The sequence below is a fragment of the Halorubrum sp. BV1 genome (assembly GCF_000746205.1).
GTDB lineage: Archaea > Halobacteriota > Halobacteria > Halobacteriales > Haloferacaceae > Halorubrum.
Window position 1 is genome coordinate 1 of record NZ_JQKV01000006.1, and the last position, 56,430, is coordinate 56,430.

General features: G+C 66.9%; 52 protein-coding genes, 1 tRNA gene and 1 pseudogene (1 of these 54 only partly in view). 25 read left to right on the plus strand and 29 right to left on the minus strand.

Annotated elements, in window-relative coordinates:
* Positions 1-582, plus strand: a pseudogene (locus EP28_RS09565) (SPFH/Band 7/PHB domain protein); the annotation flags it as partial.
* Positions 583-622: 40 nt separating this feature from the next.
* Here EP28_RS09565 and EP28_RS09570 read toward each other — a convergent pair.
* The 3 genes from EP28_RS09570 to uvrB all read right to left on the minus strand — a co-directional run bounded on the left by EP28_RS09570 (position 623) and on the right by uvrB (position 4,041).
* Entirely contained in the window at positions 623-1,222 is a 600-nt protein-coding gene (locus EP28_RS09570; RefSeq protein WP_049983811.1) for a hypothetical protein, read from the minus strand.
* 132 nt (positions 1,223-1,354) lie between these two features.
* Positions 1,355-1,888 (minus strand): hypothetical protein, encoded by a 534-nt coding sequence (locus EP28_RS09575; RefSeq protein ID WP_049983812.1) that lies wholly within the window; start codon positions 1,886-1,888, stop codon positions 1,355-1,357.
* A gap of 98 nt (positions 1,889-1,986) precedes the next feature.
* Complete coding sequence (uvrB, locus tag EP28_RS09580; RefSeq protein WP_049983813.1) at positions 1,987-4,041, minus strand: excinuclease ABC subunit UvrB; 2,055 nt, start codon at positions 4,039-4,041, stop codon at positions 1,987-1,989.
* A 488-nt stretch (positions 4,042-4,529) separates the two neighbouring features.
* Here uvrB and EP28_RS09585 point away from each other — a divergent pair, with 488 nt between their 5' ends.
* The 9 genes from EP28_RS09585 to argF all read left to right on the plus strand — a co-directional run bounded on the left by EP28_RS09585 (position 4,530) and on the right by argF (position 14,002).
* A complete protein-coding gene (locus tag EP28_RS09585; RefSeq protein ID WP_049983814.1) occupies positions 4,530-5,756 on the plus strand; it encodes an argininosuccinate synthase in 1,227 nt (408 codons plus the stop codon).
* Positions 5,757-7,259 (plus strand): argininosuccinate lyase, encoded by a 1,503-nt coding sequence (gene argH, locus EP28_RS09590; RefSeq protein WP_049983815.1) that lies wholly within the window; start codon positions 5,757-5,759, stop codon positions 7,257-7,259.
* Between the two features lie 254 nt (positions 7,260-7,513).
* On the plus strand, positions 7,514-7,702 hold the full coding sequence (lysW, locus tag EP28_RS09595; RefSeq protein ID WP_049983816.1) for a lysine biosynthesis protein LysW: 189 nt from the start codon (positions 7,514-7,516) through the stop codon (positions 7,700-7,702).
* A 34-nt stretch (positions 7,703-7,736) separates the two neighbouring features.
* Complete coding sequence (lysX, locus tag EP28_RS09600) at positions 7,737-8,657, plus strand: lysine biosynthesis protein LysX (RefSeq protein ID WP_049983938.1); 921 nt, start codon at positions 7,737-7,739, stop codon at positions 8,655-8,657.
* Positions 8,654-9,754: an N-acetyl-gamma-glutamyl-phosphate reductase gene (gene argC / locus EP28_RS09605; RefSeq protein ID WP_049983817.1), complete on the plus strand. Its 1,101-nt coding sequence runs from the start codon at positions 8,654-8,656 to the stop codon at positions 9,752-9,754. The genes lysX and argC overlap by 4 nt, the downstream gene beginning before the upstream one ends.
* Complete coding sequence (locus EP28_RS09610) at positions 9,751-10,713, plus strand: acetylglutamate/acetylaminoadipate kinase (protein ID WP_049983818.1); 963 nt, start codon at positions 9,751-9,753, stop codon at positions 10,711-10,713. The genes argC and EP28_RS09610 overlap by 4 nt, the downstream gene beginning before the upstream one ends.
* Positions 10,710-11,837 carry an aspartate aminotransferase family protein gene (locus tag EP28_RS09615; RefSeq protein WP_049983819.1) on the plus strand — a complete coding sequence of 376 codons (1,128 nt, stop codon included), beginning with the start codon at positions 10,710-10,712 and terminating at the stop codon, positions 11,835-11,837. Before EP28_RS09610 ends, EP28_RS09615 begins: the two co-directional genes overlap by 4 nt.
* On the plus strand, positions 11,837-13,012 hold the full coding sequence (locus EP28_RS09620; protein WP_049983820.1) for a [LysW]-lysine hydrolase: 1,176 nt from the start codon (positions 11,837-11,839) through the stop codon (positions 13,010-13,012). Before EP28_RS09615 ends, EP28_RS09620 begins: the two co-directional genes overlap by 1 nt.
* Before the next feature lie 90 nt (positions 13,013-13,102).
* A complete protein-coding gene (gene argF / locus EP28_RS09625) occupies positions 13,103-14,002 on the plus strand; it encodes an ornithine carbamoyltransferase (protein ID WP_049983821.1) in 900 nt (299 codons plus the stop codon).
* A 28-nt stretch (positions 14,003-14,030) separates the two neighbouring features.
* Here the strand turns inward: argF and EP28_RS09630 are convergent, their stop codons facing one another.
* Positions 14,031-15,143 carry a pyridoxal-phosphate-dependent aminotransferase family protein gene (locus tag EP28_RS09630; RefSeq protein WP_049983939.1) on the minus strand — a complete coding sequence of 371 codons (1,113 nt, stop codon included), beginning with the start codon at positions 15,141-15,143 and terminating at the stop codon, positions 14,031-14,033.
* A gap of 300 nt (positions 15,144-15,443) precedes the next feature.
* On the opposite strand from EP28_RS09630, the gene EP28_RS09635 reads away from it, so the two are divergent.
* Both EP28_RS09635 and EP28_RS09640 read left to right on the plus strand, forming a co-directional pair.
* Positions 15,444-17,780 carry an amino acid permease gene (locus EP28_RS09635; RefSeq protein ID WP_049983822.1) on the plus strand — a complete coding sequence of 779 codons (2,337 nt, stop codon included), beginning with the start codon at positions 15,444-15,446 and terminating at the stop codon, positions 17,778-17,780.
* Between the two features lie 171 nt (positions 17,781-17,951).
* Positions 17,952-18,284, plus strand: coding sequence for a hypothetical protein (locus tag EP28_RS09640; protein ID WP_049983823.1), 333 nt, complete (start codon positions 17,952-17,954; stop codon positions 18,282-18,284).
* A gap of 4 nt (positions 18,285-18,288) precedes the next feature.
* On the opposite strand, the gene EP28_RS09645 is transcribed toward EP28_RS09640, so the two are convergent.
* The 5 genes from EP28_RS09645 to EP28_RS09665 are packed head-to-tail and all read right to left on the minus strand — an operon-like array spanning position 18,289 to position 25,742.
* Positions 18,289-19,368, minus strand: coding sequence for an Mrp/NBP35 family ATP-binding protein (locus tag EP28_RS09645; protein WP_196219630.1), 1,080 nt, complete (start codon positions 19,366-19,368; stop codon positions 18,289-18,291).
* A gap of 11 nt (positions 19,369-19,379) precedes the next feature.
* Positions 19,380-20,168, minus strand: a complete 789-nt coding sequence (locus EP28_RS09650) for a TorD/DmsD family molecular chaperone (RefSeq protein ID WP_196219631.1) — start codon at positions 20,166-20,168, stop codon at positions 19,380-19,382.
* A 6-nt stretch (positions 20,169-20,174) separates the two neighbouring features.
* Positions 20,175-23,432, minus strand: coding sequence for a molybdopterin-dependent oxidoreductase (locus EP28_RS09655; RefSeq protein ID WP_049983824.1), 3,258 nt, complete (start codon positions 23,430-23,432; stop codon positions 20,175-20,177).
* The gene (gene nrfD / locus EP28_RS09660) at positions 23,429-24,700 is read right to left on the minus strand and encodes an NrfD/PsrC family molybdoenzyme membrane anchor subunit (protein WP_049983825.1); all 1,272 of its coding nucleotides are present in this window, start codon (positions 24,698-24,700) and stop codon (positions 23,429-23,431) included. Before nrfD ends, EP28_RS09655 begins: the two co-directional genes overlap by 4 nt.
* 4 nt (positions 24,701-24,704) lie before the next feature.
* Positions 24,705-25,742 (minus strand): 4Fe-4S dicluster domain-containing protein, encoded by a 1,038-nt coding sequence (locus EP28_RS09665; protein ID WP_196219632.1) that lies wholly within the window; start codon positions 25,740-25,742, stop codon positions 24,705-24,707.
* A 341-nt stretch (positions 25,743-26,083) separates the two neighbouring features.
* Between EP28_RS09665 and EP28_RS09670 the strand changes: the two genes are divergently transcribed.
* Positions 26,084-27,919, plus strand: a complete 1,836-nt coding sequence (locus EP28_RS09670; RefSeq protein ID WP_049983826.1) for a bacterio-opsin activator domain-containing protein — start codon at positions 26,084-26,086, stop codon at positions 27,917-27,919.
* Positions 27,920-27,928: 9 nt separating this feature from the next.
* Here EP28_RS09670 and EP28_RS09675 read toward each other — a convergent pair whose 3' ends face one another.
* On the minus strand, positions 27,929-28,978 hold the full coding sequence (locus EP28_RS09675; RefSeq protein WP_199242123.1) for a hypothetical protein: 1,050 nt from the start codon (positions 28,976-28,978) through the stop codon (positions 27,929-27,931).
* A 63-nt stretch (positions 28,979-29,041) separates the two neighbouring features.
* Positions 29,042-30,295: a CobW family GTP-binding protein gene (locus tag EP28_RS09680; protein WP_049983827.1), complete on the minus strand. Its 1,254-nt coding sequence runs from the start codon at positions 30,293-30,295 to the stop codon at positions 29,042-29,044.
* A 134-nt stretch (positions 30,296-30,429) separates the two neighbouring features.
* On the opposite strand from EP28_RS09680, the gene EP28_RS09685 reads away from it, so the two are divergent.
* From EP28_RS09685 to EP28_RS09710, 6 genes are all read left to right on the plus strand, one after another.
* Complete coding sequence (locus tag EP28_RS09685; RefSeq protein WP_049983828.1) at positions 30,430-30,645, plus strand: hypothetical protein; 216 nt, start codon at positions 30,430-30,432, stop codon at positions 30,643-30,645.
* 192 nt (positions 30,646-30,837) lie between these two features.
* The gene (locus tag EP28_RS09690) at positions 30,838-32,289 is read left to right on the plus strand and encodes an APC family permease (protein WP_049983829.1); all 1,452 of its coding nucleotides are present in this window, start codon (positions 30,838-30,840) and stop codon (positions 32,287-32,289) included.
* A 7-nt stretch (positions 32,290-32,296) separates the two neighbouring features.
* Positions 32,297-32,950, plus strand: coding sequence for a potassium channel family protein (locus tag EP28_RS09695; RefSeq protein WP_049983830.1), 654 nt, complete (start codon positions 32,297-32,299; stop codon positions 32,948-32,950).
* Positions 32,951-33,068: 118 nt separating this feature from the next.
* Positions 33,069-33,365, plus strand: coding sequence for a DUF7990 family protein (locus tag EP28_RS09700; RefSeq protein ID WP_049983831.1), 297 nt, complete (start codon positions 33,069-33,071; stop codon positions 33,363-33,365).
* Positions 33,366-33,393: 28 nt separating this feature from the next.
* On the plus strand, positions 33,394-34,365 hold the full coding sequence (locus tag EP28_RS09705; protein ID WP_049983832.1) for an ArsA family ATPase: 972 nt from the start codon (positions 33,394-33,396) through the stop codon (positions 34,363-34,365).
* A gap of 312 nt (positions 34,366-34,677) precedes the next feature.
* Entirely contained in the window at positions 34,678-36,525 is a 1,848-nt protein-coding gene (locus EP28_RS09710; RefSeq protein WP_049983833.1) for a carbon starvation CstA family protein, read from the plus strand.
* 99 nt (positions 36,526-36,624) lie between these two features.
* On the opposite strand, the gene EP28_RS09715 is transcribed toward EP28_RS09710, so the two are convergent.
* Both EP28_RS09715 and EP28_RS09720 read right to left on the minus strand, forming a co-directional pair.
* Complete coding sequence (locus EP28_RS09715; protein ID WP_049983834.1) at positions 36,625-37,290, minus strand: DUF8052 family protein; 666 nt, start codon at positions 37,288-37,290, stop codon at positions 36,625-36,627.
* Positions 37,283-37,663 carry a cupin domain-containing protein gene (locus EP28_RS09720; protein ID WP_049983835.1) on the minus strand — a complete coding sequence of 127 codons (381 nt, stop codon included), beginning with the start codon at positions 37,661-37,663 and terminating at the stop codon, positions 37,283-37,285. The genes EP28_RS09715 and EP28_RS09720 overlap by 8 nt, the downstream gene beginning before the upstream one ends.
* 134 nt (positions 37,664-37,797) lie before the next feature.
* Here EP28_RS09720 and EP28_RS09725 point away from each other — a divergent pair, with 134 nt between their 5' ends.
* The 4 genes from EP28_RS09725 (at position 37,798) to EP28_RS09740 (ending at position 39,513) form a co-directional block, all read left to right on the plus strand.
* Complete coding sequence (locus EP28_RS09725; RefSeq protein ID WP_049983836.1) at positions 37,798-38,031, plus strand: DUF8007 family protein; 234 nt, start codon at positions 37,798-37,800, stop codon at positions 38,029-38,031.
* 52 nt (positions 38,032-38,083) lie between these two features.
* Positions 38,084-38,770, plus strand: a complete 687-nt coding sequence (locus EP28_RS09730; protein ID WP_049983837.1) for a DUF5828 family protein — start codon at positions 38,084-38,086, stop codon at positions 38,768-38,770.
* A gap of 45 nt (positions 38,771-38,815) precedes the next feature.
* Complete coding sequence (locus EP28_RS09735; RefSeq protein ID WP_049983838.1) at positions 38,816-39,055, plus strand: DUF8001 family protein; 240 nt, start codon at positions 38,816-38,818, stop codon at positions 39,053-39,055.
* A gap of 62 nt (positions 39,056-39,117) precedes the next feature.
* A complete protein-coding gene (locus EP28_RS09740) occupies positions 39,118-39,513 on the plus strand; it encodes a helix-turn-helix domain-containing protein (RefSeq protein ID WP_049983839.1) in 396 nt (131 codons plus the stop codon).
* A 37-nt stretch (positions 39,514-39,550) separates the two neighbouring features.
* Here the strand turns inward: EP28_RS09740 and EP28_RS09745 are convergent, their stop codons facing one another.
* Complete coding sequence (locus EP28_RS09745; RefSeq protein ID WP_049983840.1) at positions 39,551-40,144, minus strand: IMP cyclohydrolase; 594 nt, start codon at positions 40,142-40,144, stop codon at positions 39,551-39,553.
* Between the two features lie 225 nt (positions 40,145-40,369).
* Here EP28_RS09745 and EP28_RS09750 point away from each other — a divergent pair.
* A tRNA-Gln gene (locus tag EP28_RS09750) sits at positions 40,370-40,442 on the plus strand.
* Between the two features lie 143 nt (positions 40,443-40,585).
* Here the strand turns inward: EP28_RS09750 and cgi121 are convergent.
* The 12 genes from cgi121 to cheY all read right to left on the minus strand — a co-directional run bounded on the left by cgi121 (position 40,586) and on the right by cheY (position 54,015).
* A complete protein-coding gene (cgi121, locus tag EP28_RS09755; RefSeq protein WP_049983841.1) occupies positions 40,586-41,215 on the minus strand; it encodes a KEOPS complex subunit Cgi121 in 630 nt (209 codons plus the stop codon).
* Complete coding sequence (locus tag EP28_RS09760; RefSeq protein ID WP_049983842.1) at positions 41,212-43,686, minus strand: ATP-dependent DNA helicase; 2,475 nt, start codon at positions 43,684-43,686, stop codon at positions 41,212-41,214. Before EP28_RS09760 ends, cgi121 begins: the two co-directional genes overlap by 4 nt.
* 69 nt (positions 43,687-43,755) lie before the next feature.
* Positions 43,756-44,625: a zinc metalloprotease HtpX gene (htpX, locus tag EP28_RS09765; protein ID WP_049983843.1), complete on the minus strand. Its 870-nt coding sequence runs from the start codon at positions 44,623-44,625 to the stop codon at positions 43,756-43,758.
* Positions 44,626-44,744: 119 nt separating this feature from the next.
* Positions 44,745-46,481: an archaellar assembly protein FlaJ gene (gene flaJ, locus EP28_RS09770; RefSeq protein WP_049983844.1), complete on the minus strand. Its 1,737-nt coding sequence runs from the start codon at positions 46,479-46,481 to the stop codon at positions 44,745-44,747.
* Positions 46,482-46,538: 57 nt separating this feature from the next.
* Positions 46,539-48,212 (minus strand): type II/IV secretion system ATPase subunit, encoded by a 1,674-nt coding sequence (locus EP28_RS09775; protein WP_049983845.1) that lies wholly within the window; start codon positions 48,210-48,212, stop codon positions 46,539-46,541.
* Positions 48,213-48,236: 24 nt separating this feature from the next.
* On the minus strand, positions 48,237-48,989 hold the full coding sequence (locus EP28_RS09780) for an archaellum protein ArlH (RefSeq protein ID WP_049983846.1): 753 nt from the start codon (positions 48,987-48,989) through the stop codon (positions 48,237-48,239).
* Positions 48,990-49,460 carry an archaellum stator protein ArlG gene (locus EP28_RS09785; RefSeq protein ID WP_049983847.1) on the minus strand — a complete coding sequence of 157 codons (471 nt, stop codon included), beginning with the start codon at positions 49,458-49,460 and terminating at the stop codon, positions 48,990-48,992.
* Positions 49,461-49,934, minus strand: coding sequence for an archaellum stator protein ArlF (locus tag EP28_RS09790; protein WP_049983848.1), 474 nt, complete (start codon positions 49,932-49,934; stop codon positions 49,461-49,463).
* Positions 49,924-51,831, minus strand: a complete 1,908-nt coding sequence (locus EP28_RS09795; RefSeq protein WP_049983849.1) for a FlaD/FlaE family flagellar protein — start codon at positions 51,829-51,831, stop codon at positions 49,924-49,926. The genes EP28_RS09790 and EP28_RS09795 overlap by 11 nt, the downstream gene beginning before the upstream one ends.
* A 101-nt stretch (positions 51,832-51,932) precedes the next feature.
* Positions 51,933-52,463, minus strand: a complete 531-nt coding sequence (locus EP28_RS09800; RefSeq protein WP_049983850.1) for a chemotaxis protein CheD — start codon at positions 52,461-52,463, stop codon at positions 51,933-51,935.
* Positions 52,460-53,659: a chemotaxis protein CheC gene (locus EP28_RS09805; protein WP_049983851.1), complete on the minus strand. Its 1,200-nt coding sequence runs from the start codon at positions 53,657-53,659 to the stop codon at positions 52,460-52,462. Before EP28_RS09805 ends, EP28_RS09800 begins: the two co-directional genes overlap by 4 nt.
* Entirely contained in the window at positions 53,659-54,015 is a 357-nt protein-coding gene (gene cheY / locus EP28_RS09810) for a chemotaxis protein CheY (RefSeq protein WP_049983852.1), read from the minus strand. Before cheY ends, EP28_RS09805 begins: the two co-directional genes overlap by 1 nt.
* Positions 54,016-54,279: 264 nt before the next feature.
* Here cheY and EP28_RS09815 point away from each other — a divergent pair, with 264 nt between their 5' ends.
* Entirely contained in the window at positions 54,280-54,729 is a 450-nt protein-coding gene (locus tag EP28_RS09815; RefSeq protein ID WP_049983944.1) for a zinc ribbon domain-containing protein, read from the plus strand.
* A gap of 30 nt (positions 54,730-54,759) precedes the next feature.
* Here the strand turns inward: EP28_RS09815 and EP28_RS09820 are convergent, their stop codons facing one another.
* The 3 genes from EP28_RS09820 to EP28_RS09830 all read right to left on the minus strand — a co-directional run.
* Entirely contained in the window at positions 54,760-55,572 is an 813-nt protein-coding gene (locus EP28_RS09820; RefSeq protein WP_049983853.1) for a DUF7500 family protein, read from the minus strand.
* An 84-nt stretch (positions 55,573-55,656) separates the two neighbouring features.
* Entirely contained in the window at positions 55,657-56,262 is a 606-nt protein-coding gene (locus tag EP28_RS09825; protein ID WP_049983854.1) for an archaellin/type IV pilin N-terminal domain-containing protein, read from the minus strand.
* Between the two features lie 2 nt (positions 56,263-56,264).
* A protein-coding gene (locus EP28_RS09830) for an archaellin/type IV pilin N-terminal domain-containing protein (protein ID WP_049983855.1) crosses the window boundary here: on the minus strand, positions 56,265-56,430 show its final stretch. The gene runs 404 nt beyond the window's last position; only the last 166 of its 570 coding nucleotides appear in the window; its start codon lies off the right edge, out of view — the gene reads right to left on this strand; the stop codon is at positions 56,265-56,267.

Sequence of the window (56,430 nt, forward strand, 5' to 3'; positions counted from 1 at the left end):
GGCGCGGAGCGCCGCCGCCGCGCGATGATCTTGGAGGCGCAGGGAGAGCGTCGCTCCGCGGTCGAGCAGGCGGAGGGTGACAAGCAGTCGAACATCATCCGGGCGCAGGGCGAAAAGCAGTCGCAGATCCTCGAAGCGCAGGGTGACGCGATATCGACCGTCCTCCGGGCTCGCTCCGCGGAGTCGATGGGCGAACGCGCCATCATCGAGCGCGGGATGGAGACCCTAGAGGAGATCGGCAAAGGCGAGTCCACCACGTTCGTCCTCCCGCAGGAACTCACCAGCCTGGTGGGCCGCTACGGCAAGGCCCTCTCCGGCTCCGACGTCCAACAGATGGAGGGATTAGAGAGCAAGGAGTTCGACGAGGAGACGGAGAAGATGCTCGGCTTAGAGGACATCGAGAGCGCGCTCGAACAGCTCGATACGGTGGCCGACAGCGACCTGCGGACCGACGAGACGCGGGACGCGGACACGGCACGCGACAGCGCCCGCGACACCGGCATCGCCGGCGAGGCGGACCTCGACCGCGAGGCCGACCGTGACGTGGACCTCGAGACCGAAAGCGAGCGTCCGGGCGACTGACCCCGAACCGGCTCCCGGGAGCCGGGCGGTTCCGCCCCCCTCAGGGCCGCCACGTCGACGGGTCGAGCGCCCAGAGCGACCCCACCGCGACCGCGCCGGCGACCCCGGCGGAGGCGAGCGCGAGCGGGGCCGCTTCCCCCCTTGCGACCGCGGCGAGCAACAGCGCCGCACCGACGAGCAGCGTGATCGTGTCCTCGGTCGTCGCGGCGCGGACCACCGGCGCTATCGCCCCTCCGGCGAGCGCACCCGCCGCGACCGCGGCCGGAGGTCCACCACCGAGCGCCGCGAGCGTCTCCGGAGCGGCGAACGCGGCGAGGGGGGCTCCCAAGCCGGTTCCGATTCCGGTGCCGAGTGCGAGCGCCGCGCCGGCACCCAGTGCGGGTGCGAGGAGAGCGGCGCGCGCGGAGAGGTCGGCGTCGGCGAGCGCGGCCGCACCGCCGACGAAAAACACCGATCCGGCCGCGAGGAGCGCGGGCGCGGCCAGACGCGAGATCGGCGACGGCGAGACGCCGGCGGGGCTGCCGGACGCGCCTCCGGCTTCGGGGACGATCACGGGCGCGACGGCGGCCGCGCTCGCGAACGCGGCGACGGCGAGCGCGAGGAGGACCGCTCCGCGGAGCCGGCGGGACACAGAGAGCATACCGGCGAGAGGCCGCCGACCCACTAAACGATCGCGGGACGCGACCAGATGATCGCGGGACGTGGACCGATGGACGCGCACGCGATCGGTGAAAAACTCCCTCGGCCGGTCGCGACCTCGGGACGCCGACATTCAGATCGTCACGCCGGCGCGATCGCCGTCGGCGGAGACGATGACGCGCTCCGGGATCCCCTGCTGGTCGGTGAGCCGAAGTAGCAGGGTCTTGACGACGGGGTCGTCGAGCTTCTCGACGTCGACGTCGGGACCGGACTCGTCGACCGCGACGCGAAGCGCGCCATCGCCGATGCGGCTGATCGCGCCGAGGCGCAACGCGACTTCGGGCGCGGTGAGGCGCTGAGCGACGACGAGGATCGACTCGCCGCCGTCGTCGACGAACCGGGTTGCATCGACGAACGACCGCGCTTCGGCCGCGTCGGGACGGAGCGCACCGAGCGCGGCGTCACCCGACCGGTACGACGCCGCGTGAACATGGAGCTCGGGGGGAAGCGCGCGGATGCTCTGGCCGTCGACGAGCGGGTCGCCGTCGACGTAGCGGCTTCGAACGGCGAGGTCTCGCGGGGTCGACGCGGCCACGTCGCGGATCCGGTCGGTACAGCCCGCGGTGGCGGCGGCGAGGGCTCCGACCACGACCGCGCGCCGGTACATGAGTCCGAATCCGACGGTGTCGGGTAAAAATCCCTGCCTCGGCGTTCCGCCGGATGAGAATCGGTGCGCCGACAGCGAACGGGCGATGGGCCGCTCGACTACTCCCCGCCGACCGGCGCGGGAACGCCTTCGTCTCCGTCACCGATCTCGAAGGCGCGACGGAGTTCGGCGATCCGGTCGCGGATGTCGGCGGCCAACTCGAACTCAAGATTGCTCGCGGCCTCGTCCATCCGCTCTTCGAGCGCGTCGATCTGCGCTCTCGCCTCCTCTTCGCTCTCTACGTCGCCGACGCTGACCGAGGCGGTGTCCGTCGTCGCGCCCGGGAGGTTGGTCTCGCCGACGGGCTTGTCGATGGTGGTCGCCTCGTACCCGTGCTCGTCGTTGTACTCCAGTTGTATCTCCCGACGGCGCTGGGTCTCCTCGATGGCGGCCTCCATCGAGTCCGTCATCCGGTCGGCGTACAGCACCACCTCGCCGTTGACGTTGCGCGCGGCTCGCCCCATCGTCTGAACGAGGGTGGTGGTGGAGCGCAAGAACCCCTCTTGGTCGGCGTCGAGGATGGCGACGAGACTCACCTCCGGGATGTCGAGGCCCTCCCGCAGCAGGTTGATGCCGACCAGCACGTCGATGTTGCCGAGTCGGAGGTCGCGGATGATCTCGTGGCGCTCCAAGGTGTCCGTCTCGTCGTGCATGTACGCCACGTCGATACCGGCCTCTTCGAAGTACTCCGTGAGGTCCTCGGCCATCCGCTTCGTGAGCGTGGTGACGAGGACGCGCTCGTCGCGTTCGATCCGCTCGCCGACGCGTTCTAAGAGGTCTTCGACCTGTCCCGTCGCCTCCGTCACCTCCACCTTCGGGTCGACGAGGTGCGTGGGACGGACGATCTGCTCTGCGATCTGCTCCGAGGTCTCGCGCTCGTAGTCGCCGGGCGTCGCCGACACGTAGAGGGTGCGGTCGGTCTTCGCCTCGAACTCCTCGAACGTCAGGGGCCGGTTGTCGTAGGCGGTCGGCAGCCGGAACCCGTTCTCGACGAGCGAGTCCTTCCGCGATTTGTCGCCCTCGTACTGTCCCTTTATCTGCGGGATCGTCTGATGGGACTCGTCGATCACGGTGAGGAAGTCGTCTGGGAAGTAATCGAGGAGCGTGTAGGGGGCGTCGCCCGACTCGCGGTCGTCCATGTGGACGGAGTAGTTCTCGATTCCCGAACAGTAGCCCGCCTCCCGGAGCATCTCGATGTCGAAGGTCGTCCGCTCTTCGATGCGCTGAGCGGCCACCAGATCGCCCTGCCGCTCGAAGTAGCTCACCCGTTTCTCCATCAGCTCTTCTATCTCCGCTATCGCCCGCTCCAGCTTGTCGTCCGGGATCGAGTAGTGTTCCGCGGGGTGGAGCATGACCGCGGGCTCCTCGCTCACGACCTCGCCTTTCATCGGGTCGACTTTCACTATCCGATCGATCTCGTCGCCCCACAGCTCGACGCGGACCGCGTACCGACCGTACATCGGGTATATCTCCACGGTGTCGCCGCGCACGCGGAAGGTGCCCTGCGTGAAGTCCACGTCGTTGCGCTCGTAGTTCAGGTCTACGAGGTCGGCGAGCAGCCGGTCCCGACCGACCGCCTCGCCCACCTCCAACCGGAGCGCCATCTCCCGGTAGTTTTGCGGATCGCCGAGCCCGTAGATGGCAGAGACGGAGGCGACCACGATGACGTCGTCGCGAGTGAGAAGCGAGCGCGTCGCGGAGTGGCGGAGTCGGTCGATCTCCTCGTTAATTGACATCTCCTTGTCGATGAACGTGTCCGTCTGCTCGACGTACGCCTCCGGCTGGTAGTAGTCGTAGTAGGAGACGAAGTACTCGACGGCGTTGTCCGGAAACAGCTCGCGGAACTCCTCGTACAGCTGGGCCGCGAGCGTCTTGTTATGAGCCAAGACGAGGGTGGGCTGGTCCAGTTCTTCGGCGACCCACGAGACGGTGTTGGTCTTGCCGGAGCCGGTGACGCCGAGGAGCGTCTGTCTGTCCGCGCCTCCCTCGAACCCCTCGACCAACTGCGCTATCGCCTCGGGCTGGTCGCCCGCGGGCTCGAACGGGGCGTCGACGCGGAGGGGGCGATCGACGGTCGGGCGGTCCTCCGAGAGTGGGGAGTCGGCGTCGCTCACGATATCCGCCGTTGGGCGGCGAGACACTTGAGCGGCGCGGCGGTAATGGACGGTGCGGTGACACCCCCCCAGACAACGGCAGCGTTCGGCGCGGCACGATCGCGCACGCAGTCGCCGGGGCGTCTTGTCGCCTCGCGTACGGCTCCCGCCGGCTCGACCACGCCGGCGGGTCCCGCTCGACGCACGTAGCGGAACGGTTTTATATCGAAACCTCACAAGTATTTGCTAATGACCGCGGCGGCTCGTCAGGCGGCCACGCTCTTCCGAGGCCGACGAGCCCCGCGACCGCGACGAGGCGTCCGACCGCGACGGGTTTCCGGCGCGGCGCGACGACTGGCCCCCCAAGGCCAGTAAGTTTCCCCTTGTCGCGTTCGCGCCGTTTCGTTCCCGAGAGTGACAGCTTCATCGATCGGTAGCGACCGCGCCGCAATTTTGTTCCAATCTCTAAACCGTCGAATTTAAGGGGGTGGGCCGGATCTACTCCGATAATGACGAGCGTTGCACTCGCGTTCAGTGGCGGACTCGACACGACAGTGTGCGTACCGCTTTTGAAAGAGGAGTACGGCTACGACGAGGTCATCGGCGTCAACGTCGACGTCGGCCAGCCGACGGAAGAGTTCGACGAGGCGGAAGAGACCGCCGATGCGCTTGGACTCGACATCCACGTCGTCGACGCGAAAGAGGAGTTCGCGGAGCTGTGTTTCGACGCGGTGAAGACGAACGCGACGTATCAGGGGTACCCGCTCGGGACCGCGCTGGCGCGTCCCGTCATCGCCGAGGCCATTCTGGGCGTCGCCGAGGAGGAAGGCTGTGACGCCATCGCGCACGGCTGTACGGGTAAGGGGAACGACCAGCTCCGGTTCGAGGCCGTCTGGCGCGGCTCCGATCTGGAGGTCATCGCGCCTGTCCGCGAGCTCGGACTCACCCGCGAGTGGGAGATCGACTACGCCGCGGAGAAGGACCTGCCCGTCGAGGCCGGCGACGGTGGTGTCTGGTCGATCGACGAGAACATCTGGTCGCGCGCGGTCGAGGGCGGCGAACTCGAGAACCCGGACTACGAGCCGCCGGAGGACATCTACGAGTGGACCGCAGAGCCCGAGGGCGAGACGACGATCGAGGTCGCCTTCGAGGAGGGCGTCCCGGTCGCCGTCGACGGCGAGGCGATGGACCCGGTGCCGCTCATCCAGCACCTCAACGAGTACGCCGGCGGCTACGGCATCGGCCGCACCGACGTGATGGAAGACCGCATGCTCGGGCTGAAGGTGCGCGAGAACTACGAGCACCCGGCCGCGACGGTCCTGCTCACGGCACACCAAGCCCTAGAGGACCTCGTCCTCACCAAAAACGAGCGCTCGTTCAAGAAGGGGATCGAACAGGAGTGGTCCGAGAAGGCGTATCAGGGGCTCGTGTTCGCGCCCGTCGTCGACGCGCTGAACGCCTTCGTCGACGAGACGCAGGACGTGGTGACTGGCACCGCGACGGTCAAAGTCTCCGGCGGCAACTGCCGCGTCGTCGCCCGCGACTCCGAGTACGCCGTCTACTCCGAGGAGATGGCCTCGTTTAACACCGAAGACGTGGCCGGCATCGCACAGGAGGACGCCACGGGCGTCGCGAAGTACCACGGGTTACAGGAGCGTCTCGCCAACGACGTGAAAGAGGCGGTCTCGAAGCCCGAACTCGCCAGCGATGGCGGAGAGACTGCAGACGAGGAATAGATGACCGACGACGATCCCGCCGTGACCGCCGAGGGTGCCGAGGACGCCGACACCGCCGTCCGCCGCGACCGCTTCAGCGGCGGTCCCGCCCGCGCGTTCCTCTCCAGTCTCGCGGCCGACGCGGCCATCTTCGAGGCGGACCTCGCGGTCGATCGCGCGCACACGGTGATGCTCGCGGAGCGGGAGATCGTCGACGACGCGGTCGCGGGCGAAATCCTCGCGGCGCTCGACGCCGTCGAGGCCGCCGGTCACGGTGACCTCGACGGAGGCGAGGACGTCCACGAGGCGATCGAGACGGCCGTGATCGACCGGATCGGTCCCGATGGCGGGCGGATGCACACGGCGCGCTCGCGCAACGACGAGGTTGCGACCTGCATCCGGTACCGCCTGCGCGAGGACCTGCTCGCGGCCGCGGAGGCCACCCTGACGCTGCGTCGGGCGCTTCTCGACGTCGCCGGCGAGCACACGGAGACGGTGATGCCCGGCTACACCCACCTCCAGCCGGCTCAGCCGACGACGATCGCGCACTACCTGCTGTCGTACGAGGGCGGGATCGCGCGCGACACGGCGCGGCTGCTCGACGCCTACGAGCGCACCAACCGCTCGCCGCTCGGCGCGGCCGCGTTCGCGGGCACGCCGTTCGACATCGACCGCGAGCGGACCGCCGAGCTGCTCGGGTTCGACGGGCTCGTCGCCAACTCGATGGACGCCGCCTCCGCGCGCGACTTCCTCGCCGAGGGGGCGACCGCGTGCGCGACGCTCGCGACGACGCTGTCCGGGCTCGCGGAGGACCTCGTCCTCTTTTCGAACAAGGGGTTCGTCGAGCTGTCCGACGACTACGCGTCCACCTCTTCGATCATGCCTCAAAAAAAGAACCCCGACACGCTGGAGCTGACCCGCGGCGTCGCCGGCGACGCCATCGGCGAGGCGGCCGGCACGCTGAGTCTGCTCAAGGGGTTACCGCGCGCGTACAATCGCGACCTCCAGCGCGCGCACGCGAGCGTCTTCGAGACCGCGGACGACGTGCGGGAGGCGGCCGAGGTGGCTGCGGGCGCGGTCGCGACGGCCGACTGGAACGAGGCGGTGCTCGCCGACGCCGCGGGCGACGGCTTCTCGACGGCGACCGGCGTCGCAGACCTGCTCGCCACAGGGGGACTTCCCTTCCGCACCGCCCACGAGATAGTCGCGGCCGCGGCCGAGCGCGTCGCGGACGACGACGCGCCGCCGGCGGCCGCCGCAAAAGTTGACGAGGCCGCGCGAACGGTGACGGGCGAGCCCCTCTCGGCGTACGTGAGCCGCGAGGAGGTCGAGGCCGTCTTGGACCCCGAACGCAGCGTCGCGAGCCGCGACTCCGCGGGCGGACCAGCGCCCGACGCGGTCGCGTGCGATCTCGAAGCGCGCCGCGAGTCGCTCGACGCGGACGAAACGACGCTCGCGGCGCGTCGGGAGGCGCTCGCGGATGCGGCTCGCGCGCTCGACGCCGAGGTGAGCGAGTATGTCTGAGGTGGTCTCCGGTGTCTGACCGACGCCGACAGCCGGACCGGCTGCGACGACCGCCGCGGTCGGCGGTCGATCCGTGACCGCCGGCGGCGATCCCGTCCCCGCGAGGGGGCGAAGTTCGTATCGAATTCTGACACGACACGGAACGCCGGGGCGACTCGTTCCGGTTTTACGCGAGTAGCGGCCGCTTTACGTAGTGTAATATCCTCGACAAGTTCGAAGCCTTTATGCGCTCTCGACGCTGACACCGATCCACGATGACGAGCGACACCGATACGCTGGTGGCGGAGGACCCGATCACGGGCGACGAGATCGAACTGCCGGCCGACGTCGAGGTCGGCGAGATAATCGACAGTCCGGTCACCGGGACCGAGCTGGAGGTCATCTCTCTCGACCCCGTCGTGTTAGAGGAGGCCCCCGAGCTCGAGGAGGACTGGGGCGAGTAACGTCGATGGTGACGACCGCGCCGAGGTGGTCCGCGTGAAGGTCGGGATCCTCTACTCGCGGATCCGGAAAGACGAGAAGCTGCTGCTCTCCGAGCTTCGCGACCGCGACCACGACGTCGAGAAGATAGACGTCCGCAAGGAGCGGTTCGGCCTCGACGCGACGACCGCGGCCGTCGACGACCTCGACATCGTCGTCGACCGCTGTCTGTCGACGAGCCGGTCGCTGTACGCGACGCGCTTTCTCGACAGCTACGGCGTCCCCGTGGTCAACTCCCCCGAGACGGGCGACGTCTGTGCCGACAAGGCGAAGAACTCGCTCGCGCTCGCCGAGGCCGACGTGCCGACGCCCGCGACGGAGGTAGCGTTCACCAAAGACGCTGCCCTCGACGCGATCGAGTCGTTCGGCTACCCCTGCGTGCTCAAGCCTGTCACCGGCTCGTGGGGTCGGCTGATGGCGAAGATCGACTCGCGGAACGCCGCCGAGGCGATCTTAGAGCACAAAGAGACGCTCGGTCATTACGAGCACAAGGTGTTCTACGTCCAGGAGTTTGTCGACAAGCCCGGCCGCGACATCCGCGTGCTGGCGGTCGACGGCGAGCCCGTCGCGGCGATGACGCGGTCGTCCGACCACTGGCTCACGAACGCTGCGAAAGGCGGCGAGACGACGCCGTTCGATCTGGACGACCGCGCGCTGGAACTGGTCGAGCGCGCCTCCGACGCGGTCGGCGGCGGCCTGCTCGGCGTCGACCTGATGGAGGTGGGCGTCGACGCGGACGCGGACCCCGCCGAGGGCGGCGGCGCGGACGGGTACACCGTCCACGAGGTGAACCACACGGTCGAGTTCAAGGCGCTCGACGCCGCGACCGATGTCGACGTTCCCGCGCGGGTCGTCGACTGGGTGGAGACGAAGGCGACCGAACTGGCCGGCGGAGAGGCCGAGGAGGCGGACGCATGACGGCCGACGCCGACGCGGCCGACGACGCGACGGCCGCGACCGACGACCCGGTCGGCGAGACCCTCACCGCGAGCGTCATCGGCGGCACGGGATTCACCGGCGGCGAGCTGTTGCGCCTGCTCTCCGGCCACCCGAACTTCGAGGTCGTTCAGGCCACGTCGCGGTCGGCGGACAACATGACCGTCGGTCGCTCGCACCCGAACCTGCGCGGGCTCGACCTGCGCTTCTCGGACCCGGACGAGCTGGCGTCCGTCGACGTGCTCTTTTCGGCGACGCCGCACGGCGTCTCGATGGGACAGGTGGACGAGTACTTCGAGGCGGCGGACACGGTCGTCGACCTGTCCGCGGACTTCCGGCTGCCGGAGGCCGAGCTGTACGACGAGTGGTACGACGGCCACGAGTCGCCGGAGTACCTGGAGCGCGCGGAGTACGCGCTCCCCGAACTCAACCGCGAGAACCTCGCTGGGGCGGACCTAATAGCCGGCGGCGGCTGTAACGCGACCGCGACGATCCTCGGACTGAAGCCGCTCGTCGACGCCGGCGCCCTCGACCCGGATACCGATCGGGTCGTCGTCGACGTGAAGGTCGGCTCCTCGGAGGGCGGTGCCGGCGGCGGCGCGGCCTCCTCGCATCCGGAGCGCTCGGGCGTCGTGCGCCCGTACGCGCCAACGAGCCACCGTCACGAGGCCGAGATCGAGGCGTACCTCGGGCTCTCCGTCTCCTTCACCGTTCACGCGGTCGAGATGGTCCGCGGTGCGTCGGCGACCTGCCACGTCTTCCCCGGCGAGCCCGTCTCGAAGGGCGACCTGTGGGGGGCGTACCGCGACGCGTACGCCGACGAGCGGTTTATGCGGATCGTCTCCGGCGGGGGCGGCGTCTACCGCTATCCCGAGCCGAAGGCAGTTGCCGGCACGAACTACGGCGAGGTCGGCTTCGAACTCGACCCCGGCAACCGGCGCGTCGTCGTCTTCTCGGCTATCGACAACATGATGAAAGGCTCCGCCGGGCAGGCGGTCCACGCGGCGAACATCGCCCTGGACCTGCCCGAAGAGGCGGGATTAGAGTTCGAGGGGCTTCACCCCGTGGGGTCGCCATGAGCGGGAACGACACGCGGAGCGGTCAGCCCGCGTCCTGCGCGATCGCAGACGGCGGCGCACCCGCAGACGAGCCTCCGGTCGTCGTCAAGATCGGCGGCGCGAAGGCGGTCGATCCCGCTGGCGCGGTCGACGACGTGGCGAGTCTCGCCGCGGACGGCCGCGAGGTCGTCGTCGTCCACGGCGGCTCGACGGTCGTCGACGAGGTTATCGAGCGGCTCGGGATGGAGCCCGAGTACGTCGAGTCGGCCTCCGGCGTCACCGGTCGGTTCACCGACGCGGAGACGATGGAGGCGTTCACGATGGCGATGGCCGGCAAACTCAACACCGAGCTGACGGCGCTGTTCCGCGAGGCCGGCGTCGACGCGGTCGGCCTCTCGGGCGTCGACGGCGGGCTTCTCTCGGGGCCGCGCAAGTCGGCGGTCCGCGTGGTCGAGGACGGCAAAACGAAGATCAAACGGGGCGAACACTCCGGCCGGATCGAGTCGGTGAACGCCGATCTGCTGGCCGGCCTGCTCGCCGACGGATACACGCCCGTCGTCTCGCCGCCGATGGAGGGAACGGAGAGTGACGGCGGCGTCACCCCGGTCAACGCGGACGCTGACCGGGCGGCCGCCGCGGTCGCGGGCGCGCTCGACGCCGACCTCGTCCTGCTGACGGACGTGGCGGGCGTCTACGCCGATCCCGACGACCCCGACACGCTGATCGCGTCGGCGGCGACGCCCGACGAACTCGCGGCGGTTGAGGACGCTGCCGAGGGGTTCATGGGCAAGAAGGTGATGGCGGCCAAGGAAGCGCTCTCGGGTGGCTCCGGCCGCGTCGTCGTCGCCGACGCCAACGCCGACGACCCGATCGTCGCCGCGCTCGGCGGCGCGGGGACGACGATCGAACGCTCCGCGCTCGGTGAGGACGCGGAAGCCGCGGAGGACGCGGAAGCCGAAACGGAGGGCGAGACCGCATGAGCGGATTCGTCTTCTCCGAGAAGCCGATCGAGATCGCCTCTGGCGACGGGGTGTATCTCACCGACACCACCGGGACCGAGTACCTCGACTTCGGCGCGAGCTACGCGTGCACGCCGGTCGGGCACTGTCACCCCGAGGTCGTCGACGCGGCGACAAGCCAGATAGAGGAGCTGCTGTACGTGCAGGCGTCGTACCCGCACGCGGCGCGGACGGCGCTGTACGAGAAGCTCTCCGCGACCGGCCCCGGCGACATCGACAACGTCTGGCTTTGTAACTCCGGGACGGAGGCCAACGAGGCCGCGCTGAAGTTCGCCCGGCATGCGACGGGCCGCGAGAAGATCGTCGCGACCACGCAGGGCTTTCACGGCCGGACGATGGGCGCGCTCGCGACCACCTGGAAGCAGAAGTACAAGCAGGGGTTCGAGCCGCTCGCGGGCGGCGTGGAGTTCGTCGAGTACGGCGACGCGGAGGCGATGCGCGAGGCGGTCGACGACGAGACCGCCGCGGTCATCCTCGAACCTCTGCAGGGCGAAGGCGGGATAAACCCCGCTCCGACGGCGTACCTGCAGTCGGTCCGCGAGGCGACCGAGAAGGCCGGGGCCGCGATGATCGTAGACGAGATCCAGACTGGGCTCGGCCGCACCGGGTCGCTGTGGGCGGCGGAGACTCACGACGTGGTGCCGGACGTGCTCACGACCGCGAAGGGACTCGGTAGCGGGCTCCCGATCGGCGCGACGCTCTGTCGCGACTGGATCGCCGAGGATGCCGGGAATCACGGCTCGACGTTCTCCGGCGGCCCGGTCGTCTCGGCCGCTGCCGGGGCGACGCTCGACGTGATCGAACGTGAAGACCTCTCGGCACACGCCGACGAGGTCGGAGCGTACCTGCGCGGTGAGCTCACCGACCGCCTCGGCGACGACATCCGCGACGTCCGCGGTGACGGGCTGATGGTCGGGATCGAGGTGAAACGCGGCTCGAACCGCCTGCTTCGCGATCTGGCCATGAACCACCAGATACTCGCGCTGCCCGCGGGTCGCACCGTCTTGCGCTTGCTCCCGCCGCTCACCATCGAACGCGAGCACGCCGACGCCGTCGTCGACGCCATCGCCGAGGTGATCAGCTGATGGCGGCCGGCAAAGAGCGGGAGAGCGACGAGTCGAGCGATGAGTCGACGCGTTCCGCCGGTGATGTCGTCGCCGGCGGCGGCTACCCCGCGGCCTGCGACACGCCGGCCCGGAAGCTCCTGTACGACATGGTGTCCATCCCCTCGCCGTCGGGCGAGGAGGAGCGCGCCGCGGAGCGGCTGGTCGACTTCTTTACGGCCAACGGGCGGGAGGCGTGGATCGATGACGCCGGCAACGTCCGCGCGCCGGCGAACGACGCCGTACTCCTCACCTCGCACGTCGACACGGTGCCGGGCGACATTCCGGTCGAGGTGCGGCCGGCCCCGCCAGAGGGCGAACTGCCGGAACCGTCCGACGTTCGGGTCGGCGACCCCGGCGATCCCGTGCTGTGGGGTCGCGGGGCGGTCGACGCGACGGGGCCGCTCGTCACGATGGCGGTCGCGGCGGTGAAAACCGGCGTCTCCTTCGCGGGCGTCGTCCGCGAGGAGGTCGACTCCGGCGGCGCGCGCCACCTCATCGACGACCGCGACGCGCCGGACGCGGTGGTCAACGGCGAGCCGTCGGGCTGGCAGGGGATCACGCTCGGCTACCGCGGACTGCTGGAGGGGACCTACGTGAACACGAGCGAGTCGGGCCACTCCTCGCGGCCGGAGCCGAACGCGATCCAGCACGCGATCGACTGGTGGCACGGCGTCGAGGAGACGTTCACTCCGGAGGACTCCGACACCGCGGTGTTCGACCAAGTGACGACCAAACCCATCTCGATCGACGGCGGACTGAGCGACGACGGGCTCGCCGTGGAGACGACGATGGACGTGCAGCTGCGCATTCCACCATCTCGTCCCGTCGACGAGATCCACGAACTCTCCGAGGCGGAGCTGTCGACCGGCTCGGTCCACTGGGGCGAGCCGATGCCGCCCGTCATGGAGAGCCCGCGCACGGATCTGGCCCGGGCGTTCCGCGTCGCGATCCGGGCGGCCGACGGCGACGTCCGCCTGCTGCGAAAGACCGGCACGAGCGACATGAACCTCTTTGCGGCCGCGTGGGACTGCCCGATGGTCACCTACGGCCCCGGGAACTCCGACCTCGACCACGCCCCGGACGAGCGACTCCCGCTTCCGGAACTGGACCGGGCCGTAACCGTCCTGACCGACGTCTGTCGCAAGCGCCTGTAACGGCGTACCGACGCCGCCACCGAACGACTCCCGCTCGAACGAGACGACCGCTCTCGAACGACACCACGCTACCACACCACACAACGAACGATGCCACTCGCTACCGACGACTTCCTCGATATCGACGACGTGACGCCCGCCGAACTGGACGCCCTGCTCGACCGCGCGGCCGCGATGAAGGCGGGCGAGACGGACCCTCGACTGGCGGACGCAACGCTCGGGATGATCTTCGAGAAGCCCTCGACCCGGACCCGCGTCTCCTTCGAGACGGGGATGACTAGACTGGGCGGGCACGCGATGTTCCTCGGCCCCGACGACATCCAGCTCGGCCACGGCGAGCCGCTGCGCGACACCGCGCGCGTGCTCGGTCGGTACGTCGATGGCGTGATGGCCAGGCTCTTCGACCACGCCGACGTCGAGGTGCTCGCCGAGAACGCGGACTGTCCCGTGATCAACGGGCTCACCGATGAGGCGCACCCCTGTCAGACGCTCGCCGACCTCCTGACGATCCGCGAGACCGTCGGCTCAGACGCCACGGTCGCGTGGGTCGGCGACGGCAACAACGTCGGGCAGTCGTTCGTCGTCGGCGCGGCGATGGCCGGGATCGACGTCGCGGTCGCGACGCCCGCGGAGTACGGCATGGACCCCGCCGTCTTCGACCGGGCGGCCGCGTTCGGCGCGGACGTGGAGCCGACCACCGACCCCGCGGCGGCGATCGACGGTGCGGACGTCGTCTACACCGACGTATGGATCTCGATGGGACAGGAGGACGAGCGCGACGAGAAGCTGGCGGCGTTCGACGGCTTCCAGGTGAACGCGGACCTCCTCGCGGACACCGACGCGCGGGTGATGCACTGTCTGCCCGCCCACCGGGGCGAAGAGATCACGGACGACGTGCTCGAATCCGACCGCGCGCTAGTGTGGGATCAGGCCGAAAACCGGATGCACGCACAGAATGCGCTTCTCGTCGAGCTACTCGGAGCGGAGTGACGCGCCCGAGCGTCTCCCCCGGCCTTCCTCAGAGCCCGGCGACGTCTTCGATCGCGTCGGTCAGCTCTTTGACGCTTTCGACCGTGTGCTCGCCCATGTGCCCGATCCGGAACGTCTCCTCGCCGAGCTGTGAGCCGTACCCGTTCGAGAAGGCCATGTCGTACTCCTCGCTCACTTCCTCGATCGTCGCGGCGACGTCTATCCCCTGCGTGTTCTCGATGCAGGCGACCGTCTGGGACTCGTAGCCCTCCTCGGGGAACATCGCGAAGTGCTCGTCGGCCCACTCGTGGACGTACGTCATCATCTCACGGTGACGCTCGTCGCGGGCGTCGTGGCCCTCCTCCAGCATGTGTTTCATCTGTTTGCGGTATGCTAACATGACTGGGATCGCGGGCGTCGAGTGGGTCTGTCCCTTGCGGTCGTAGTAGTCGATCGTCCGGCGGAAGCCGCCGTACCACGAGGAGGTTCCCTTCTCCACCTCGCGGTCGTAGGCGCCGTCGCTGACGACGCAGACCGCGAGTCCCGGCGGCATCGCGAACGCCTTCTGGGTCGACGCGAAGATCACGTCGATGTTGTGTTCGTCGATGTCGACGTAGTCGCCGCCCAGAGCGGAGACCGCGTCGACGACGAAGTACGTGTCCGGGTACTCCGCGACCACGTCGCCGATCTCCTCGATGGGGTTGCGGACGCCCGTCGAGGACTCGTTCATCACGGTCGCGACCACGTCGTACTCCGTCTCCGAGGATTCGAGGTGTTCGCGGATGTCCTCGGGCTTGACGGCCTCGCCCCACTCGTACTCCAGCCGGTCGACGTCCTTGCCGAGCCGTTCGGCGACGTTGGCGTGGCGCTCGCTGAAGCTGCCGCAGGTCGGCACCAGGATGTTCTCGTCGACGAGGTTGAGCGTCGACGCCTCCCAGAACTCCGTGCCGGAGGCGGTGAGGATGACGACCTCGTTTTCGGTGCCGAGGAACTCCTTCGTGTCCTCAACGATGGTGGTGTACAGATCGGTCATCCGGTCCATCCGGTGGCCGAACATCGGCTGTGCCATCGCCTCGATCACGTCCTCACGGACCTCGGTCGGCCCGGGGATGAAGAGCGTCTTGTCGTCGTAGTCGTCGCGGTATTCGCGTTTCTTGGTCACGGGATCCACCTGATGATCGGTACGGGGGCGCGTGCCGGTATGTTCCTTGTGGTATCTCCGGACTTTCCTTGTGGTCTCTCTCGACCCCGCGGGCCGCGCGTTCGCCCGCCTCGCCCCGACCCGCCTCCATCTCACGGAGCCCTTTCAACCTCACAGAGCCGCCGACCACGCCGCGGAAAGTAGCCGGGTTTATACGAACAGAGAAAAGAAACAAGGTATGATACACGCACGGAGAGTCACAACCGCCCGGGGGGTAGCCACCGGTTCCGGGGCCGACGTGATCGTCCGAGGTGGCCCGCCGTGAGCGGCGACGAGGAACTCGCGAAGGACCTCGGCCCGCTCGCGGCGCTCACGATCGGGATCGGGACGATGATCGGCGCGGGGATATTCGTGTTGCCCGGAACCGCGGTCGCTCGCGCCGGCCCGCTCGCGGCGCTCACGTTCGTGCTCGGCGGCGTTATCGCGCTTTTCACCGCGCTCTCTGCGTCGGAACTCGGCACGGCGATGCCAAAATCTGGCGGGGCGTACTTCTACGTCAACCGCGCGCTCGGACCGATGTTCGGCTCCGTCGCCGGCTGGGCCAACTGGCTCGGACTCGCCTTTGCCTCCGCCTTCTACATGTACGGCTTCGGCGAGTACGTCAACGCCCTCGTCGGGCTCGGTCCCGTCGGACTCGGGTTCGTGACGTTAGAGGCCGCACAGGTGATCGGCCTCGCCGGCGCGCTGTTGTTTATCGCGGTCAACTACTTCGGCGCGAAAGAGACCGGCGGGCTCCAGATCGTCATCGTCATGTCGCTTCTGGGTATCCTCGCGGTCTTCACCGTCGTCGGTCTACTGAACGCCGACATGGAGTCGCTGCGGCCGATCGCGCCGCCGGGAACGACGAGCGAGGTGTTGCCCGTCACCGGGATCATCTTCGTCTCGTACCTTGGATTCGTGCAGATCACGTCGGTCGCAGAGGAGATCAAGAACCCCGGCCGCAACCTTCCGCTCGCGGTCCTCGGTTCGGTCGTCATCGTCACCGTCGTGTACGCGCTGTTCCTCGTCGTGCTGCTCGCGGCCGTGCCGAACGAGCTGGTCGCGAACAACGAGACCGCCGTCGTCGACGCCGCGAGGCTGCTGTTCGGTAACTACTCGGTGTTCGGCTACTCGCTCGGCGCGGTCGGTGCCGGAATGCTTCTCATCGGCGGGCTGCTCGCGACCGCCTCCTCGGCGAACGCCTCGATCCTCTCCTCGTCGCGGATCAACTTCGCGATGGGCCGCGAGAAGATCGTCACCCCGACGCTCAACGAGATCCACGGCCGGTTCGGGACCCCGTACAAGTCGATCGCGCTCACCGGCGCGCTCATCCTCGTCTTCCTCGTCGCCGGCGGCGTCGAGTCCCTGTCGACGATGGGGTCCGTGCTTCACCTCATCGTCTACGGTCTGCTCAATCTCGCGCTCATCGTGATGCGGGAGTCCGAGGTAGAGGGATACGACCCCGACTTCGAGGTCCCATTCTACCCGGTCGTTCCGATAATCGGGACCGTGTCGTCGTTCGCGCTGATCGTGTACATCGATCCGACGATCATCCTGATCTCTCTCGGCCTCGTCGTCTTCGCCGTCCTCTGGTATCTCGTGTACGCCCGCAAGAAGGTCGAAGCCCGCGGCGTGTTGGGAACGTGGATCCTCGATCGGTCCGAAGACCTGCCCGAGCAGGCCGTCTCCGCCGCCACGTCCGTCCAGCCGAGCGGCGGCGACTACCGCGTGATGGTGCCGCTCGCGAACCCCGCGACAGAGGAGCACCTGATCACGCTCGCGTCGGCCATCGCCAAGCAGCGCGACGGAACCGTCGTCGCGGTCAACATCGCGAACGTCCCGGACCAGACCTCGCTCGAAGCCGCCCGCGACCGCGGCGCACACGACGCCGCCCATGACCTGCTCGACCGCGCGAAAGCGGACGCAGAGACGTTCGATGTCGACGTCGAGACGCACGTCGTCCTCTCTCACCGCGTGTTCGAGGAGGTGTTCGACGCCGCCCGCACCTACGGTGCTGACCTCACCGTGATGGGCTGGGGCGAAGACTCTCACGGCGCGCCCGGCCGTGCGGAATCCGCGATCGACGAACTGGCGTACTCGCTCCCCTCCGACTTCCTCGTGTTCCGCGACCGCGGGTTCGATCCCTCGCGGATCTTGGTGCCGACCGCCGGCGGTCCCGCCTCCGACCTCTCCGCAGCGGTGGCGCGGATGCTCCAACTGGAGTTCGACGGCGAGGTCACTCTGTTGCACGTCGCCGACGACGAGGCGGAGGGCCGGCGGTTCCTCTCGGCGTGGGCCGAGGAGCACGACCTCGCGGACGCCACGCTGCGCATCGAGTCCGGCGACGTGGAGACGAGCATCGAGCGGGCCGCCCGCGACGCCACGATGCTCATCGTCGGCGCGACGGAGAAGGGGCTGCTCTCGCGGCTGGTCCGCGGCTCGCTCGTCTTACAGGTGCTCGATGAGGTCGAGTGCTCCGTGCTGCTCGCCGAGAAGCGCAGCGACCGCGGTCTGCTCGCCCGGCTCTTCGGCGGCGGTGCGCGGTCCACCGATCTGATCGACGAGCCCGAGACGCCGGCCGACACCGGCGTCACGCCCGACCCCGACGAGACGGAGTAGGATCTTCCGTTTCCGTTTTCGCCTGTTTTCGTCTGTTCCGCTCTCGTCTGCTTTCTTTCGCCTGTTTTCGCCTACTCTCATCTGCTCCGCTCTCGTCTGCTCTGCGTTCGCTCCGTTTCGCGCTCGCCGGAAACGGATCGATTTTTACTGACGGATACGAGTACCACAGGCATGGCAGTTTGTGACAGCCCGGGAGACGGTCACGGCACGGTGACGCTTCCGGCGGTGATACCGTTCGATCTCGACCACCTCACCCGGATGAGCTGGGAGCTCGGATCGCGAACGGTGCGTGACCCCGACGCGACGCGAATCGGGCGATGGTGTGCCGAATCCCGAAGCTGGGAGCTTTCAGCCTTCGATGTCACTCGGGACACCGTCGTTCTCAGGGTCCACACGCCGGTGGGGCGCACGCGGTTCTACGGGGCGATCGCCGCGGAGGCGGAGCCGGCCCTGCGGACGCTCGCCGACACCTCCGAGTGGACCGCCGTCGACGGGGACACCTGAGCCGCTACCCGCCGTCGGCGGCGGTCCGTTGACGAGCGCGACGGCGCAGGACGCCGACGTTGTTCGCGACGGACCCCGTCAGGTCCCGAAACGCCGCGGCCGTCGCGCCGTCGTCGCGAGACACGATCGGCTCACCGTCGTCTGCTCCCGTTCGGATCGCCGGATCGAGCGGCAGCGAGCCGAGATACGGCACGTCGACTTCCTCGGCGAGCGATCGGCCGCCGTCTTCCCCGAAGATGTCGTGCGTGTCTCCGCAGCTTGGACAGACGAACCCGCTCATGTTCTCGACGACGCCGAGCACGTTAGTTCGGTACTCCCCGAACATCTGCACGCCGCGGCGGGTGTCGTCCACCGAGACTGACTGCGGCGTCGTGACGACGACCGTTCCCGTGACGGGGAGGTGTTGGAGCACCGTCAACTGGACGTCGCCGGTGCCCGGCGGGAGATCGACGACGAGGTAATCGAGCGACCCCCACGAGACGTCGCCGAAGAGGTCGGTGAGCGTGTTCTGCGCGACGGGGCCACGCCAGACGACGGGGTCGTCCTCGTCGATCAGCAACCCGACGCTCATCAGTTCGACCCCGTGAGCGGTCGGCGGTTCGATCCGGTCGTCACCGTTGACGGTCGCCACGCCGGGGTCCTCGTCGACGCCGAGCATCTGCGGGACGTTCGGGCCGTACACGTCGGCGTCGAACAGCCCGACGTTCGCTCCCCGATCCGCCAACCCGGCGGCGAGGTTGACGGAGACGGTGCTCTTTCCGACCCCGCCCTTGCCGGAGGCGACGGCGATCACGTTTTTCACCTCGGGCAGTACCGAGGACTCGCCAGCGTCGAGACGCGGCACCGTCGCGGAGAGGCGCGCGTCGAGCCCCGCCTCCTCGACCACCTCGCGAACGCGGTCTGCGATCGCGGCCTCCTCCGGCGCGTGCGGCGCGCCGAGCGCGAGTTCGATCGACGCGGTTCCGTCGTCGACGGCGCTATCGGTGACGAGCCCGGCGCTGACGATGTCTACGCCGAGCGCGGGATCGTCGATGGTGCGGAGGCGGTCGCGGAGGTCTGAATCGGTGATGTCTGTAGATGTCATTGGTGAATCGGCTACGCGTGTTCGGTGTCCGACGGGCGGTCGTCCGACTGTGCTACGACTTCGCTTGCGTCCCACGCGGCGAACGTCCGTGCAAGCCGTGTGATCCCGGCGAAGACGCCTTCGGCCGTATCCTGTTCTGCAACCGCCTCGTCGAACCGGTCGAGCCATCCCAACCGGGAGAGCGTCTGCGCTTGGAGATCGCACACGGCCTCGACGGCCGGCCCGTCGCCACCGCCTTCGAGGAGCGTCGCCTCGCGCTCACACAGCGCGCGCATGAACTCGAAGCACGCGGCCACATGGTCGGGGATGCCGTCGCCTCGCCGGGGCGAGAACCCCGCGGCGGCGTACAGCTGTGCCATGTCTGCGGCCGGGTCGCCGAGGAGTTCGCCTGCCTCGCCGGCGGTGTGGTACCGCGAGTCCGACTCGAACTCCTCGCTCGGATCGGCCGCGTGGGCCGACGCGAACGGCGGGACGTAGTGGCTCCCGGGGACGACGAACAGGGTGTCGTACCCGATGGCGAGGGAGTCTGCGTCGTGGCCGTCTCCGCCCGGAATCGCCTGCTCGCCGTCGATCGGGAGCGCGTCGGCGACGGCCGTGAACGCGTCCCGCTCGAACGCCTCGGCGATCGTCTCCGTCTCGCCGTCGAAGGCCGCTGCCAGCAGCCCGTACAGCCGAGCGCGAGCCGTCGCCAGCGCCGCTCCGTCCGGGCCGTCCGTGGCGTTCGCGTCGTCTGGATCGCCCGGATCGTTCGCATCGCTCGCGTCGTCCGGATCGGCCGCGTCGTTCGTGTGTGCGGACATCTCAGATCACCGCCGCTCCACGTCGACGAAGGCGTCGTACTGCGCGTTGCTCCCGCCGACGAGATCCGAGAGTCCCGTGTCGCCGAGTTCCTCGTCGAGCGGCTGGACGTGGTTGATCGCGAAGCCGGCGTCGCGGCCTTTCGCGTACCCCGCTTCTTCGGTCATCGGCTCGTCGAACTGATAGTCGCTGTGGCCGTCGGCCTCGACGGCCGACCGCGTCTCGCCGTCGACCGTCTCCGCGGTCGCTCCGTCGCCGGTCCGTCCCCAGCCCCACATCGCGCCGACGACGCCGGGGCGGATGCCGCTCGTGACCATCGCGACAGCGTCGACGGTCTCGCGTCCGGCGTCGAGGGCGATCTCGTCGCCGTTTTCGATACCGCGCTCCTCGGCGTCTCGCGGGTTGATCCACACCGGATTCTCCGGCCGCGTCTCGCGGAGCCACGGGCTGTTCTGGGTGCGGTGCATTCCTTGGGTCCGCGGCTTCCAGTTTATCAGTCGCAGCGGGCGCTCCCGCTCGTCGTCGCCGCGCACCGCGGCCTGCACGGTGCCGTCGTAGTGCTCGACGTCGTCGACCTTCGGAAGCGGGTCGAACCGCTCGCCGGTGAACGAGTGTTTTCCGTTCGGCACGACCTCGCTGTAGAAGTCGACGCGCGACTCCAGTTTGTACCGCATGTGCTCGCCGTCGTAGGCGTTCGAATCGCGCGTTCGCTCGGCGTAGTCGTAGTCGTGTCCGTGTTCGCCGAACGCCTCGTCGTAGCCCTCGGCCGGTTCCTCGAAGCGCCCGCCGCGGTTCAATACAGTGACCACCTTCGGCCACTCCTCGTCCGTGACCGCGGCCTTCCAGCGGTCGAGGTCGAACTGGTCGCCGAGGCCACTCTCGTGGCTCTCGCGGAACACCCGACGCTCGTCTGCGCTCGCGTCCGGGACCGGATCGCGGTCGTACGCGATGTTGGCGGCGAGTTTCACGTAGAAGTCTTCGGCTCGTTCGAGCGGCCACAGGTCGCCCTCGGCGTCGGCGATCGCGTCCTCGCCGACGCCGGGCAGACCGAGTTCCGACCACAGGTCGATCAGCACGTCTTCGAACGGACGCGCGTCGGGGACGACGGACACCGCCGGCTGGCTGATCTTCTCGTCTGCCAGCCGCTTGTTCGGATACGTGCCGAAGTTCTCCCACCGTTCGAGGTAGGTCGGCTCGGGCAGGATGTAGTCGGCGTACTGGCTCGTCTCGCCGATGACCGTGTCCGAGGCGACGATAAGCGGGATCGCGTCGGTGTCTCTGAGGATCGACGGAATCTCGTCCCCGCCGGCGACCGCCATCACGTGGTTGTTCGAGTACGGTCGGATGAACAGCGCCTCGACGCCGTACGGGTACTCGTCGGCGGCGCTACCGTAGAGTTCTTGGGTCGCCTGCGGCGGCGCAACGGGGAACCACGGCCGCTTCGCCGGGTAGCCGCCGTCGCGCTCGAACAGCGAGGTGTCCTCGTAGTTGACCCCTCCGCGGAGCAGCGGGATCCCCCACGGCGAGTGCCCGTCGGGCACCGACCCGAGATCGTATCGGCCCGACATCGTGTTGTAACCCGCGTACGGCGTGATCTGCCCACCCTTCCAGTCGTAGTTGCCGATGAGATGCTGCAGGGTGGCGATCGCCCGCGTATTGTAGAAGCCGTTCGTGTGCTTCGCCGGCCCGCGGTACGCCATGATCGCGGCGCGCTTGCCGTGGCTCGTGAACTCGTCTGCGATCTCCGCGATCTGTTCGGCCGGCACGCCGGCCATCTCCGCGTACTCCTCGACCGTGTGTTCGAAGACGCGCTCGCGGTACTGGTTCCAGACGCTCCGCACCGCCGCGTCCTCGAGGCTCACGTCCACGTCGAGGACGGCCGTGTCGACCTCGCTCGCGGGGCGGGGCTCGCCGGTGTCGGCGTCGAGCACGACGAAGTCGTCCGCGGTGTCGGCGTCCTCTGGAACGAGCCCGAGGTCGCCGGCTCGGGCCTTCGGTCCCGCGGGCTCGTCGACGAGAACGAGGTGGGTCGCGTCGCTCCACGTCGGCTCGTCGTCCTCGCTCGCGGCAGACTGCGAGGGGTTCTGAAGGTACGTCAGGTCGTGGCGGTCGTTCTCGATGATCCACCGAGCCATCCCGAGCGCGAGCGCCCCGTCTGCACCGGGCTCAACCGGCACCCACGTGTCGGCCTTCTCGGCGGTTTTCGACAGGCGCGGGTCGACCACGTCCATCCGCATTCCGTCTTCGATGGCGTTCGTCAGCTTCGGCGCGAGCCACGTCGGCCCCTTGTTCGCGACCATCGGGTTGGTTCCCCATGCGATGAGGTACTCGCAGTTGTCGATGTCGGGGTACTGCCGCTTCTTTTGTGCGGCGTGCGAGCGCACGTTACCCATCACGCTCGAGACGCCGCAGGTCCCGGCGTGGTGGATGCTGTTTATCGATCCGAGTCCCTGGTGCCAGAGTCGGTTTCGGATGAAGTTGCGGCGGAACCCGCCCACGTCGACGATCTGGTTCGACTTCGGCCCCAAGTCGGGATGGTCGGTGTCGATGAGGACGTCGGCGTACCGCTCGTCGAACGCCGACTTGGACAGCTCGCCGTTCTGGACGGCCTCCCAGTCACTCATCACGTCCTCCTTCGGAACGTACCCCCAGATGTCTTCGAGCCCGGGATGACCCAGCTCGTCGTCGCCCTCGACGATGTCTTGGAGGGCCTGCTCCCACGAGACCGTCTTCCACTCGCCCGAACCGCGCGGACCGACCCGCTTCATCGGCTTGCGAACCCGGTAGCTGTCGAAGGCCGTTTGGATGCCCGCCTGTCCCTTCAGGCAGATCCGACCGCCGGAGAGCGACCACCGGTCGGTGTCGACGTCGCCGCTCCCCTCGACGTCGCCCATCGCCACGTCTCCCGGGTCGCTCCCGTAGGGGACCTGCGAGAACGGCTGGGTGTTGAGGAACGAGTACGGGTTCCCCGCCAGCTTCCGGACGAGCGAACTGTACTCACCGGTGCCGCTCCCGTCGGCGAGTTGCACCTTGATCGGGCAGAACGTGTTACACTGCCCGCAGGTGGTGTGGATCACGTCGCTCGCGTCGTACTCGCCGTACTCGTCGCCGACGTAGTGGTGTTCGTCGTCGGTCCACAACTCGTCGACGTCCACGTCGACCGCGGCGTTGCTCGCCGCCGCGATGACACCGATACTCCCGACCGCCTTGATCAAGTCCCGGCGCGAGACGGTCGCACCGTCTCCGTCGGAATCGTCTGCGCTCATTCGTGGTCACCTCCAGAAAGCGGGGTCAGCGGAAGCGTCTCTGCACCGAGCGTGTACAACAGCAGCCCGACGCCGATCATGCCGATGCTCGTCCCCCACTCGACGAGCGTCGGGAAGTACGCTCCGTGGGGCAGTCCCTCCATCACCGGCATGATCTGCGCCGGAACGACGATATTGAACCGCACCGCGATGATTCCGATGACGACGCTCAGGCCGGCGATCACCATCACTCCCGGCGTGCGCCGCCACGATCGCTTGCTCAACAGGACCATCGGGAACACCCAACTGAATCCGACCATGAACCACCAGAACGACCACGACATCGGCCCGTACATGATGACGTTCCAGGTCTCGATCTCATGAGGGTGGAGGCTGGCTATCGCGATGAACGTCTCGATGGCCGTCAGCGCCGCGTCGACGACGATGAAGCCGATCAGTAGCTGCGCGAGGCGATCGAGCAGATCCGGGTTGACCGCCTCGCCGTCGAACAGTCGGGTCCGGAGCACGTAGATCAACATCACCAAGGCGGTCCCGCTGAGAAGCGCCGAGATGACGAAGATCACCGGGAACAGCCCGCTGTTCCAGTACGGTCGGGCCTTCGAGACGGCGAACAGCACGCCGGTCCCGCCGTGAACCATGAAAATGGCGAGCGGAATCCCAACGACGCCCGCCCGCTTCAGCCACCGCTGGTCGAACGCCTGTGACGCCTCGCTCGTGTCCAGCCGCCCGAGCGCGAGCGTCGCGTAGAACTGCTCTTTGAGACCCGAGGTGCGATTCGCGACGCGCGCGAGGTCGATCCGCATCGAGAAGTACAGCTCCGTGACCAGAATGCCGATGTATGCCACGTAGGCGTGGACCTCCCACGAGAGCGCGGAGGTCAGCTGACGCCACAGGAACGGGAAGTACATCCGATCCATCCGCCCGAGGTCGATCCAGACGAAGAGCAGCGCGACGGCCATGCTGATGATCGCAGCGAACAGCGCGTCGCGGTCAATGCGGTGCATCCCCTCGACCTCGAAGACGTTGGCCATCGTGCTCACGAGGAACGCGCCGGCCGAGAGACCGACGAAGTAGATGTAGAAGGCAACCCACGCCCCCCACGGCACGATGCTCGTGAGGTTGGTGCTCGCCATTCCCCCCGTGATCCGGAGGTACGTCGCGTACGCGCCAACGGCGACGAGCGCGATGACGAAGGCGTACCACGCCACGCGGAGCCGCCCGTCCTCGAACCCGGGATCGAAGTCGAATCGTGTGTGTTGTGTTGCCATCGTCCTATTTGAGGTAGTAGACGTTGGGGTCCGTTCCCTCGTCTTCTTTCAGTTGGAACGCACGGGAGGAGTCGGCCATCTTCGCGACCTCGCTTTCGGGGTTGTCGAGATCTCCCATGTTCCGCGCGTCGCCGATGCAGGTCTCGACGCAGGCCGGCTCCTCGCCGCGCTCTAAGCGGTGCGTACAGAAGCTGCACTTGCGGATGTTGCCGATCGGCGATTTCCCCTCTTCGCGCGGTCCCCGATCGACGCCGTACTCGGGGCTCGTTACTTCACCCGCCCCGTCGACTTCGTCGTCGTAGTTCTCGCCGAAGTCGAAGTACCGCGCGCCGTACGGACAGGCGATGTTGCAGTACCGGCAGCCGATACACCGGTCGTAGTCGATGTTGACCACGCCGTCGTCCATCTTGTACGTCGCCGAGACCGGACACACCTGCACGCACGGCGGGTTGTCACACTGCATGCACGGGCGCGGAACGTTCGTGCGCGTGACGTTCGGGAACTCGCCGTGTTCCTCCTCCATCACGACGTTGTACGACACGCCCGGCGGGGTCCGGTTCTCGGACTTGCAGGCGACCGTACACGAGTCACAGCCGACGCACTTCTGGAGGTCTATCACCATCCCCCACGTCTCGTCGCCCGCGCCGATCCCGCCGCCCGCGTCGTCTTCTGCGTCGACCTGCGCCGACTCCGTCGACACGGTGTCCATCGACCCGACGGCACAGCTCAGCGACTCGGCCGTCTCCGTCGAGACGGTCTGGTCGCCGGCGTCGACAGCGGGGTTCGGCGTCTCCCGGTACGCCTCGCCGAACTCATCTGCGGCCGCCTCGTCGTACTTCTCCCAGTACTCGTCGCCGGTGATCTCTCCCCGAGCGACGCGCTTCGCGTCCTCGGCCATCGCGACACCGAGGTCCGTGTCCGCCTCGACGTCTGCGAGCTCCGCTCTCGGATCGGGCCGCTCGTCTTCCACCATCGCGTCGAGGTCCGCCTTCCCGACGTCCGGAACACCGGGGAAGACGTCCCCGTCGTCTGCGGTGCTCATCGCCACCACCCGTGACCACTCGTCGCGCCGGCGGACGGTCGACCCGGCCGGTCGGTTCTGGCGTTCATACACGTATACGTACGCAGACACCGGTGGAAAGGGTGGTACCAATACTGTTTGATACGGGCCGCCGCCCGGAGTTCACCCCATATTGCGGGTACCAATACTGTTTGGATTGGAGTGTCGGACGCGTCACGCGCGGTCGAGGGAGACGCGCGCGCCAACCACGAACTGTTATCTGCGAGAACGCGAAACGTATCGGACATGAACGGGCTGAGCCAAGCCGAGCGGTCAGTCGGTCCGACCGGAGCCTCCGACCGTCTGACGCCCACACGGATCACATGAACTGGATCATCGCCTGCTCTATCGTTCTGCGGCTTCTCGGCGTCGGATACTCCGTCCTGCTTCTCGTCCGCACCCGCGACCGCCGGTTCGGGTTCCTGACGCTGCTTCTGGGCTTTATGACGCTTCGCCAACTGCTCACCGTCCAGACGGCGACCACCGGAATCGAGGAACTCCCCGGCCTCATCGTGAGCGCGCTCACCCTGCTTACGGTGTACTACCTCTCCGAGTACGTCGACGAGGAGGCAGCGATCAAAACGCAACTGCAGTCGGCGAACGATCGCCTCCGGAGCTTCCGCAAGGCGATCGAACACGCCGGGCACGCGATCTTTCTCACTGATCCGGACGGCACCATCGAGTACGCGAATCCGGCCGTCGAGACGGTCACTGGATACGAGCCGGACGAGGTGGTCGGCGAGAACCCGCGGCTCTGGCAGTCGGGCGAACACGACGAGGCGTTCTACGCGGGGCTCTGGGAGCAGATAGAGTCCGGATCAGTCTGGGAGGGTGAACTGACGAACCGCCGGAAGTCGGGAGAGCTCTGCTGGGTCGACGCGACGATCGCCCCGATCACAGAAGACGGAGACGTCGATCGTTACGTCGCGATCGAGCGCGACGTCACAGAACGAAAGGAACGCGAGATGCGAATCGAGGACCAAAACGAGCGCCTGACGCTGTTAAACAACACGAACGCGATGCTTCGCGACGTCAACCGCGAACTCGTCTCCGCGTCGACCCGGGAGGAGATCGAGTCCGCGGTGTGCACGCAGTTCGCTTCCTCGGACCTCTTCGACGCGGCGTGGATCGGCACTCGGGGCCTCGTCGACGACACGGTGGCCCCGCGCTCGCGGGCCGGCATCGACGCCGACGCGCTCGATCGCCACATCGAGACGCTGTGCGCCGCCGATCCCACCCCGATCACGGAGGCGTTAGACGGGGAAACGACCGTCGTCGCCGACGTCGAAAGCGACGCGGAGGCCGAAACGCGGAGCGTCGTCGTCCCGCTCGCGTACCGCGGCGCGGAGTACGGCGTTCTCGTCGTGGTGACGCGGGACCCGAGCGCGTTCGACCTGCTCGAAGGACCCCTCTTCGCGGAGCTCGGCAGCACCGTCGCGGATGCGATAAGCGCCGTCGAGAGCAAACAGACGCTCGCCGCGGACAGCGTGACCGAACTGGAGTTCCAGTTGCGGGGCATCGACGAGCCGCTGGCGACAATGGCGGCACAGCTCGACTGCACCGTCACGGTCGAGCACGTCGGCTGTACCCGCGACGGCACCCACGTCCAGTACGTCACCGTCGACGCCGACTCAGACGCCGTCGCCGCACACACCGACGAGTCGGACCACGTCGAAACCGCACAGCACATGTACAGCTACGAGGACCGGTCGCTGTTCCGCCTCGCCGTCGACGAGCGATCGATCGTCGCGACGCTGGCGCAGTACGGAGCGGAGATCGGAACGCTCTCGATCAGCGGGTCGAGCGGACAGCTGATCGCACGCGTCGCCAGCTCGAACGACATCCGAACCGTCGTCAACGCGCTCCGGACGGCGTACGACGACCTGACACTCGTCGCACAGCGCGAGCGCGACCGAGACGTCCGGACCGAGGCCGGCTTCCGGAAGCAGTTGGCCGCGGCGCTGACGGACCGACAGCGCGAGGCGGCACGCACCGCCTACTTCGCGGGCTTTTTCGACTGGCCCCGCGAGCACACCGGCGAGGAAGTCGCGTCGATGATGGACATCTCACAGACGACGTTCACCCAGCACCTGCGCGCAGCCGAAAACAAGCTCTTCGCCGCGCTGTTCGACGACGCGATGACCGGCGAGGCGGGGTGAGACGCGCCCTCAAATTGCTGCCAACACGACCTGAAGTCCCTTCGGGAGCATGACCCCGACGAGCAGTTGCGTCCACATCGTGAAGGTCGCCGGATACTCCCGGGTGTTGGTGACGTGCCTGACCCGCTCGTGATATCGGTCAAGCTCTGTCGGCGGGTCGGCCATGTCGATCTCGCGGATATCCCACGCCTCAAACTCCTCGCGCGCTTCCTCGTTTAACGTCTTGAGAACTCGCCGCTTGTTCTCGGTCATACACCGGTGAAGCACGTAGATTCCGAACACCATCGCTCCCACACCGAGCGCCCACGCGGACGTGAACAAGACGTTCACCGCTAGGCCGGGCGGGTCAAACGCCTCGTATTGCAGCGCGCCTTGGATGATGTGGGGGGCGTAGGTCGCGATCGCGTAGGCACACAACCCGAGCATCAAAAGGTAGTACGACTGTTTGAGCAGTTCTCCGAGCGGTCGCATGCCTCCAACGTTCTGCGGATCGAGAAAATCCAGTTCGATATCAGACCGCTTGATCCGCAGCGGGAGAGATATCTGAATAGAGAGGTACGTGCTCAAAAACACGGCTAAGACCGGAACGTATCCGAACGGCGTGATCACGACGAACCGGAACACACGAGCGGGACCGCCTGCCGAATATATCTGGGAGACGGTGAGGATCCCGAGCGCGTTATAGAGCGTGAACGCGATCCCCGCACCGACGAGCCCCCATGTGAGTCGCGGCGGGACAAGCGGTGACGGCAGGTCGTCGTACTCGAAGAGCAGGCTGTGTTCTCGCGCCCGGTCGTAGCTGTCGTACAGCGAGTACACAGCTACTGCGCCGCCTACGAGAACCACCGGACGGAGCAGCCACAACGGGTTGTCGACGAACGCGATCGGCCGGCCGACCGCCACGTTGTACGCCTGTAGCAGTACCACTTCCACCAGGACGACCGCGAGCGCATACCAGACGAGCAAGGGGACCTCGCCTGAAAACGGTAGCTGTAGATCACTGCGGGTGCCGAGATAGCTATCGGCGAGCCGATCGAACACCGGTTTGTCCGCCGTCATCGTATTAGCCTCATCCACAGTACGGATGATAGGTTTTACCAACGTATCCCGTGGTCGCCCCGATCAGCGGCGGGGCTCTCTGAGTGCGACCTCGTCTCCCTGCTCGGTCGGGAACGGCGTCTCGTCGCCTGCACCCGGTCCGCCACCCCCGAACTCGTCCCACTCCTCGTCGGTGACGAGCGCGTCGTCGAGTCGATCGATGAGGGCGTCGTCGTCCACGTCAGTGCCGATAACGACGTACTCCGTCAGCCGGTCGCCGTGCTCGTCGTCCCAGTCGAGTTCCGGGCGGTTCGACCGAAGCATGTCGCGCTCGACCGCGGGGAGGCTCGCTATCCACGGACCGAGCGCCTCGACGCGGACCGACCGTCCGGCCTGTCCGACCTGCTGACGCTGGTCCGTCCCGGCGACCCAGAGCGTCCCCTTCGAGCGGACCACGTCGTCCGGAAGGTCGCGGAGGAGCGCGGCGATCCGCTCCGGGTGGAACGGCCGTCGGCGACGGTAGGTGAACGAGGTGACGCCGTAGACTTCGTCGGGATGGCGGTGGTCGTGGCCGCCGTGAGCGTCGCCGTCGCTCTCGTGTGCGTGATCGCCGTCGTCTCTCGCCTCGTCGAGCGCACGCTTCCACCCCGGGAGGTCGCCGACCTCGCCCTCGTCGAAGATCCCCACGTCGAGAATCCGGTCCGGGTCGACGGCGGCGAACTCGGTCACGATCGTCTCGGCGCTCGGTTGGAGCGCCTCGACGAGGCCGACCGCCTCCTCGATCTCCGCGTCCGTACAGAGGTCCGCTTTGTTGCACACGACCACGTTCGATACCTCGATCTGCTCGACGAGGAGGTCGGAGAGCGGACGGTCGTCGGCGGCGTCGGGATCGGTCCGCCGCTCGGGGACGTCCGCTCCCGAGAAGGCGTCGATGAACTGCCGCGTGTCGATCACGGTGACGAGCGCGTCGACCCGATAGCGGGCGGCCGCGCGCGACTCCGTGGTGAACAGCCGCGCGACCGGCGCGGGCTCGGAGATGCCCGAGGACTCGACGACCAAGGCGTCGAAGCTGCGCTCGTTCGCGAGCCGCACGACCGCGGTCTCCAGGTCGTCTTGTAGCTCACAACAGATACAGCCGTTCGACAGCTCCGTGACGCCCTCGACGTCGACCTCCGACTCCTCTGCGATCAGGTCGGCGTCGACGTTCACGTCTCCCATGTCGTTGACGAGGACGGCGATGTCGCGGTCGCCGGCGGTAGAGAGGAGATGGTTCAAAAGCGTCGTCTTGCCCGCCCCGAGGCTCCCCGAGAGCACGGTCACCGGGATCCGATCGGTCATGCGATCCGTTCTGTCGGCCGCCCTCTTCAACTCCTCGCCGCTGGACGGCTCAGCCACTCGGCCGCGGACATGGAGTCGGTCGTCGTCCACTGAAAGCCGATACGTTGATACGTTCGGCCCACCGACCGCGGACCATGTTCCAGTACCTCTCCGCGGTCGGCGTCGCGGCGGTCGTCGCGACGATACTGATGGTCACCGCCATGCTGTATCTCGTCTGGGGCGCTATCACGAACGACGTTCACTCCCCGTCCCCGGACACCGGGGACGCCCCAGAACTCGACGAGGGATCGGAGACCGCGGACTCGACGGACGCCCAAGGCGAACTGACGGCCGACGGCAACTCGGCTTGACATCTTCTCCGAGCTGACGCGCGAGACGTTCTCCTCGATTCTCCGCGATCGAGCGCGGTCGTAGACGGGATCTCGTCTTCTTTTTTTTTCGCACGGGAGCCTCAATGAGAGGTCTACCCCCGGTACTGAAGTGTACCGAACTGGCTACACTACGAACGCAATGGTTCTGGAACACACCGCCGGGTGCGCGTAATGAGCAGTAGCCAGACTCGATCGCCGGAAGCCGAACTCGGGCTGCTCGACGCCACCATGATCGGGATGGGCGCGATGATCGGGGCTGGCATCTTCGTTCTCACGGGACTCGCGTCCGAAATCGCCGGACCGGCGGCGATCGTCGTCTTCGCGCTGAACGGCGTCGTCACGGCGTTCACCGGGCTCTCGTACGCCGAACTCGCCGCGTCGATCCCGAAAAGCGGCGGCGGGTACGCGTTCGTCCGCGAGATATTCGACGACCTGTCGTCGTTCATGATGGGGTGGATGCTCTGGTTCGCGTACATGATCGCCGGCGCGCTGTACGCGCTCGGATTCGCGCCGAACTTCCTCGAACTGCTGCACGTCTACGGACTGGTTCCGCCGCCGGCGCAGGTGGGAGCGATCGCCGTTCCGGTCGTCGACGTGGCCGTCCCGATCGCGTTCCTGCTGGCGTTCGTCGCGGTGCTCGGCCTGGTGGCACTCAACGCCGTCTCGACGGCGGCGAGCGGAAGCGCAGAGACCATCTTCACCATCGTCAAGGTGTGTATTCTCGTGGTGTTCGTCGGGTTCGGGTTTGCGTCGCCGATGTTTTCCGGAGCCGAGTTTCAACCCTTATTTCCCGACGGCAACGGCGCGGCCGCGGTCCTGCCGGCTATGGGCCTCACGTTCATCGCGTTCGAGGGATACGACCTCATCACCACCGTCACGGAAGAAGTCGAAAATCCCCGCGAGAACATTCCGAAAGCGATCTTCCTCAGCCTCGCGGCGACCGTGGTCGTTTACCTGTCCGTCGTGACGGTCGCCGTCGGAACGCTCGGGGCCGCCGGGCTCGCGGACGCCGGTGAGGCCGGTATCGCCACCGCGGCGACCTCGTTCATGCCGACCGGGTTACCGATCATCCAGAACGGCGGGGCGCTCATCGTCTTCGGGGCGGTGTTCTCGACTTTGACCGCGCTGAACGCGGTCGTGATCGCCTCCTCGCGGGTCGCGTTCTCGATGGGGCGGGAGGGACAGTTGCTCCCCTCGTTCGGCCAGATCCACCACCGCTACGGGACGCCGTTCGTCGCGATCCTCGCCAGTGCGGTCGTGATGCTCGGGTCGGTGGCGCTGCCGACACAGAGCGCCGGAAACATGTCGAGCCTGTTTTTCTTACTGTCGTTCGTTATCGTCAACATCGCCGTGATCAGGCTCCGCCGGGAGCGGCCGAACATGAACCGCCCGTACACGATCCCCTTCTATCCGGCTCCGCCTCTGATCGGCATCGCGCTCAACCTGATCTTGACGGCCGTCCTCGTGGAGTACCTACTCCGGACGGACCCGCTGGCGCTCGGACTCAGCGCGGGATGGATCGGCCTCGGCGGCGTCGCCTACGTCGGCCTCGACAGACTCCGGACGCCGTCGGCGAACGACACTGCAACCGTCGACACCGAGGAAGACACCAACAATCAGTAATACTGACATGACCAGTAACCTTAACATCATCATCGCGGGCGGCGGACGCGTCGGCTTCCGGACGGCTGAGATACTCGCCGACCGCGGTCACGACGTGACGATTATCGAACGCGACGAGCGAACCGTCTCGAACATCGCCGACGAGTGGACGGCGACTGTTATCGAGGGTGACGCGACCGATCCGGACATCATCGAACAGGCCGGCATCGAACGGGCCGACGCGATCGCGGCGCTCACGGGCGTCTCGGGACTGAACCTCGCGGTGTGCCTGGCCGCCGCCGAGCTGGCACCCGGCATCCGGACCGTCGCGCGCATCGACAGCGCCGTCGGCGACGCCTACACTCGGTTCGTCGACGCCGTGCTCTCCCCCGAGCGGGCCGGTGCCCGCCTCGCGGCGAACGAGATCCTCGGCAGCGATGTCCAGACGCTCGCCGACGTGACCGGGACGCTTGACATCATGCTCGTCCGCGTCGCAGAGGGGGCCCCAGCCGCCGGGAAACAACTGACCGACGTTCGGTTCCCAGCGGGAACGCTGATCGTCTCGGACGACGACGGACAGCGGATCGCCCGCTCGGACACGACGCTCTCGCCCGGACGCCGCTACGTCGTCGCCGTCGAGCCGGACGTCGCCGAGGAAGTGATGAATCTGATGCGCGGGTGAGACCGGTGTCTCGATCCGGCCCGACGCCGCGCCCGGAGTGGCATCCGAGCCGCCTCAGCAGCCGAACCACGGTCGACACCGCGATAGCTTTTAACCGAGTCGAGCGTCACGGTCACTCATGAGTATCGCAGACCGAATCGCGGTCTTTCGCGCGGAGCTCGAAGAGTGGCTCCGCGGTCTCTACCACGGCATGATCACGCACCCGGCCTACGAGAAGATAGAGAAGGAGGCCGAAGACGCCGAAGACGAGTTCATGCTCGCGTGTTTCCCCGACGCCTTCGGCATCCCGTCTCCGGTCTCGTACTACACCGCCGAGCTGCTTCCGTATCTCGAAGACGAGTTCGAGGCCTGGGAGCGCCGGCTGTGGGACCGCGAGAGCCTCATCGAGCGGAAGGGCCAGCAGTACCACTTCTGATGGACGCGACAGCTATGGAGGTCCGGTGATGGAGCGGTTCGTCTTCTTCGGCGGGAAAGGCGGCGTCGGCAAGACGACCGTCTCGTGTGCGTACGCCTACCGCTGTGCGGACGCGGGGGTCCGCACGCTCGTCGTCTCGACGGACCCGGCACACTCGGTGTCGGACGTGTTCGATCAGCAGTTCGGCGACGACCCCGAGTCGGTCGCGGGCGTCGATCGACTGGACGCGATGGAGATCGACCCCGAAGACGAGATGCAACGCCACCTCCAAGAGATCCGAGAGGGACTCTCGGAGCAGGTGTCGACCGCGATGGTCTCGGAGATCAACCGGCAACTGGAGATGTCACACGGCACGCCGGGCGCGTACGAGGCCGCCCTGTTCGACGCGTTCGTGACCGTGATGCGCGAGGAAAGCGATCCGTACGACCGGGTGGTCTTCGACACCGCGCCGACGGGGTCGACGCTGCGGCTGCTCGGTCTCCCAGAGTTCCTCGGCGACTGGATCGACCGGCTGCTGTACAAGCGTAAACAGTCCATCGACCTCTTCGAGAAGGCGGCGATCGGCGACATGGAGCCGCGACGGTTGATGGACGGCGACCCGGTCTTGGAGCGACTACAGCGGCGCAAGGAGTTCTTCGAGTACGCCGGCGACGCGATGCGAAACAACGCCGCGTTCTTTCTCGTGTTGAACCCGGATCAGCTCTCCGTCAACGAGACGGGACGGGCGATCGAGGGGTTCACCGACCGCGATCTGCGGGTTCGGGGACTCGTCGCGAACAAGCTCACGCCGCCGCCCGACGACGACGAAGACGGCCGCGGTGCCCGCTACCTCCGAGACAAGGTGCAAACCGAGCGAGACCGGATCCAACAGGTCCGCGAGGGGTTCGAGCCGCCGCTGGTCGCCGAGATCGAGTCGCGCACACGCGAAGTGCGCGGGAGCCTGCTCTCTGACGTCGCCGCCGAACTCGACGTCGAGACGTCACCGCCGAATTCGACGTAATCGCCGAACTCGACGTCGAGACGTCACCGCCGAATTCGATACCGAGACGTCGCAGCCGGTCCGTCGCGGATCGGCGGCGGGCGACGCGCACCGACTGACCGACGCGCGCGAGTGCCCGCTGAAGAGCGCGCGCAAGAGCGCGCGCGAAGGCATTCAACGCGAATCCACAGTTTCTTTTATATTGGGTAGGAGTGACAAGACTGCACTCGGCGGCTGATCTCGACCGAGGCGGCCGTTTTTCGGGTCTATCGTCACGATTGAAGACAATACTTAAGTATTCGATCGTGAACCACTATCACGAGGCAGGGAACCATGACAAGTGTAATCTGGATCGTAGTTGCCGTGCTCGGCACGTTCACCGTCGGGTATATGGGATACTCGCGGTACCTCTCGCGGTTCGTCGACCTTGACGACAGCCGAGAGACGCCGGCACACAAGTACGAAGACGGACAGGAGTACGTACCGGCGAAAAAGCCGGTACTACTGGGGCATCACTTTTCGAGTATCGCGGGCGGCGCGCCGATCGTCGGTCCGATCACGGCGGGAGCCATCTGGGGATGGGTCCCGGCGCTTCTGTGGGTGGCCATCGGAAACCCGCTTATGGGGGCGGTTCACGACTTCATCTCGCTGTCGAGCTCGATCCGACACGAGGGTCGGTCGATCGGATACATCGTCGGCCAGTACGTCGGCGAGCGCGGGAAGGACCTGCTCCTGTGGTTCGCGTTCCTCACGATCATCCTCGTCGTGGCGGTGTTCGCGCTCGTGGTCGGGATCGTGTTCAACGCGTACCCGCAGGTGACGACCGCGAGCTTCGTGTACATCCTCTTGGCGTTGGCGTTCGGGGTGTACCTCTACCAGCTCAACGGTCCGTTCATCCCGGGAACGATCCTCTTCGTCGCCGGCGTGTTCGCCGGCGTCTGGCTCGGCATTCAGTACCCGGTCGCGCTGTTCGAACTGGCCGGCGACGCCAGTCACCCGGCCGGCACCTTCGTGCTGTTCAGTGGCACCGGAAGCTGGGTCCCCGGCGCAGCGGCGCTCGGCGGTAACACCGCGGCGTGGATCCCGATAATCATGGTGTACGGCGCGGTCGCGAGTGCGCTCCCGGTGTGGGTGCTTCTCCAACCGCGAGATTACCTCTCATCGTTCCTGCTGTACGCGGGTGTCGGTGGTGGAGTCATTGCGATCATCGTCGGCACGATCCTCGGAACGTCCGCACAGCCGCTCGTCATCGATTCGTCGATCGGCGCGTTCGAGGGCTTCTGGGGCGTCGAAGCGGCGGGGCTGTATCCGCTGTTCCCGCTGCTTTTCATCACGATCGCCTGCGGGACGATAAGCGGGTTCCACTCGCTCGTCTCTTCGGGAACCACCTCGAAACAGCTGAACAAGGAGAGCGACGCCCGCCTCATCGGCTACGGTGGGATGCTCGGCGAGGGATTACTCGCAGCGCTGGCACTCTCGACGCTGGCGATCGCTGGGGTCACCTCCGGCGGCGGTATCGGCCGTGCACTCCCGAACTTCGCCGACGGTGGCGGGATCATCCTCACGAGCCTCGGGATTCCGGAGACGCTCGGTGCCGTGTTCATGGCGCTCGTCCTGGTGAGCTTCCTTCTCACCTCGACCGACACCGCGGTCCGGCTGGGTCGGTACATGATGGAGGAGATCGTTGGCATGGACGACGGGATGACCGTAAGCGGGCTTTCACCGAACCTCGGCTCGATCGCCCGCGGTCGGTACACCAACCCGCTCTTCCAGATCGGCATCGGCTACCTGCTCGTCATCTCCGGCGAGTGGGCGACGCTGTGGGCGCTGTTCGGCGGTGCGAACCAGTTGCTCGCGGCGCTCGCCCTGTTGACGGCCACCGTCTGGCTCGCCAACTGGGACGAGTCCAAGCAACTGATCTCTACGGGCGTCCCGATGGCGGTGATGGTGGCTATCACCGTGCTCGGCCTCACATGGCTGGCGATCTACCAGAACCTCTATACGAACCTGATCGGCGGCGGCGCGGAGACCGTCGGCGCGCAGATCTCGTCTGCGACGCAGATGATCCTCGCGTTCGTGCTGATCGGGCTCGCGCTGTCGCTCGTGAAGATCGGCCTCGGCAACATTCGGTCGGTCCGCGGGGGCGGTGACGCGCCCGCGGCCGAACCGAGCGACGACTGACGTAGTCGCGGTGCGGACCGATCGGGTCCCCTGCTTTCTTCCTCCACGCGGTTCATCTTTCGAGCGGTGCCGCCGCCGAGACGTCCGTCCGGTCGCTTTCTACCGCCAGAATCGCTTCGCGAACCGCGAGAAGAACCCCTCCTCGGGCTCCTCGACCGGCTCCCACAGCCGAAACGCGCCGGCGACGTCTGCGACCTCGCTTGCGACGAGGTGCTCGTGGTCCGGCGCGACGACGACGAGGTTCACCTCGTAATGGCCGTAGTAGCCGAGTTTCAACAGCGTCCGGTCGCGGAACCCCTCGACGAAGTCGGCGACGGTGTCGGGGATTCGGTCCGCAACGAGCACGACGGTGATGTCGGTGCCGTAGTGCTGCTCGTCGCCCTCGACGCGGTCGTCCGCGACCCCGTGGGCGAACTCGACGAGCCGCTCGACGTCGGCGACGGTGGGAACGCCGACCCGGCGCGCGAACACGTGCTCCATCATGTCGTGGTCCGCGTAGCTCAACGCCGGGTGGAGGAACTGCTTTTGACTGCGTAGCCGCATCCGCGCGTACAGCTCGAACCGCTCGCCCCGCTCGACGACGTCGGCCTCCAGGTCGTAGCTGTACATGAGCCGGTCGGAGACGCGGTCGAGGTACTCGTCGTCGTAGTCGGGGACGCTCTCGCGAATCTCCGACGGGAGCGTATCGGGGTCGGGACGATCGGTGTCGCGGCTGCCGCCCGTTCGCCCGTCAGTCGCATCGCCGCCGTCGGCGCGTTCACTCATCCGCCGGGTCGTACGCGACCGCGTCGTCCGCGGCCGGCGGGGCACCGATCGCGAGCACCGTTACGGGACCGTCGGCGTCGTCGGGGTTGTACGCTCGCTGCGGACTCTCGGGATCGACGACGAACAGGTCGTCCGTCTCGACGTCGTAGGTTCCGTCGGGCGTCTCGACGGCGAGCGTCCCCGACAACACGTAGAACGCCTCTTGTTGGGTCTCGTGGTAGTGGTACGCGAGCGGTAGCTGCTCGCCGGGCTCGGCGCGGAAGCGATTGATAGCGGCGTGTTCGAGCCCGCCCGGCTCCGAGAGCTTTCGGCACTCGGAGGGTCGGTCGGGTGCTGGATCGACTGCGTTCGCGTCGACGACTCGATATCCCATGCGAACCAGTTCCACGGAGTAGTAAAAAGGGCGTCGGGCCACGGCGATAGGTCGAACCCCCGGCGTCACTCGGCAGAAGGGTGGTCGGCGACGGGTTTTAACTCCGTGGAGGCGATCACTACGGCAGAGAAGCTATGTCCGACCAAGAGATTCGAACCGAGGCGTGCGGTCGGTGCTCGATGTCCACGGTCGTCGGCGCGGTGAGCGACGATCAGAGCGACGAGGAGCGCGCGGAGCGCGACCCGTTCGGCGCGGATCGGATCGAGGTCGACGAGTCTTCGATCCGCCGCGTGTCGCCGGCGGGATTCCTCAGCGATCTCAAAGATCGGATCGATGCGCTCGGGCGACGCCTCGCGTACGGGAAGTAGACCCGTCAGGTGAGAGACTTATACCGGTCCGATTCCTAGCGAGGCCAACGCGATGGAAGAGAGCATCTCCGGGTTCAAGATCCGCGGGGACTGGGGCGACGTCGTCGAACACGGCGAGCGGATCGCGCTCGCGCTCCGCGAGGCCGGCGTCGGCGGTGACGCGTACCACGACTTCGACGACTGGCGGCCGAAGTCTCACGAGCGTATCGACGAAGACGTATCCGAAAAGACCGCAGAACAGGCGTCCGTCAGCGAGGGCGAAGGCGAGCGGGCCGGAAAGTCGCCGGGAGAGGACTTACAGACGGCCGGAGAGAAACTCACAGAGTCCTACGAGAAGGTCGGCGAAAACGACACCGAAAGCGCCGTCGAGCGGTGGGGCGAGTCGATCGGACACGTCGCCCGCGCGGCCGACTCCGCGAGTCGCAAGGCGCTCCGGAAGGTCGAAGACACGGTCTACCGGAAGGTGATGACTCAGATGGCACCGTACTACTTCGACAACGAACTCGTCAGCGCGAACATTCAGGAGGTCGGTCGCGGTGAGGCCGGCGAGACGTTCGTCTTCGAGGTGAACATCAACGACGACGAGCTCAAAGCCGAGGTGAGCGACATCCTCGCCGAGTACGAGTCGGAGATCGACCGCTGGCACGTCGAAGCGGAGAAGCGCACGGAGGACGTCGCCGCGGCCGAAGGCGTCGAACCGCCCGAAACCGAAGGTGGTCCCGACTCGACGATGACGTGACCAACGCATCGAACGGATTTACTTTCCGGCCCCCGAACTGCGTCCATGACTGAACTGCTTCGGGTCGCCGCGGGTGAACTGTCGGCCGACGAGCTGATAGACGCGCTCAACGACGGACGGCGGATCCTCGTCGACGTCGAAGTCGCCGGCGGCTCACACGAGGTCGTGTTGCGCTACGACGGGGAGACGTACCACTGTGACACGCCGACGAACCTCCACCGTCACGCGGACGAATCCGAGATGCGCGGCTGTCTCGATCGGATGGGATACGCGGCCGCAGAGTGACCCCGCCGTGACCGGTCCGGCGTGACACCGAGGTTTAACCCAAACGGGGTCGAACGACGCCCATGAGCGATCCCGATATCGAGGACCTCGTCGGCAACGTGTCCCCCTCGTTCGAACATGTGCTCTCCTGTGTGTTCGGCGTTCGAGACCACGAGAGCCGCACGTATCTCGTGTTGCTCGATTATCCGGGAAGCACGGTCGCCGAACTCGCGGCGACGCTCGATCGGGACCGGTCGAACGTGAACCGGTCGCTCTCAACCCTGCGAGAGAAGGGACTCGTCGAGCGCCGTCGGCGACTCCTCGACTCCGGCGGATACGTCTACCAGTACACCGCGATCCCGATCGCAGAAGCGAAGACCAGACTTCACGACGCCCTCGACGAGTGGGTCGAGGGCGTTCACGCCGCGATCGACGGGTTCGACCCCGACGCCGACACTGACACTGACGGACCCGCATAACCCGTGTCTCGACGCCAGCCGCGGCTCCGCTGACGGGCTACGACGTGTCGTTGTCGAACGCGAGCGTGACGCCGTCGGCGTCGACGGTCGCCCCGGCCGCACACACTGGGTGTTCGAAGTCGGCGTCGAGAACGTCTGTTGCCGCCTCCGTCGCGTCCGCGGCCGCAAGCGGGTACGGCTCCGGACTGTCGGTCTCGTAGGTCGCGACGATCGTCGGTTCGTCGACCGATTCGACGAGCAACGCGTCCCGTCGAACGGTCCCGATCGTCGCGGTGTCGTCCTCGACGACGCCCGCGATCCGCGGGGTGTCGTAGTCGTCTTTCTCGAAGTCGAGCGCGAGCAGCGCGGCCGCGAGCGCGTCGCGAGCCGGATATCCCCGTTCCAGTTTCTCCGCGATCGGGTCGACGTGCGAGCCGTTGCCGACGACGGCGAGCGCGTCGCCGGTCGGCGCGCGGACCGCTCGCGCGCAGTTATACGAGACGTACGGGTTGTCCGTCTCGGGCGCGTCCGGCGTGGGGCCGACGGTGAGAGTCCCGTCGCGGTCGATCACGCGGCGGTTCGGAAACGACCGAGAGGAGACCCGATACGCTCCGATTCCGGGAGCGACGACGACGAATCGTCCGACGTACATACAACTTCGTGGCGATTGTGTCCGCTAAAACGCATCGATCTGTTCACGTTCGTCGATCGAATACGCGTCCGAGATGCCGGTCTGCCCGCCCTCGCGACCGAGGCCGTCCCATCTCCCGCGGCACGTCGAACACGCGGCGCTGCCGGATCGGACGCTGTGAACGACTCGCAGAGCGCCCCCAACGCGCAACGCTTACAAACACCCGTTGGCTACGGATGAGTGCACAGTCCATTGGGGTAGTGGCCAATCCTGTTGCCTTCTGGGGGCAACGACCCTGGTTCGAATCCAGGATGGACTATTCTCGCGGTCCCCGTCCGAGATGTCGATCGACGCACCGCCAACGGCGGCCCGCGGTCTGGCGCCCACTGAGATTTCGACTGGAACAATACACCCGTCACGTAGTGCGGTTTCCACTCGAAAATAAGGGGTCTCAACACCGATTCACTTCTCTACGTCGAGCAGCGCGACGCGCTCCCGGACGACGTCGGCGATGTCACCGTCGACCGCGTCGAGTTCGCGATCGCCGATATCGAACGCCTCACGCACGCGGTCTCCGTCGAACCTGCGCGCCGATCCGCGGTCGTCGGCCGGGACGAACGACGTGCGTTCTTCCACCGCCGTGACGGCCGCGCCGACGTCGGCCGACGGCCGATCCGCGCCCGACACCGCACCGAAATCCGCGAACAGGACGACGACGCGGCTTTCGCCTTCCGCGACGCCGAGCCGGAGCGCCCGATCGATCTGACGCCGACCGGCCGCGTACAGGAGTATCTCCACGCCCGGGTCGCGGGCGACCGCCTCGCCGCGAGCGATCGCGCGGGCTGCGAGACGGGTCGCCTCCCGCAGGTGCGCCTCGGAGACGATGAGGTCGGCGTCGAACGCCTGCACGACCGCTCCCGTCTCACTCGAGATCGCGGCGAGCTCGCCGAGAAACGCGTCGAGATCGCGGATGCGCGCGGAGCCGTACCGGATCCGATGCGGAGGAACGGGTGGATCGACAGCGGCCGTTTCGCCGTCATCCCGGACGGGCGCGGTCCGGTCCCCTGCCGCACCGACGCGGTCGCTCGTCATCGGAAATCACCCAAGCTCGCCTGTCCCTCACCGTCGTCGTCGCTCGCGGAGCCGGCCGTCGCCGCCGCGGACGCCGAGCTGTCGGGGCGGACGTCGTCCATCGACGGATCCTCGCGGCCGGCGTGTTCGAGGATCCGCTCTGCGGTCCGCTCGCGCCCCCGAAGCGCGCCGAGGACGACGGCCTTGTCGGCCTCGCGGAGGTCGGCGCGGCTCTCGACGCCCGCCTCGTACAGCCGCCGAGCGCGCTTCCGTCCGACGTTTCGAACGCCGGCGAGATCGAGCAGCTCCTCGCGAACGCCGTACTCGATCCGCTTTCTGGCCTCGCGGACCGCGACGACGACGTCGCCGTCGACGTCCGCAATATCACCGGCGAGGGTCTCTGCGGCCCGGAGAAGCCACTCTGCGGTCTCGACCTTTCCGCGAATGTCCCCCGGTCCCACGCCGTACCGCTCTGCGATCCGGTCCTCGTCGACCTCCGTGGCCCAGTCTTCGAGCAGCCGAGCCGTCTTCAGCGACGCGAGCCAGTCTTCGAACCGCACGTCCTCGTACTCGGAGGGAACGTCGCCGAGGAACTCGCTCTCCCGTTCGTAGCACATCTCCGTGTACTCCTCTCTGTCCCCCGATTTCAGGTAGAGTTCGTACATGTCCGGCGTGCGGCTGACGAGGTGGTAGAGCCCGAGCGGCGTCACGTTCGGCGGCGGTCCCGCGACGTCATCGGTCTCGTCGTCGCCGGGTTCGTCAGTCCTCCCGTCGACGGGCGCATCCTCGCTCGGCGCATCCTCGCTCGGCTCGCCCTCATCTGCTCGCCCGTAGGTGCCGAATCCGCGGTCGTCGCCCGCGTCTCGGACGAACTCGCCCGTGTCGCCGTCCCCGTTCGCCTCTCCGGCCGCTCGGAGTCCGTCTATCATCTCCGCGGCGCTCATCGGGTCGAGGTAGAGCCGCGAGACGGTGTGGCCGATACCGGTCGCGGTGAGACTCTCCGTTCCGTCCCCGCGGCCGCGGTCGAGGAAGTCGTTGACCGCCAGGTAGTCGAGGACGGTGTCTGTGACTGCGGCGAGTCGGCCGTCGTCGTCCGTCTGTGTCGCATACAGGGTGTTATCGAGGAACGCGAGGAGGCCGTCGCGCGTGGAGGCGAAGCCGGAGGCGACGGTGGCGAGCACGTGCGTCCGGAGTGCGGGCTCGGCCGCGAGCTTCGAGCGGACCGGTTCGGGGTCGGCCCAGACGTACCGCTCGAACAGCTCGTCTTTGGTGTCGGCGTCGCTCGCGAGCAGCACCGCCTCGCCGTACGGGTCGAGCCCGGGCCGCCCCGCGCGCCCGCACATCTGGTGAATTTCAAGCACGTCGAGGGGCTTCATCCCGCCGAACTCTCCGTCGTAGCGCCGCCAGTCGCGGACGATCACTCGACGGGCAGGCGTGTTGACGCCGGCGGCCAGCGTCGGCGTCGCGGAGATGCACTTGATCAGCCGGTCGCGGAACGCGTCCTCAACGAGGCTCCGGTGCTCGCTCGCGAGGCCGGCGTGATGGAACGCCGATCCTTGCTCGACGGCGTCCGCGAGATCCGACGCGGTGTCTGTGTCGGAGACGCCGCGTATCTCCTCGGCGAGGTCGCGGAGCCGGCCGCGCTCGCCGTCGGTGAGCCGCGACGCGGTCACGTCGGCGAGCCGCCGAGCCGACGACTCGGCGTTGCGCCGAGAGTTGACGAAGACGAGCGACGAGCCGCCCTGTCCGTCTTCTTCGGTGTCCAAGGCGTCGGCGACGAGCCGCGCCGTCTGGTCTTCGCCGCGGTCGACGGGCACCTCGCGTTTGCTCCCGTCGTCGAAGTCGATGGCGTTGCCGTAGTGGACGCCGATCCGGAGGTCGATCGGCCGCCAGTCGGACTCGACGAGTTCGGCGTCGAGCCACTCGGCGATCACGTCGGCGTTGCCGACCGTGGCCGAGAGCGCGACCGTCTGCAGGTCGGGGTTCACCTTGCGAAGCTTCGCGAGCGTCACTTCGAGCGTCGGACCGCGGTGGGAGTCGTCGACGAGGTGGACCTCGTCGCTCACGACGCAGGTGAGGTCGTCGATCCACGGCGCGCCGTTGCGGATGAGCGAGTCGACCTTTTCCGAGGTAGCGACGATGATGTCGCGGGTCGCGAGCCACTCGCCGTCGGACTCGTAGTTCCCGGTGGAGACGCCGACCGTGATCCCGTGGTCATCCCAGCGCTCGAACTCCGCTTTCTTCTCGCTGGCCAGCGCGCGCAGCGGGACGATGTACAGCGCCTTACCGCCGCGTTCGACCGCGGAGAGCATGGCCAGTTCGGCGATGAGCGTCTTTCCGGAGGCCGTGGGCACCGCGGCGACGAGGCTCTCCCCGTCGACGACGCCGGCCTCGACGCTCGCCCGTTGCGGCGGGTACAGCTCGGCGACGCCCTCCGCTTCGAGCGCCTCGCCGACGCCCGCGGGGAGCCCGGAGAGCGAACTCGGTTGCATTACAGAAGCGTGGGTTCCATTGCGATTTAAACCGTCGGAAGCGGGCGGTGAGAGGACGACCGCTGACGACTACGCCGTCTCCATCTCGCGTTCCAGCTCGCGGAGCCGCTCGACTCGGTTCTCGGTCGAGGGGTGCGTCGAGGCGATCTTGCCGACGAACCCGGCCTTGATCGGGATGATGAAGAACGCGTTCATCTCGGCTTCCTCGCGGAGGTCCTCTTTGGGGACCCGGTCCATCCGGCCGTCGATCGTCATCAGCGCCGAGGCGAGCGCCCCGGGCTTACCCGTGATCAGCGCCGCGCCTCGGTCCGCGGAGTACTCGCGGTACCGCGAGAGCGCGCGGATCAAAAGGAACGAGACGATCCAGACGAGGATCGACACGAGGATCGCGACGATCACGGGCGCGCCCTGCCGGTTGTCGCCGCTGAACAGCCACCCCCACCGCACGATGAAGAAGGCGATAGTCGAGAGGAACGAGGCGATGGTCATCACCATCACGTCCCGGTTCTTCACGTGCGCGAGCTCGTGGGCGAGCACCCCGTCGAGCTCGTCCTCGTCAAGCGATCGCAACAGGCCCGTGGTCACGGCGACCGTCGCGTTCTTTTTGTTGCGGCCGGTCGCGAACGCGTTCGGCACCTGCGTATCGGCGACCGCGACCGTCGGCTTCGGAAGGTCCGCCTGCTGGCTCAGGCGCTCGATCCGACGGTGGAGGTCGGGGTACTCGTCGGCGCTCACCTCCCGCGCGCCCATGCTCCGCAGGGCGAGTTTGTCGCTGAAGAAGTACTGGGCGATCGAGAACCCGCCGAGCATAACCAGCGGGAAGAGGAAGTTCTGAAAGTACAGGCTCAGAACACCCACAAATACGACGTAGAGGGCGAAAAGCAGGAACATCGTGAACGCCATCCGCCCACGGAGTCCCCAGTCGGTCTGCCAGTCCATGCCCGTGAGTTACCGTTCGCGGCGTTAAAGCTTGCCGGAGGGGAATCCGTCGACGACGATCGGATCGCGAGGACGACGATCGGATCGCGAGGACGACGATCGGATCGCGAGGACGGCGATCAGATGGACAAGATTGCGTTGACGAGCGTTCGGGTCGCGATCGCGGTCACCGCGCCGAGCCACGTTAGGAGCACGAAGTGGATGTACCCGTTCGCGGGGTTGCCGCCGTCTATCCGCCGGATCATCTGCGAGGAGAGCGCGGCGTTAAACAGCACGACGGTGAGGAGCAGGTACTCGATGAGCGGGATGTCGTACGCTCCGGGGTAGACGATCTGTCCGATGTCCATCTGTTCGAGCCCGAAGTCTGCGGTCAGCTCCGCTAAGATCGCGACGATCTCCAGCCCGATGAAGAAGGCGAACGTCGCGGCGGCCGTGATCCCGTACAACAGCCCGATGAACGTCAGTGCCGCCTGCCGGCGCTGCTCGCGAAGCTGATTCACGGTGTTCATGTTCTTCGAGATCAGCTCGCCGAGCATCTTCGGGTCCCCGCCCATCTGTCGGCCGACGAGGTACATCTCCGAGAACTTCTGGATGAGATACGACCGCGTGTCGAACGTGAATTCTCGCCACGCGCCCTCGGTACTGATACGCATGTTGAGCCGCCTGTAGAGCCGCTCGATGGCCGGCGAGAGGTCGCCGAAGTTCTTCTCGCGCAGCGTGGTCAGCACGTCCGTCGTCGTGGACTGCTTCGCGCTTTCTGTCGCGCCGAGCGCGCGGACGAACGAGGGGAACTCCCCATCGCGGGCGGTGATCGCCTGCTCCGCGTTCCGCAGCACGACGCCGGTGATGATGAGCGGCGAAATGGGCACGGCGAGGTACAGGGGCAGCCGCACGTCGTCGATGAAAAAGAGAAGCCCGGGAAGCCCCGGACCGTAGCCGAACATCCCGGCGGCCGTGATCCCGATGATCATAAAGGAGAGCCCCCCGCCGATCCCGAGTGACGCCCACAGCTTCAGGTCGCCCGGGGCGCGCTCGTCGGGATGGAACCAGATCGGATCGTACGGCGAGGTCGTCCGGATCATCGCGTAGAAGCCGAGCTGGACGAAGACGAAGAGCACGATGACCGCGGCCACCGTCGCGGTCGGATCGTTGCCGGTCAATATCGGGAGCACGATGGCGAAGACCAACGCGAACGTCATCGACAGGATCATCGACATGTACAGGTCTTTCATCACCTCCAGGTTCGCGAGTGACGACTCATACAGCGTCTCGTACTTCGCGAGCATGACGTCCTGTTCGGAGACGAGGAACTCCTCTAACGACTGTCCCGCACCCATCGTGTACCCGAGCCGGTCGAAGAAGTCGGCCATCGCGTCCGAGGGAACCTCCTCTGCGCGCCGGCGACACGCGTCGTCGAGGCTCTGGTTCCACGTGTCGACGAGGTGGACGACGCGTCCGATCTCCTCTGCTGCGACCCCGTACTCCTCTTCGCGCGCCAGCGTCCGGAACACCTCCATCCGGTCGATGTTCGTCGTCGACAACACCGTCATGTGCGTCATCACGAGGTGCAGTTGGTTGTCGATCTTCGTCTCTAAGCTGCTGAGGTAGATCTTCGGGTAGATGATCGCCGCGACTAGTATGAGTGCGCCGAACATCGGGATCGGAACGCGGGCTGCGAGCGGCAGCGGCAGGACGACCATACCGACGACGGTCGCGAGGAACACGAGCACCGCCGGGAGCAGCACGAAGCCGACGTACTGTCCCTTCGAGATGTCGAGCTTCTCGTACGACTCGAGGACCTCTGAGGTCAGATCGGCCGCAGTCGCGAGCCCGTTGCCGACCTGTTTTACCGCCATCGGCTGTGGTGACCCCGCGTTCCGCCGTGGTACTCGCCGCCCCCGTTCATCTCGAAGTCACCTGACGTTCCGGTGCATATCGAAGGGAAGTCCCTCGACGCCGTCGCGCTGGAAGGAGTTGATCGCGTCGTTGACCTCGTGGTATCCCAAGATACCCTCCTGTATCATCCGGTTTATCAGCTCCGCGCGGAACTCGAGGTCGTCGTAGATGTCGCGGGTGTCCGCGTAGCCGAGCAGCGTCGCGATCTGCTCTTCTAACACGTAGGAGTTGTTCATCCCTTGGAAGACGATCTCGTCTTCCACGGGGTCCCAGCTGAACACCTCGCGGGTGACGACACCCTCCATCTCCTTCGAGTACCCCTCGATCTCCTGAACGCTCGTCACCCGACGCAACACCTGGTCGCCCTGTTTCACCCGGTTCTGGAACAGCGCCACGTCGGCGTTGTCCATGAACGTCTCCGGGACGTTGATCGGCTCGGAGGTGAACCGCTGGATCATCGAGACGATGTCTGACGCGTGGAACGTCAGCATGACCGGGTGACCCGTCTGGGCAGCCTGGAACGCCATGCGCCCCTCGGCACCGCGGACCTCGCCCACGATGATGTAGTCGGGGCGCGACCGCAGCGCGGCGGCGACGAGATCGAACATGTCCACGTCCGAGCTGCCCTCGCCGCCTCCCTCGCGTGTCAGCAGCTGCTGCCATGTGCTGTGTGGCGGGATGACCTCAGCCGTGTCCTCTGCCGTGTAGATCTTGGAGTCGTCCGGGATGTACGAGAGTATGGCGTTCAGTGTCGTCGTCTTCCCTGATGCCGTCTCTCCGACGACGAACACCGTCTGTTCGTTCTCCAAGCACAGCCAGAGGTACGCCGCGAGTTCGGGCGACAGCGTCCCCCAGTTGGTAATCTGGTTGATCGACAGCGGCACCTCCTCGCCCTGTCGGATCGTGAGCGAGGACCCCTTCAAGGAGACGTCGTCGGAGTAGATGATGTTGATACGCGAGCCGTCCGGCAGCGTGGAGTCGACGATGGGGTCGGAGTCGGACAAGGGGTCGCCGATCCGTTCGCCCATGTTGCGGAGCCAGTTGTCGAACTCCTTCGGCGTCCCGAAGTCGACCGTCGTCTCAAGCATGCCGAACGTACCGTGATCGACGTGACACTCCTTGGGGCCGATGACGTGAATGTCCTCGTTCGCCGGGTCGCGCATCACCGGCTCTAAGGGTCCGAGACCGACGATGTCGCGGTTGAGTCGGTAGCGGATGTTCTCGTAGGTTTCCTCGGTGACGGAGAGTTTCCCCATGTTCCGCACCTTCGAGAGCCCCCGCCGCCAGCCGGTCGTGTGGTCGTCGACGTGGGTCACCTGTTCTAACAGCTCCTCTATGAGGTCGTCGTACTCGGCTTCGGAGTCGGGCGCGCTGTGTTGGCCGCTCACGGAGAGCAGCCGATTTTTCACCTCGTTGAGGATCTCAGCCTGCGGCCCGGACACCTCCGGCTCGATGGCGTAGTATTTGGTGTCCTGTCCGAGGTCGCCGTAGATGTGGCTGTAGATGGGGCCGCCGACCGGGTAGATGACGTTCGGTCTGTTCGACTCGTACTCCGATTTCGGCTCCTCGATGAACTGCGGGAACTCGCCGGTTATCTGTTTGAACTCTCGGAGGTGCTCCCGGAGATGCGGCCGTCGCATGGCTGCTTTCCGGAGTTCTTCGGACGGTTTCGCGGTGCCGTGTTCGGTCATGATATCTTTCGGGTAGGGTGGTGGCTACGCGACGCTGCGACTCTCGATGACGATTCCGGTCCCGGATCGAACCGAGAACCCGATCGTATCCCCGACTTGTTCGCCCATCCCGGCGAACCGCTTTACGTTTATCTGTCGCCGGATGTCGTTGCCGACCTCGATCATCTCCAGTTCCAAGAAGACGTCCGCGATGGAGCGGAACGGACCGATGGCCTCGTCGTCGACGGCGGAAGGGTCCACGGTCAACACGACCACTTTCCCCTGTGAGATTATCTCCCTGAAAAAGGAGATGATCTCGAGGGCCGCCTGCCGCTCCTCGTTCTTCCGGACCAGCGCCTCGAAGGTGGGATCGTTCCGGAAGATGGCGTCGAACGTGTCCAAGAAGACGACGTCAGAGTTCCACATCGCCTCCGCGTTCATCAGCCGCTTGAGTAGCTCCTTGCGTTCGCCGTCGCCGTCGGAGAACGCGCCGCCGGAGTCGAAGTCGGCGTGTAAAAAGAGCAGCTCCTCGTTCAAGAGCGGCTTCACCATGTCGTACTCCAGCGAGTGCATCTGGTCGATGAATCCCCGGACGGTGAGTTCGGTCGACATCAGCGTGACCGACGCGCCCTCTTCGACGAGCCCGTAGGCAAACCGCTGGGAGATGGCGCTTTTCCCGGCTCCGTAGTCGCCCTCCATGAGGACGATACTCCCGCGGGGGATCCCTCCGCCGAGCTCCTTGTTGAGCCGGTCGCGCTCGCCGAGCCCGATCGAGAGGAGGTTGTCAGTGCGGGGCATTTACGCACCCACCCGGAACTGGAACAGTTCCTCGTCGCCGTTGACCGTCAGGTACACGCGGTGGTCGGTGCCGGAACTGAGGGCCCCGACGTCGATCGTGAGTCGGAGCACGTCGCCGCGGCTCCACGCCGCGCCGTTGCCGGCGGAGACGAGTTCCCCCGTCGTCGCGTCCGGTCTGACGTACGATCCGTCAAAGAGCACGTCGAGCCCGGAGCCGTCGGGCGCGAGCCGGTAGGTGCCGGTGTTCTTTATCAGGAGCGTGACGGTGTCGTTGCTCGCGTCGTACACACCTCCGCTCGGGTCGGAGATGATCGTGACGTCCGTGCGGAGCGTCTCGGTCGCGTCTAACCCGGCGTCGTCGACGGCGGCGCTCACGCGGTCGACGCCGGTCGTGATCGTCCCCACGACGCCCGCGGCGATCACGAGGCTCGCGATGAACAGGATCAGGTGTGAAACGGGAACGCTCGCCATCTAGCTCACCTCCGTCACGGTGGCGGCGTCGCGGACGCCGGATTCGACCACGAGCACGACGCGCGTTTCCCCGCCGACGATACTGGTCGAGAGGTCGCTCCCGGAGACGTCGATGACCAGTTCCTCACCGCCGAGCCAGAGTTCGGTATCCGCGTCGCCGTCGACGGTCGTGTCCGCAGCCGATCCGCCAACGTCGACGTACTCGTTCCCGACGACGAGCGTCGCGTCGCCGGCGACGAGGCCGACCGCGCCGTCGTTGGTGGCGGTCACGGTGAGCGTGTTGGTGCCGGTATCGAACGTCGCGTTCGTCACCGCGAACTCGGTGTTCTGCTGTTGTAAGGCGCGCTCGTGCATCCCGTGTTGGGCGTCGGTGACGCGGTCGAGGCCGTTCGCGGCCACGGGGTAAAACGTCGTGAACGCGAAGAACAGCCCCGCGACGATGATGGCCGTCGAGGCGGAGACGCTAACGCCCATCTCCCCACCCTCCGTCGGCCGGATCGGCCCGGTCGGAATGCGGGTTCGGGTCGTTCATCGGTCTCGGTGACCCTCCGTTCCGGTCGCTCCCGGTCGGTCGGTCGGCGCGGTCCTCGCGGTGCTCGCCGTCTCGACGGTCAGATCGGTCGGCCCGCGCGTCGGCATCCGGATCGTGTCCGTTTGCACGCCGGCCGTTTTTCTCGCGTCGGCTGGCCTCATCGCGTCGGCGGCCGCCGCGCCGGTCGCTCTCGCGACCGTCGGGCCGGTCCCGGGGCCGTCGCCGTCCGCCCTGTCCGTTTATCGACGGTGCGCGTCCTCCCACGAGCGACCCCCCGGCGAGGTCGTCCCACCGGTCCAAAAGCATCAGGTGGCCGCTCGTCCCGTTAAGTTGGGTCACGTACCGGAGACTCCGCGTGTGGTGTTCGCGGACCAGTCGGTCCGTGCCGGGGCGGTCGACGACGTTTCGGTCGATCGTCCCGAACCCGGAGAGGAAGTCGCGGAGCCGCGCGGCCGCCTCCGGTCCGACCCACTCGATCCGCTCGTAGTAGTTTATGGCGCGAACCGCGTCGGTGACGTCGCTCTCGGAGACCAGGAACTCCAGCCACTCCATCACGAGGAGATCGCCGACGTAATCGCCGGGCAGCTCCGTGAGGTACGGCTTTCCGCGCCCGCCGGAGAGGTCGTCCGTGCCGACGTACTCGAAGCCGTCCCCGCTCGCCTCTGCCGGATCCCCGCCGGGGCGGGGGCCGCGCGAACGGTCGGGCTCGGGCTCTGCGTGACTGCTCGGCTCGGGCGCGGGCTCGGGTTCCGGCTCTGGATCCGGGTCTGGCTCCGGCTCGACGGCCTCGTCGGCGAAGGGGTCCGCGTCGGACGCCTCTTCGTCGAATCCGTCTCCGACCTCGAAGTCGTCTTCCGGCTCGTCGAAACCGTCGCTGGCGTCGTCGAGCGCGTCGTCTTCCGGCTCGTCGAACGGATCGACCTCGTCGTCCGCGCTCTCGCCCGGCTCGTCGAACGGGTCCGTTTCGTCGCCGGGGCCGTCGTCTCCCTCGTCAGCCCAGTCGGCCTCCCCGGCGTCGTACTCCTCTTTCAGCTCGCTGAAGCTCTTTCCATCGTCGTTCATGTCGTCTCCGTCGTCCGCCGTCGCAGTCTCGGACGCGGTGGCGGTATCGCCGTCGTCCGTCTGTTCGTCCGCCTCTATTTCCCCGAACGCGTCGTCCTCGTCTTCGTCCTCGTCTCCCTCTTCATCGAACTCGTCGTCGAGGAGGTCATCGTCGAAGAACCCGTCCGCGTCCGCGCTCGCGACGTCCTCGTCGAGGTCGTCGTCCTCGCCGTCCTCCTCATCTTCATCGAAGAGGCCGAAGGATCCCTCGCCGCCGCCGCTGACGCTGTCGAACCCGCTCGAATCGTCGACGAACGGGTTGATGCCGCGGGTGACCATCTCGTAGATGTCCAGCAGGTTCCGAACGTCTTCTTCGATGTCGTCGACCGCAGCGGATATCTCCTCGTTCTCCGACCTGACCGTCGAGACCGTCGACGACAGCGAGGCGACCTCGTTTTCGAGGTCATCGAGCCGTTTTTCCAGCTCGTCGGTGTTGGACCCGCCGCCCCCACCGCCCCCGTCGTCGAAGCCGTCGTCCCACTCGTCCATGCCGTCGAAATCGTCGAAGCCGTCACCGCCGCCCATGTCGCCGCCACCGCCACCGCCACCCATCCCGCCACCGCCACCCATCCCTCCACCGCCGAAGGGGTCGTCGTCGCCGCCCATGCCTCCCGAATCGTCGTCGGATCCGTCATCGTCGTCGAGGAACCGATCGAGGACGCTCGCACCGACGAGCCCCAGCGTGGCGACTATCCATGCAGCCGTCGGAGCTCCCCACACCGGTAGTTCGAGGCCCATTACCAGCATCAACCCGCAGAACACACTTTAATGCACCTCTCAAAATATCAACAGTGAGAAGACGGCGCGTGGACGGCTCGGAGCGTTCGTTCGAGACCGGCTCAAAGCGTCCGTTCGAATCCGTCGGCCGCCCGGACCACGAGTCCGCCGTCGGCCCGGAGCTGTACCGTCCGCCCGACACCGTCGCCAACGTCGCTCGCGACGATCGGCACGTCGGCCGCCGCGAGCGACTCCTCGGCTCGTTCGACGTTCCGCGGCCCCACTGCGTCGGTGAGGTCTAACATCTCTGCGCCCCCGGCGATGCGCGCTTCGAGCCGGGCGGCGGACGCTCCCGACCGACGGAGCTGCTCGATCAGCGTCGCGATACCCGCGTCGACGTACTTCGCCGGCCGGGCGGTCGCAGAGCGGGCGTCGTCTTCGCTCGGCAACATCGCGTGTAACAGCCCGTGCACCCCGGCGTCCCGGTCGACGAGCCCGACGGCGACGCACGATCCGAGCCCGCTCGTCGTGAGCGTTTCGCCGTTCGTCGCCACCGCCAACTCGCCGACACCGACTTTGATCCGCCCGGGGTCGACGCCGGTCTCGTCGCCCTCAGAGGCCTGCCGGCCGCGAGACGGCGACGAGTGGCTCACGGCTCCGAGAGCTGTGCGAGCGCGTCGGCCAGTTCGCGCTCGTCAGGGAGCGCGTACACGTCACACCGCGCCTCGACGCCCTCCGTCCGGATCGCGGCGTCTATCACGAACCCGTAGTCCTGTCGCTGACTCAGCTTCGCGACAAGCGGGCTGATCGTCGAGGAGCCGATGTCGTGGACGAACTCGGGCGGCGAGTGCGCGATGGACGTGCCGAGCACGTTCGCCCATCCGTCGATGAAGCCGCTCGTCATCACGTTGCCGAGTTCACAGAGGGCGTTCTCGGCCATGTCTCCGAGCGGCTCGTCCGGCTCCATCGGGAGCATCGCCTCGGCGATGGTCGCCGCGGACGACTCCTCGAAGAGGATCGCGAGGTAGCCGCTCGGTTTGCCCTGTAGCTCGAACACCGTCCCGGCGTGCGGCTCGACGCCGACTTCGGCCGGCACGTCGGCGAGGGGGACGAACCGGAGCCGGCTCACGTCGACTGTCGTCTCCAGCCCGGTCATCATCGCGATGTTGTCCGCGGCGTTCGCGGAGCCCCGCTTCGCCAGCGACGCGAACGTCGACAGCGATTCGTACGGAACCTCGGGGCCGCTGACGTCGTCGCTTCCCCCGGCCGCCTCGGCTCCCGGCGCTGCGGCCGGCGCGGCCTTCCCGACGATGAGATCGCGAAACTGCCCGGAGTCGGGAAGCATGTAGATGGAAAAATCCAAGTCCGTGGTCGTCGCATCGAGCCGGCTCTCGAAGAGGAACACGCCGTCACCGGCGAGCGCCCCGTCGGGAAGGACCGCGGCACCGTCCGCTTCGAAGTACCGCGGCGGCGTCATATCGATCGCCGTGCCGAGGTAGTTGGCCCATCCGTCGAGGAAGCCGCCGAGCGCGATGTTGCCGACCTCGCTCACGGCGCTGTGGCCCATCGACTGGCCGCCGGGCAGAAGCGACAGGAGGGCGTCGACGTTGGCGGCGTCGAACGCGAGCACCGCCTCGCCCTCTAATCCGCCCCGGAGCCCGACGCTCACGCCGATGGACTCGCGGCCCGCGAACGCCTCGGCGAGGTCCTCGCCGCTGGCGACGCTCGCGCCGGTGACCTCGACCGCGAGGTCGGTTCCGGTCAGTTCGGAGAGCGCGTCGGCGGCCTGTTTCGCTCCCTGCTCCGAGAGACGGTTACAGGCACCGAGCGCCCGGACGTCGACGCGCATTATACTGCCGATCCGATGGCGTCGAGCACGTTCGGCTTCTGGAACGGCTTCGTGATGTACCCCTCTGCGCCCGCCTTAATTGCGGCCTTCATCTTCTCCTCCTGACCGACGCTCGTACACATGATCACGGTCGCCTCGGGGTTCTCCTCCATGATCTCCGTCGTCGCCTCGATCCCGTCCCGGATGGGCATCACGATGTCCATCATCACGAGGTCCGGTCCGTGCTCCTCGTACATGTTGACCGCCTCCACACCGTTTTCCGCCTCGCCGACGACCTCGAACTCCCCTTCGAGGATCTCTCGCAGGAGATTCCGCATGAACTCCGAATCGTCCGCGATGAGCACGCGCGTTGCCATAGTTATTCGGAAAACGGAGGAGCCGTCACTTAACCGCTCGCCCGCGGTTCTCATCGGTGAGAACTACCGGCGAACGTCGTCGTCGCGCACACTCCTCGATCGGCCGCCAACCGATCGGCGATGTACACACCATCTGGGTATCAGATATGAAACCCACGATCCAACGTTCGGACCCGATTCTCTCGAACTCGGTGACGGTACGGGGATCGACCGAACGTCGCGGTCCGAAGAGTTAAGACCGATCACACTCGGAATCAGATGAAGATGAAGTCGTGTCCCCGGTGTGAGGCGTCGATCGATGACGAGGCCCGCTACTGCGCCGAGTGCGGCGCGCCGCAGACCGAAGCGGCCGCAGAGGAACTCGACGAGTACGTGCAGCGACAGGCACAACAGGTGGCGGCCGACGCCGGAACCGGTGGCAGTGGGGGCGGCGGTGGCTCCGACGACGGATTCTCCCCCACCGAGGCGCTCTCCGACCGCGAACAGCTCTGGCGACGGGGGTGTTACGTGCTCGGCTACGGGACGATCGTGGTCGCGATCACACAGATACCGCGGATCGGCGCGTTCCCCCTGATATTCGGCGGGATCGCGATACTCCCGCCGGTCCGCCGACTCACGGCAGAACCGCTCGGAAGTCCGCTGAAACGCGAGGCCATGGCCGGTATCTACGCCGTGTTCGCGCTGATCGGTGCCGCGTTACTGTTCCTGTTGTAGCGAGCGTGCTTATTCGGCGGCATCAACCGCTCACTCGATTCTGAAGCCGCCGTTCTCCTCTGCCGCACGCACGAGGTCGCCGATGGAGTCACTCGCCGTGAGTCCCTGACTCGTCGCGAACCGCTTTATCGCCACCGGGGGCACGTCGACCGTCGTGTCTGCGGCGACGAGAAGCAGCCCGAGCGCCTCCGGCGTCGGCGAGTTCGGACCGGCATTCGACGCGAACCAGCTCACGAGCGCGTCGAACGTCGCGGTCACGTCGTTCGAGACCATGCGCTGGCGCGTCGTCTCCCCGTCGACGTGGAGGGTCGCGTCGATCCCGTACGTGAACCCGTCGTCGTCGAAGGAACTCGCGAGCCACCGACTCACCGCCTGTCGGTTGACCGTGGGAGCGCCGCCGCGTTGTGCGTTCCCGCCCGCGTGTCTTTCGGGCGCTTGTGCACCGGCGGGCTGACCGCCGGGTGCCTGCGTGCTCGTGGGCTGACCGCCGGCGGCCTGCCCGCCGCGGCCGCCGGCCGCTTGTCCCCCATGGCCGCCCGCCTGCCCACCTTGCTCTGCGTGTCCCCTCCGTCCACCGGGACCCTGTTGTTGCCCGCCCGCAGCGCCGCCGGCCGCGCTCTCCGTCTGCCCGCCCCCCGGCGGACGCCGTGCGTCCGGATTCTCGGGGTCGGCCGGCCTGAACGCGGAGTCGTCTTCGGCGGCGCGGGCGGGCTGCGATCGCCCGACGTTGGGCCGGCCGTTCGTCCCGACGACGTACCGGCTCTCCCCGATCTCGACGACGCTCTCGTCGTCGGTGAAGTCGAGTTCGTCGGGGTCGGCTGGCGGTGCGTCGTGGTCACTCATGACGTAACCGTTATCGCGCGATAAAATAGGTGTTCCGGGCGGCCGACCCGCCGAGGAAGTGGTTAGGGGGCTGTGCGAGGCTCGTTAGAGCCGGACCGCTTCGTTGTCGGTATTGTAGAGGTCAGGCGAGTTGAGTTCGACCGTAGTTACCGCGGATGCGGGTGACACGATGTCAAGAGTTGCCTCGTCGCCTTCACCGAACGTAGAGCTACCAGATCCGAACGGATCTGTCGTTGGATCGAGGATGAGAGTGAACTCATCATTCTCACTGTTGAGTACTGCGTTGCTTGAATCACTGACTCCCTCGATTCCAAACTCGTCGGCACCGGCACTGCCGCCTGAATTCAGCGTCAGTGTGTTTTCTCCTTCTGGACCGACGGCCTGAATCACTGTTTCGTTCAGGTCAATATCGTCCGCGCCTGGTGCGGTCGTAACAACGATGTTGATCTGGCTGAGATTACCATCAGCGGCACTGCCAACGATTCCCGTCGCACTCACGACTTCGATCCGATCGGACACGAGGTCGGTACTTTCTTGACCAGTTGCCTCCGCCTGCGACTGGAGGAACCCGGCCGTGTTGATCAGAACACCCGCGGCGATCGCCGCCACGAGCACCATCGCGATGAACACGATGAGGGTTCCGATCCCCACTTGACCGCGCTCTTCCTCATCTAATATTGTTTCGAACATAATTATAGCCTCACTGAGCTGTCCTCGCTCGTAATCGTCGTCGGGACCCGAATCTCTTTGACTGTGGACGCACCGGAGGAAGTAGTGAACGTTACCGTGACCCGCTCATCCTCGCCGAGTGCGTTACCGTTGTAGTCAAGATCACTGATAGCGAAGGTGACCTCTTTG

What these genes read in the sequence shown, in the direction of transcription:
- EP28_RS09640 (WP_049983823.1), top strand. Translation starts at nt 17,952, where the DNA reads ATGGCAGTTTGTGACAGCCCGGGAGACGGTCACGGCACGGTGACGCTT.
- EP28_RS09735 (WP_049983838.1), top strand. Translation starts at nt 38,816, where the DNA reads ATGACTGAACTGCTTCGGGTCGCCGCGGGTGAACTGTCGGCCGACGAG.
- EP28_RS09725 (WP_049983836.1), top strand. Translation starts at nt 37,798, where the DNA reads ATGTCCGACCAAGAGATTCGAACCGAGGCGTGCGGTCGGTGCTCGATG.
- EP28_RS09805 (WP_049983851.1), bottom strand. Translation starts at nt 53,659, where the DNA reads ATGCGCGTCGACGTCCGGGCGCTCGGTGCCTGTAACCGTCTCTCGGAG.
- EP28_RS09775 (WP_049983845.1), bottom strand. Translation starts at nt 48,212, where the DNA reads ATGACCGAACACGGCACCGCGAAACCGTCCGAAGAACTCCGGAAAGCA.
- EP28_RS09575 (WP_049983812.1), bottom strand. Translation starts at nt 1,888, where the DNA reads ATGTACCGGCGCGCGGTCGTGGTCGGAGCCCTCGCCGCCGCCACCGCG.
- EP28_RS09680 (WP_049983827.1), bottom strand. Translation starts at nt 30,295, where the DNA reads ATGACCGATCGGATCCCGGTGACCGTGCTCTCGGGGAGCCTCGGGGCG.
- EP28_RS09760 (WP_049983842.1), bottom strand. Translation starts at nt 43,686, where the DNA reads ATGCAACCGAGTTCGCTCTCCGGGCTCCCCGCGGGCGTCGGCGAGGCG.
- EP28_RS09740 (WP_049983839.1), top strand. Translation starts at nt 39,118, where the DNA reads ATGAGCGATCCCGATATCGAGGACCTCGTCGGCAACGTGTCCCCCTCG.
- EP28_RS09825 (WP_049983854.1), bottom strand. Translation starts at nt 56,262, where the DNA reads ATGTTCGAAACAATATTAGATGAGGAAGAGCGCGGTCAAGTGGGGATC.
- htpX (WP_049983843.1), bottom strand. Translation starts at nt 44,625, where the DNA reads ATGGACTGGCAGACCGACTGGGGACTCCGTGGGCGGATGGCGTTCACG.
- EP28_RS09720 (WP_049983835.1), bottom strand. Translation starts at nt 37,663, where the DNA reads ATGGGATATCGAGTCGTCGACGCGAACGCAGTCGATCCAGCACCCGAC.
- EP28_RS09665 (WP_196219632.1), bottom strand. Translation starts at nt 25,742, where the DNA reads ATGAGCACCGCAGACGACGGGGACGTCTTCCCCGGTGTTCCGGACGTC.
- EP28_RS09675 (WP_199242123.1), bottom strand. Translation starts at nt 28,978, where the DNA reads ATGACGGCGGACAAACCGGTGTTCGATCGGCTCGCCGATAGCTATCTC.
- EP28_RS09705 (WP_049983832.1), top strand. Translation starts at nt 33,394, where the DNA reads ATGGAGCGGTTCGTCTTCTTCGGCGGGAAAGGCGGCGTCGGCAAGACG.
- flaJ (WP_049983844.1), bottom strand. Translation starts at nt 46,481, where the DNA reads ATGGCGGTAAAACAGGTCGGCAACGGGCTCGCGACTGCGGCCGATCTG.
- EP28_RS09685 (WP_049983828.1), top strand. Translation starts at nt 30,430, where the DNA reads ATGTTCCAGTACCTCTCCGCGGTCGGCGTCGCGGCGGTCGTCGCGACG.
- EP28_RS09700 (WP_049983831.1), top strand. Translation starts at nt 33,069, where the DNA reads ATGAGTATCGCAGACCGAATCGCGGTCTTTCGCGCGGAGCTCGAAGAG.
- EP28_RS09795 (WP_049983849.1), bottom strand. Translation starts at nt 51,831, where the DNA reads ATGGGCCTCGAACTACCGGTGTGGGGAGCTCCGACGGCTGCATGGATA.
- EP28_RS09670 (WP_049983826.1), top strand. Translation starts at nt 26,084, where the DNA reads ATGAACTGGATCATCGCCTGCTCTATCGTTCTGCGGCTTCTCGGCGTC.
- EP28_RS09790 (WP_049983848.1), bottom strand. Translation starts at nt 49,934, where the DNA reads ATGGGCGTTAGCGTCTCCGCCTCGACGGCCATCATCGTCGCGGGGCTG.
- EP28_RS09695 (WP_049983830.1), top strand. Translation starts at nt 32,297, where the DNA reads ATGACCAGTAACCTTAACATCATCATCGCGGGCGGCGGACGCGTCGGC.
- EP28_RS09815 (WP_049983944.1), top strand. Translation starts at nt 54,280, where the DNA reads ATGAAGTCGTGTCCCCGGTGTGAGGCGTCGATCGATGACGAGGCCCGC.
- cgi121 (WP_049983841.1), bottom strand. Translation starts at nt 41,215, where the DNA reads ATGACGAGCGACCGCGTCGGTGCGGCAGGGGACCGGACCGCGCCCGTC.
- cheY (WP_049983852.1), bottom strand. Translation starts at nt 54,015, where the DNA reads ATGGCAACGCGCGTGCTCATCGCGGACGATTCGGAGTTCATGCGGAAT.
- EP28_RS09690 (WP_049983829.1), top strand. Translation starts at nt 30,838, where the DNA reads ATGAGCAGTAGCCAGACTCGATCGCCGGAAGCCGAACTCGGGCTGCTC.
- EP28_RS09710 (WP_049983833.1), top strand. Translation starts at nt 34,678, where the DNA reads ATGACAAGTGTAATCTGGATCGTAGTTGCCGTGCTCGGCACGTTCACC.
- EP28_RS09655 (WP_049983824.1), bottom strand. Translation starts at nt 23,432, where the DNA reads ATGAGCGCAGACGATTCCGACGGAGACGGTGCGACCGTCTCGCGCCGG.
- EP28_RS09785 (WP_049983847.1), bottom strand. Translation starts at nt 49,460, where the DNA reads ATGGCGAGCGTTCCCGTTTCACACCTGATCCTGTTCATCGCGAGCCTC.
- EP28_RS09745 (WP_049983840.1), bottom strand. Translation starts at nt 40,144, where the DNA reads ATGTACGTCGGACGATTCGTCGTCGTCGCTCCCGGAATCGGAGCGTAT.
- lysW (WP_049983816.1), top strand. Translation starts at nt 7,514, where the DNA reads ATGACGAGCGACACCGATACGCTGGTGGCGGAGGACCCGATCACGGGC.
- EP28_RS09645 (WP_196219630.1), bottom strand. Translation starts at nt 19,368, where the DNA reads ATGACATCTACAGACATCACCGATTCAGACCTCCGCGACCGCCTCCGC.
- EP28_RS09585 (WP_049983814.1), top strand. Translation starts at nt 4,530, where the DNA reads ATGACGAGCGTTGCACTCGCGTTCAGTGGCGGACTCGACACGACAGTG.
- EP28_RS09610 (WP_049983818.1), top strand. Translation starts at nt 9,751, where the DNA reads ATGAGCGGGAACGACACGCGGAGCGGTCAGCCCGCGTCCTGCGCGATC.
- nrfD (WP_049983825.1), bottom strand. Translation starts at nt 24,700, where the DNA reads ATGGCAACACAACACACACGATTCGACTTCGATCCCGGGTTCGAGGAC.
- EP28_RS09615 (WP_049983819.1), top strand. Translation starts at nt 10,710, where the DNA reads ATGAGCGGATTCGTCTTCTCCGAGAAGCCGATCGAGATCGCCTCTGGC.
- EP28_RS09730 (WP_049983837.1), top strand. Translation starts at nt 38,084, where the DNA reads ATGGAAGAGAGCATCTCCGGGTTCAAGATCCGCGGGGACTGGGGCGAC.
- EP28_RS09780 (WP_049983846.1), bottom strand. Translation starts at nt 48,989, where the DNA reads ATGCCCCGCACTGACAACCTCCTCTCGATCGGGCTCGGCGAGCGCGAC.
- argF (WP_049983821.1), top strand. Translation starts at nt 13,103, where the DNA reads ATGCCACTCGCTACCGACGACTTCCTCGATATCGACGACGTGACGCCC.
- EP28_RS09715 (WP_049983834.1), bottom strand. Translation starts at nt 37,290, where the DNA reads ATGAGTGAACGCGCCGACGGCGGCGATGCGACTGACGGGCGAACGGGC.
- EP28_RS09650 (WP_196219631.1), bottom strand. Translation starts at nt 20,168, where the DNA reads ATGTCCGCACACACGAACGACGCGGCCGATCCGGACGACGCGAGCGAT.
- EP28_RS09570 (WP_049983811.1), bottom strand. Translation starts at nt 1,222, where the DNA reads ATGCTCTCTGTGTCCCGCCGGCTCCGCGGAGCGGTCCTCCTCGCGCTC.
- argC (WP_049983817.1), top strand. Translation starts at nt 8,654, where the DNA reads ATGACGGCCGACGCCGACGCGGCCGACGACGCGACGGCCGCGACCGAC.
- EP28_RS09820 (WP_049983853.1), bottom strand. Translation starts at nt 55,572, where the DNA reads ATGAGTGACCACGACGCACCGCCAGCCGACCCCGACGAACTCGACTTC.
- EP28_RS09620 (WP_049983820.1), top strand. Translation starts at nt 11,837, where the DNA reads ATGGCGGCCGGCAAAGAGCGGGAGAGCGACGAGTCGAGCGATGAGTCG.
- argH (WP_049983815.1), top strand. Translation starts at nt 5,757, where the DNA reads ATGACCGACGACGATCCCGCCGTGACCGCCGAGGGTGCCGAGGACGCC.